Source organism: Actinomycetospora lutea, from assembly GCF_028737205.1.
Lineage (GTDB): Bacteria > Actinomycetota > Actinomycetes > Mycobacteriales > Pseudonocardiaceae > Actinomycetospora > Actinomycetospora lutea.
In genome coordinates, this window is the sequence record NZ_JAQZAL010000029.1 from 1 (window position 1) to 56,883 (window position 56,883).

The 56,883-nt window shown below is 75.3% G+C and carries 55 protein-coding genes (1 of these 55 only partly in view); 29 read left to right on the top strand and 26 right to left on the bottom strand.

The window, feature by feature from the left end:
• The first annotated feature begins 185 nt into the window (after window positions 1–185).
• A complete protein-coding gene (locus PHK61_RS25340; protein WP_274283802.1) occupies window positions 186–1,691 on the top strand; it encodes a long-chain-fatty-acid--CoA ligase in 1,506 nt (501 codons plus the stop codon).
• Here the strand turns inward: PHK61_RS25340 and mftM are convergent.
• The 4 genes from mftM to mdo form a co-directional block, all read right to left on the bottom strand.
• Complete coding sequence (gene mftM / locus PHK61_RS25345) at window positions 1,688–2,641, bottom strand: mycofactocin oligosaccharide methyltransferase MftM (RefSeq protein ID WP_274283803.1); 954 nt, start codon at window positions 2,639–2,641, stop codon at window positions 1,688–1,690. The two genes, PHK61_RS25340 and mftM, sit on opposite strands and share 4 nt — an antisense overlap.
• Window positions 2,638–4,182, bottom strand: coding sequence for a VWA domain-containing protein (locus PHK61_RS25350; RefSeq protein WP_274283804.1), 1,545 nt, complete (start codon window positions 4,180–4,182; stop codon window positions 2,638–2,640). Before PHK61_RS25350 ends, mftM begins: the two co-directional genes overlap by 4 nt.
• A 27-nt stretch (window positions 4,183–4,209) precedes the next feature.
• Entirely contained in the window at window positions 4,210–5,481 is a 1,272-nt protein-coding gene (locus tag PHK61_RS25355; RefSeq protein ID WP_274283805.1) for an AAA family ATPase, read from the bottom strand.
• Window positions 5,482–5,578: 97 nt separating this feature from the next.
• Window positions 5,579–6,871 (bottom strand): NDMA-dependent methanol dehydrogenase, encoded by a 1,293-nt coding sequence (gene mdo, locus PHK61_RS25360; protein ID WP_274283806.1) that lies wholly within the window; start codon window positions 6,869–6,871, stop codon window positions 5,579–5,581.
• Between the two features lie 227 nt (window positions 6,872–7,098).
• On the opposite strand from mdo, the gene PHK61_RS25365 reads away from it, so the two are divergent.
• On the top strand, window positions 7,099–7,839 hold the full coding sequence (locus tag PHK61_RS25365) for an SDR family NAD(P)-dependent oxidoreductase (protein WP_274283807.1): 741 nt from the start codon (window positions 7,099–7,101) through the stop codon (window positions 7,837–7,839).
• Between the two features lie 47 nt (window positions 7,840–7,886).
• On the opposite strand, the gene PHK61_RS25370 is transcribed toward PHK61_RS25365, so the two are convergent.
• Together PHK61_RS25370 and PHK61_RS25375 are read right to left on the bottom strand one after the other, a co-directional pair.
• On the bottom strand, window positions 7,887–8,252 hold the full coding sequence (locus PHK61_RS25370) for a GntR family transcriptional regulator (protein ID WP_274283808.1): 366 nt from the start codon (window positions 8,250–8,252) through the stop codon (window positions 7,887–7,889).
• On the bottom strand, window positions 8,249–8,827 hold the full coding sequence (locus PHK61_RS25375) for an acyl-CoA-like ligand-binding transcription factor (RefSeq protein WP_274283809.1): 579 nt from the start codon (window positions 8,825–8,827) through the stop codon (window positions 8,249–8,251). Before PHK61_RS25375 ends, PHK61_RS25370 begins: the two co-directional genes overlap by 4 nt.
• A gap of 142 nt (window positions 8,828–8,969) precedes the next feature.
• Here PHK61_RS25375 and mftA point away from each other — a divergent pair, with 142 nt between their 5' ends.
• From mftA to PHK61_RS25400, 5 genes are all read left to right on the top strand, one after another.
• Entirely contained in the window at window positions 8,970–9,044 is a 75-nt protein-coding gene (gene mftA, locus PHK61_RS25380; protein ID WP_274283867.1) for a mycofactocin precursor MftA, read from the top strand.
• The gene (mftB, locus tag PHK61_RS25385; protein WP_274283810.1) at window positions 9,044–9,379 is read left to right on the top strand and encodes a mycofactocin biosynthesis chaperone MftB; all 336 of its coding nucleotides are present in this window, start codon (window positions 9,044–9,046) and stop codon (window positions 9,377–9,379) included. The genes mftA and mftB overlap by 1 nt, the downstream gene beginning before the upstream one ends.
• Window positions 9,376–10,632 (top strand): mycofactocin radical SAM maturase, encoded by a 1,257-nt coding sequence (gene mftC, locus PHK61_RS25390; RefSeq protein WP_274283811.1) that lies wholly within the window; start codon window positions 9,376–9,378, stop codon window positions 10,630–10,632. Before mftB ends, mftC begins: the two co-directional genes overlap by 4 nt.
• Before the next feature lie 109 nt (window positions 10,633–10,741).
• Entirely contained in the window at window positions 10,742–11,575 is an 834-nt protein-coding gene (locus PHK61_RS25395) for an alpha/beta fold hydrolase (protein ID WP_274283812.1), read from the top strand.
• A 102-nt stretch (window positions 11,576–11,677) separates the two neighbouring features.
• The gene (locus PHK61_RS25400) at window positions 11,678–11,986 is read left to right on the top strand and encodes a hypothetical protein (protein WP_274283813.1); all 309 of its coding nucleotides are present in this window, start codon (window positions 11,678–11,680) and stop codon (window positions 11,984–11,986) included.
• A 3-nt stretch (window positions 11,987–11,989) separates the two neighbouring features.
• Here the strand turns inward: PHK61_RS25400 and PHK61_RS25405 are convergent, their stop codons facing one another.
• On the bottom strand, window positions 11,990–12,292 hold the full coding sequence (locus PHK61_RS25405) for a hypothetical protein (RefSeq protein WP_274283814.1): 303 nt from the start codon (window positions 12,290–12,292) through the stop codon (window positions 11,990–11,992).
• A 66-nt stretch (window positions 12,293–12,358) separates the two neighbouring features.
• On the opposite strand from PHK61_RS25405, the gene PHK61_RS25410 reads away from it, so the two are divergent.
• Window positions 12,359–13,402, top strand: a complete 1,044-nt coding sequence (locus PHK61_RS25410) for a class I fructose-bisphosphate aldolase (protein ID WP_274283815.1) — start codon at window positions 12,359–12,361, stop codon at window positions 13,400–13,402.
• Window positions 13,403–13,406: 4 nt separating this feature from the next.
• Here PHK61_RS25410 and PHK61_RS25415 read toward each other — a convergent pair whose 3' ends face one another.
• The 6 genes from PHK61_RS25415 to PHK61_RS25440 are packed head-to-tail and all read right to left on the bottom strand — an operon-like array spanning window position 13,407 to window position 19,151.
• Window positions 13,407–14,282 carry a LysR family transcriptional regulator gene (locus PHK61_RS25415; protein ID WP_274283816.1) on the bottom strand — a complete coding sequence of 292 codons (876 nt, stop codon included), beginning with the start codon at window positions 14,280–14,282 and terminating at the stop codon, window positions 13,407–13,409.
• A gap of 60 nt (window positions 14,283–14,342) precedes the next feature.
• Window positions 14,343–15,335, bottom strand: a complete 993-nt coding sequence (locus tag PHK61_RS25420) for an AAA family ATPase (RefSeq protein ID WP_274283817.1) — start codon at window positions 15,333–15,335, stop codon at window positions 14,343–14,345.
• Entirely contained in the window at window positions 15,322–15,792 is a 471-nt protein-coding gene (locus PHK61_RS25425) for a ribulose bisphosphate carboxylase small subunit (RefSeq protein ID WP_274283818.1), read from the bottom strand. The genes PHK61_RS25420 and PHK61_RS25425 overlap by 14 nt, the downstream gene beginning before the upstream one ends.
• 10 nt (window positions 15,793–15,802) lie before the next feature.
• Window positions 15,803–17,227, bottom strand: a complete 1,425-nt coding sequence (locus PHK61_RS25430; RefSeq protein WP_274283819.1) for a form I ribulose bisphosphate carboxylase large subunit — start codon at window positions 17,225–17,227, stop codon at window positions 15,803–15,805.
• Between the two features lie 35 nt (window positions 17,228–17,262).
• The gene (locus tag PHK61_RS25435) at window positions 17,263–18,492 is read right to left on the bottom strand and encodes a GAF domain-containing sensor histidine kinase (protein ID WP_274283820.1); all 1,230 of its coding nucleotides are present in this window, start codon (window positions 18,490–18,492) and stop codon (window positions 17,263–17,265) included.
• On the bottom strand, window positions 18,489–19,151 hold the full coding sequence (locus PHK61_RS25440) for a response regulator (RefSeq protein WP_274283821.1): 663 nt from the start codon (window positions 19,149–19,151) through the stop codon (window positions 18,489–18,491). Before PHK61_RS25440 ends, PHK61_RS25435 begins: the two co-directional genes overlap by 4 nt.
• 114 nt (window positions 19,152–19,265) lie before the next feature.
• Here PHK61_RS25440 and PHK61_RS25445 point away from each other — a divergent pair, with 114 nt between their 5' ends.
• A complete protein-coding gene (locus PHK61_RS25445) occupies window positions 19,266–20,222 on the top strand; it encodes a phosphoribulokinase (RefSeq protein WP_274283822.1) in 957 nt (318 codons plus the stop codon).
• Window positions 20,219–20,980 carry an HAD-IA family hydrolase gene (locus tag PHK61_RS25450; protein ID WP_274283823.1) on the top strand — a complete coding sequence of 254 codons (762 nt, stop codon included), beginning with the start codon at window positions 20,219–20,221 and terminating at the stop codon, window positions 20,978–20,980. Before PHK61_RS25445 ends, PHK61_RS25450 begins: the two co-directional genes overlap by 4 nt.
• Before the next feature lie 29 nt (window positions 20,981–21,009).
• Here PHK61_RS25450 and PHK61_RS25455 read toward each other — a convergent pair whose 3' ends face one another.
• The 6 genes from PHK61_RS25455 to PHK61_RS25480 all read right to left on the bottom strand — a co-directional run bounded on the left by PHK61_RS25455 (window position 21,010) and on the right by PHK61_RS25480 (window position 30,481).
• Window positions 21,010–22,434, bottom strand: coding sequence for an Hsp70 family protein (locus tag PHK61_RS25455; protein WP_274283824.1), 1,425 nt, complete (start codon window positions 22,432–22,434; stop codon window positions 21,010–21,012).
• A gap of 33 nt (window positions 22,435–22,467) precedes the next feature.
• A complete protein-coding gene (locus tag PHK61_RS25460; protein WP_274283825.1) occupies window positions 22,468–23,745 on the bottom strand; it encodes a heparan-alpha-glucosaminide N-acetyltransferase domain-containing protein in 1,278 nt (425 codons plus the stop codon).
• A complete protein-coding gene (locus tag PHK61_RS25465) occupies window positions 23,742–25,106 on the bottom strand; it encodes a M1 family aminopeptidase (RefSeq protein WP_274283826.1) in 1,365 nt (454 codons plus the stop codon). The genes PHK61_RS25460 and PHK61_RS25465 overlap by 4 nt, the downstream gene beginning before the upstream one ends.
• Window positions 25,103–25,720, bottom strand: coding sequence for a BPL-N domain-containing protein (locus PHK61_RS25470; protein ID WP_274283827.1), 618 nt, complete (start codon window positions 25,718–25,720; stop codon window positions 25,103–25,105). The genes PHK61_RS25465 and PHK61_RS25470 overlap by 4 nt, the downstream gene beginning before the upstream one ends.
• Window positions 25,717–29,730: a Pls/PosA family non-ribosomal peptide synthetase gene (locus PHK61_RS25475; RefSeq protein ID WP_274283828.1), complete on the bottom strand. Its 4,014-nt coding sequence runs from the start codon at window positions 29,728–29,730 to the stop codon at window positions 25,717–25,719. Before PHK61_RS25475 ends, PHK61_RS25470 begins: the two co-directional genes overlap by 4 nt.
• Before the next feature lie 187 nt (window positions 29,731–29,917).
• Window positions 29,918–30,481, bottom strand: coding sequence for a DUF1707 SHOCT-like domain-containing protein (locus tag PHK61_RS25480; RefSeq protein ID WP_274283829.1), 564 nt, complete (start codon window positions 30,479–30,481; stop codon window positions 29,918–29,920).
• Between the two features lie 49 nt (window positions 30,482–30,530).
• On the opposite strand from PHK61_RS25480, the gene PHK61_RS25485 reads away from it, so the two are divergent.
• From PHK61_RS25485 to PHK61_RS25550, 14 genes are all read left to right on the top strand, one after another.
• Window positions 30,531–32,435 carry an oxidoreductase gene (locus PHK61_RS25485; protein WP_274283830.1) on the top strand — a complete coding sequence of 635 codons (1,905 nt, stop codon included), beginning with the start codon at window positions 30,531–30,533 and terminating at the stop codon, window positions 32,433–32,435.
• A complete protein-coding gene (locus PHK61_RS25490) occupies window positions 32,432–34,291 on the top strand; it encodes an oxidoreductase (RefSeq protein WP_274283831.1) in 1,860 nt (619 codons plus the stop codon). Before PHK61_RS25485 ends, PHK61_RS25490 begins: the two co-directional genes overlap by 4 nt.
• Window positions 34,292–34,363: 72 nt before the next feature.
• Window positions 34,364–35,041 (top strand): mycofactocin biosynthesis peptidyl-dipeptidase MftE, encoded by a 678-nt coding sequence (gene mftE, locus PHK61_RS25495; protein WP_274283832.1) that lies wholly within the window; start codon window positions 34,364–34,366, stop codon window positions 35,039–35,041.
• A 90-nt stretch (window positions 35,042–35,131) separates the two neighbouring features.
• A complete protein-coding gene (locus tag PHK61_RS25500) occupies window positions 35,132–35,566 on the top strand; it encodes a PaaI family thioesterase (RefSeq protein ID WP_274283833.1) in 435 nt (144 codons plus the stop codon).
• 10 nt (window positions 35,567–35,576) lie between these two features.
• Window positions 35,577–36,209, top strand: a complete 633-nt coding sequence (locus tag PHK61_RS25505; RefSeq protein ID WP_274283834.1) for a phosphoribosyltransferase — start codon at window positions 35,577–35,579, stop codon at window positions 36,207–36,209.
• Between the two features lie 171 nt (window positions 36,210–36,380).
• Window positions 36,381–37,946, top strand: coding sequence for a glycosyltransferase (locus PHK61_RS25510; RefSeq protein WP_274283835.1), 1,566 nt, complete (start codon window positions 36,381–36,383; stop codon window positions 37,944–37,946).
• Complete coding sequence (locus PHK61_RS25515; protein ID WP_274283836.1) at window positions 37,943–38,578, top strand: MOSC domain-containing protein; 636 nt, start codon at window positions 37,943–37,945, stop codon at window positions 38,576–38,578. The genes PHK61_RS25510 and PHK61_RS25515 overlap by 4 nt, the downstream gene beginning before the upstream one ends.
• Before the next feature lie 106 nt (window positions 38,579–38,684).
• Complete coding sequence (gene ppdK / locus PHK61_RS25520) at window positions 38,685–41,366, top strand: pyruvate, phosphate dikinase (protein ID WP_274283837.1); 2,682 nt, start codon at window positions 38,685–38,687, stop codon at window positions 41,364–41,366.
• Window positions 41,367–41,779: 413 nt separating this feature from the next.
• A complete protein-coding gene (locus tag PHK61_RS25525; protein WP_274283838.1) occupies window positions 41,780–42,301 on the top strand; it encodes a (2Fe-2S)-binding protein in 522 nt (173 codons plus the stop codon).
• Window positions 42,301–44,799, top strand: a complete 2,499-nt coding sequence (locus PHK61_RS25530) for a xanthine dehydrogenase family protein molybdopterin-binding subunit (RefSeq protein ID WP_274283839.1) — start codon at window positions 42,301–42,303, stop codon at window positions 44,797–44,799. Before PHK61_RS25525 ends, PHK61_RS25530 begins: the two co-directional genes overlap by 1 nt.
• Complete coding sequence (locus PHK61_RS25535) at window positions 44,796–45,647, top strand: FAD binding domain-containing protein (protein WP_274283840.1); 852 nt, start codon at window positions 44,796–44,798, stop codon at window positions 45,645–45,647. The genes PHK61_RS25530 and PHK61_RS25535 overlap by 4 nt, the downstream gene beginning before the upstream one ends.
• 98 nt (window positions 45,648–45,745) lie before the next feature.
• Window positions 45,746–46,621 carry an SRPBCC family protein gene (locus PHK61_RS25540; protein ID WP_274283841.1) on the top strand — a complete coding sequence of 292 codons (876 nt, stop codon included), beginning with the start codon at window positions 45,746–45,748 and terminating at the stop codon, window positions 46,619–46,621.
• 177 nt (window positions 46,622–46,798) lie between these two features.
• Window positions 46,799–47,815, top strand: a complete 1,017-nt coding sequence (locus PHK61_RS25545; RefSeq protein WP_274283842.1) for a P1 family peptidase — start codon at window positions 46,799–46,801, stop codon at window positions 47,813–47,815.
• Between the two features lie 79 nt (window positions 47,816–47,894).
• The gene (locus PHK61_RS25550; protein WP_274283843.1) at window positions 47,895–48,560 is read left to right on the top strand and encodes a helix-turn-helix domain-containing protein; all 666 of its coding nucleotides are present in this window, start codon (window positions 47,895–47,897) and stop codon (window positions 48,558–48,560) included.
• On the opposite strand, the gene PHK61_RS25555 is transcribed toward PHK61_RS25550, so the two are convergent.
• Complete coding sequence (locus tag PHK61_RS25555; protein ID WP_274283844.1) at window positions 48,546–48,944, bottom strand: VOC family protein; 399 nt, start codon at window positions 48,942–48,944, stop codon at window positions 48,546–48,548. The genes PHK61_RS25550 and PHK61_RS25555 overlap by 15 nt on opposite strands.
• A 61-nt stretch (window positions 48,945–49,005) precedes the next feature.
• Here PHK61_RS25555 and PHK61_RS25560 point away from each other — a divergent pair, with 61 nt between their 5' ends.
• Both PHK61_RS25560 and PHK61_RS25565 read left to right on the top strand, forming a co-directional pair.
• Window positions 49,006–49,905 (top strand): DNA-3-methyladenine glycosylase family protein, encoded by a 900-nt coding sequence (locus PHK61_RS25560; protein ID WP_274283845.1) that lies wholly within the window; start codon window positions 49,006–49,008, stop codon window positions 49,903–49,905.
• Between the two features lie 6 nt (window positions 49,906–49,911).
• Entirely contained in the window at window positions 49,912–50,379 is a 468-nt protein-coding gene (locus tag PHK61_RS25565; RefSeq protein WP_274283846.1) for an HAD family hydrolase, read from the top strand.
• A gap of 11 nt (window positions 50,380–50,390) precedes the next feature.
• Here the strand turns inward: PHK61_RS25565 and PHK61_RS25570 are convergent, their stop codons facing one another.
• The 4 genes from PHK61_RS25570 to PHK61_RS25585 form a co-directional block, all read right to left on the bottom strand.
• Window positions 50,391–50,867, bottom strand: coding sequence for a methylated-DNA--[protein]-cysteine S-methyltransferase (locus PHK61_RS25570; protein WP_274283847.1), 477 nt, complete (start codon window positions 50,865–50,867; stop codon window positions 50,391–50,393).
• 92 nt (window positions 50,868–50,959) lie between these two features.
• The gene (locus tag PHK61_RS25575) at window positions 50,960–51,244 is read right to left on the bottom strand and encodes a MoaD/ThiS family protein (RefSeq protein WP_274283868.1); all 285 of its coding nucleotides are present in this window, start codon (window positions 51,242–51,244) and stop codon (window positions 50,960–50,962) included.
• Entirely contained in the window at window positions 51,244–52,332 is a 1,089-nt protein-coding gene (gene moaA, locus PHK61_RS25580) for a GTP 3',8-cyclase MoaA (RefSeq protein ID WP_274283848.1), read from the bottom strand. The genes PHK61_RS25575 and moaA overlap by 1 nt, the downstream gene beginning before the upstream one ends.
• 160 nt (window positions 52,333–52,492) lie before the next feature.
• A complete protein-coding gene (locus PHK61_RS25585) occupies window positions 52,493–53,095 on the bottom strand; it encodes a TetR/AcrR family transcriptional regulator (protein ID WP_274283849.1) in 603 nt (200 codons plus the stop codon).
• A gap of 47 nt (window positions 53,096–53,142) precedes the next feature.
• Between PHK61_RS25585 and PHK61_RS25590 the strand changes: the two genes are divergently transcribed.
• The 3 genes from PHK61_RS25590 to PHK61_RS25600 all read left to right on the top strand — a co-directional run bounded on the left by PHK61_RS25590 (window position 53,143) and on the right by PHK61_RS25600 (window position 55,389).
• Window positions 53,143–53,781 carry an NAD(P)-dependent oxidoreductase gene (locus PHK61_RS25590; protein ID WP_274283850.1) on the top strand — a complete coding sequence of 213 codons (639 nt, stop codon included), beginning with the start codon at window positions 53,143–53,145 and terminating at the stop codon, window positions 53,779–53,781.
• Window positions 53,782–53,857: 76 nt separating this feature from the next.
• Entirely contained in the window at window positions 53,858–54,916 is a 1,059-nt protein-coding gene (locus PHK61_RS25595; protein ID WP_274283851.1) for an efflux RND transporter periplasmic adaptor subunit, read from the top strand.
• The gene (locus PHK61_RS25600) at window positions 54,913–55,389 is read left to right on the top strand and encodes a hypothetical protein (protein ID WP_274283852.1); all 477 of its coding nucleotides are present in this window, start codon (window positions 54,913–54,915) and stop codon (window positions 55,387–55,389) included. The genes PHK61_RS25595 and PHK61_RS25600 overlap by 4 nt, the downstream gene beginning before the upstream one ends.
• On the opposite strand, the gene PHK61_RS25605 is transcribed toward PHK61_RS25600, so the two are convergent.
• Window positions 55,386–56,510, bottom strand: a complete 1,125-nt coding sequence (locus PHK61_RS25605; protein WP_274283853.1) for a hypothetical protein — start codon at window positions 56,508–56,510, stop codon at window positions 55,386–55,388. The genes PHK61_RS25600 and PHK61_RS25605 overlap by 4 nt on opposite strands.
• Window positions 56,494–56,883: the end of a hypothetical protein gene (locus PHK61_RS25610; RefSeq protein WP_274283854.1), read on the bottom strand. It continues 843 nt past the right edge of the window; the window shows 390 of its 1,233 coding nt (coding positions 844–1,233); the start codon falls outside the window, past its right edge; it ends in the stop codon at window positions 56,494–56,496. Before PHK61_RS25610 ends, PHK61_RS25605 begins: the two co-directional genes overlap by 17 nt.

Here is a 56,883-nt window from a genome sequence, read left to right on the forward strand (position 1 = left end):
GCTACTACGACGCGCCCACCGACACCGGCCCGATGTTCCGCCTCGACGACCAGGCGGCGGCGCGGGCGGGCGGCTGCCCGGTCTGAGCGCACGCGCGCGGTTCGGTCGGCACCGTACGGGGCATGGTGCTGCTCACAGTGGCGGGCATCGCGGCTGGTGAGCACCCCTGATCACGGGAGTCGGCGATGACGAATCTGGCGACGGCGCTGGTCGAGACCTCCGGACAGCACGGTGACCGGCCGGCGCTGCGCCTCGACGACCGGACCGTCACCTACCGCGAGTTCCTCGACGCCGCGCGCGGGGTCGCGGGCATGCTGGGGGCGCGCGGCGTCGGGGCGGGCGCCCGGGTGGGGATGGTCTTCCCGAACGTCCCGGCGTTCCCGGTCGTCTTCTACGGCGCCCTGCTGGCCGGCTGCGTGGTCGTGCCGATGAACCCGCTCCTCAAGGGCCGGGAGATCGAGTACTACCTGGACGACGCCGGCATGTCCGTGGTGTTCGCCTGGGACGAGGCCGCCGACGCCGCCCGCGAGGCCGCGCGCGACCGGGACGTCGAGGTGATCGCCGTCGGTGCCGCCGGGCCCGACGACGCGCAGCTCGAGGGCGTCACCCCGCTCGGGGACGCGGTCGACCGCGCCGACGAGGACACCGCGGTCGTCCTCTACACCTCCGGCACCACGGGGTCCCCCAAGGGCGCCGAGCTGACCCACGCGAACCTGTCGACCAACGCCCGCACGTCGGCGACCACCCTCACCGAGCTCGGCCCCGGCGACGTGGTGATGGGCTGCCTGCCGCTGTTCCACGTGTTCGGGCTGACGTGCGGCCTGAACTCCGCGGTGCGGACCGGCGCCTGCCTCACGTTGCTGCCGCGCTTCGACGGGGCGAAGGCGCTCTCCATGATCGGGCGGGACGGGGTGACCGTCTTCGAGGGCGTGCCCACCATGTACGCGGGCCTGCTGCACGTGGAGGGGCGCGAGCAGTACGACGTGTCGTCGCTGCGCTGCTGCATCTCCGGGGGCTCGGCGATGCCGGTCGAGGTGCTCCGCGAGTTCGAGGAGACCTTCGGGTGCATCGTGCTCGAGGGCTACGGCCTCTCCGAGACCTCGCCGGTGGCCTCGTTCAACCACCCGCACGCCGAGCGCAAGGCGGGCTCGGTCGGGACGCCGGTGGAGGGCATGGAGCTGCGCCTGGTGGACGACGCCGGCGACGACGTGACCGGCGACGACCCGGGCGAGATCGCCATTCGGGGCGAGGGCCTGATGAAGGGGTACTGGGGGCGTCCCGAGGCGACCGCCGAGTCGATCCCCGACGGCTGGTTCCGCACCGGCGACGTCGCCCGCCGCGACGAGGACGGCTACTACTTCATCGTCGACCGCAAGAAGGAGATGATCATCCGCGGGGGGTACAACGTCTACCCGCGCGAGATCGAGGAGGCCCTCTACGAGCACTCCTCGGTCGCCGAGGTGGCCGTGGTCGGGATCTGCGACCGTGACCTCGGCGAGGAGGTCGGCGCGGCCGTCGCGCTGCGGCCCGGCGCCGAGGTGGACGTGGACGAGCTGCGCGCCTTCGCCAAGGAGCGGGTCGCGGCCTACAAGTACCCCCGCCACGTCTGGCTGCTCGACGAGCTGCCGAAGGGCCCGACGGGGAAGATCCTCCGTCGCGAGGTCCGGCCGCCCGAGGACCTGGGGAGCTAGGCGACCTCTCCGGTGTCGACGACCAGCCAGCCGCCGTGGTCGTCGGACACCGTGAAGGGGTGCCCGGTGCGCTCGCCCAGGGCGTGCAGGGCGGCGTGGTCGAACGTCCGGACGTGCCCGTACACGGGCTCGGGGACGTCCTCGTAGGGCACGGCGACCACCACGCGCCGGCGGGCGACGCGGAGCATCTCGTCGAGCACGGGGACGGTGTCGGCGACGGGCAGGTGCTCGAGCAGGTGCACGGCGGTCACGGTGTCGACCGACCGCGGCGCGGCGGGCAGCGCACGGGCGTCGGCGACGACGGGGCGCACGGCCTCGCCGCGGCGCGCGGCGACGGCGCCGAGCAGGCCCATGGTGCCCGGGGTGTGGTCGGTGGCGATCACCTCGAACCCCTCCTGCGCCAGGCGCAGGGGCAGGAAGCCGAAGCACGTGCCGACGTCGAGCACGGTGCGGCCCCGCAGCTCGGCGAGCGCCCGCTCGTGCACCGGGGCGAAGCCCGCCAGCGACGACTCGGGCGGCGCGGCGGGGTCGACGGGGGCCCGGGGATCGCGCAGCACCGCGAGGCTGTTGGCGTAGAACGTCGACCAGGCCGTGAGCGGGTCGCTGATCGTCGAGCGCACGACGCCGGTGAAGACGCGCTCGAAGTCGCCGGCCGAGGTGACGAGGCCGGAGAGCTCGCCGGCGATCAGGCCGGCGATGTCGTCGTCGAGCTCGTCGGGGCGCAGCCGGTGCAGGACGAGCAGGCGCTCGCCGGGCCGGTGCACCTCGAAGTGCTCGGTGACCCGCTCCGGCGGGCGCGCGGCGACGAGGCGCACGGGCACCGGCGCCCGGTCGACGTGGCACACGACGACGCGCGCGTCCTCCCAGCGGCCCGGGTGCTGCGCGGCGAGGGGGTCGATGAGCACGGTGCCCGTGGTGTCCGGCGCCGGGGCGTCGTGCAGGCCGGTCACCGTCCCATCATCTCGGCGGCCATGTCGTGGCTGACCTCCGAGAGCCCGGTGAGGTCGCGCACCACGCGGATGCGGTCGACGAACTCCGCGTAGCGCGGCAGGTCGCAGGCCCCGAGGCCCCACGAGTACCGCGGCTCCGGGGTCAGCCAGATCGTCTCGCGCGCGCGGCGGGTGATCTCGGCGAACGCCTCCATGTTCGGATCGTTCCCGTTGCCCCGCCCGTCGCCCAGGATGATCACCGTCGAGCGCCGGTTCACCGCCGACCCGTGGTCGTCGAGGAACGTGCCGAACGCGGTGCCGTAGTCGGAGTTGGCGTCGACGTCGATGAGGTCCCCGCCGAAGATCAGCCCGAGGGCGTCCTCGACGGTGTGGTCGGCGAAGAGGTCGGTGACCTCCATCAGGTCGGCGACGAACGCGAACGACCGGACCTGGCCGAACATGTCCTGCAGGCCGTGCACCAGGTGCAGGGTGAACCGGGCGGTGGCGCGCACCGACAGCGACACGTCGGCGAGGATCACCAGGCGCGGCTTGTCCTCGGTGCGCTCGACCGTCACCGGCCGGAACGGCACGCCGTCGAAGCGCATGTTGCGCCGCATGGTGCGGCCGGGGTCGATGCGCCCGCGCGTCGACTCGCGGCGCTTGTGGGTCAGCGCGCCGTGCAGGGTCTTGGCCAGCCGGCGCAGGGAGTCCTCGAGCTGCTGGCGCTCGTGCTCCTCGGCGCGGTCGACCTCGGCGCGGTGGGCCTCCTCGTCGGCGTGGCCGCCGTCGATCACCCGCTGCTCGATCTCCATGAGGCGCTCGAGGTGGCGCTTGATGGCCTCTGGGAGGTTCTCGAGCATCCCGGCCAACCGGCGTCGCAGCGCCATCGCGTCGGTCTCGTCGCCCTCGTCGGACACCCCGTCCTCGACGCCCTGCAGCCAGCCCAGCAGTGCCTCCTGCTGGGCGACGTTGAGGTCGGCGTCGACCTTGGTGCCCGAGGCCGTGGCGATGTCGCCCGGCAGGCCGCCACCGTGCAGGCGGTCGGTCTCGATCTGGACCTTCTCCCCGGTGCCCGTCTCGTCGAGGGCCCCGTCCTTCGAGAAGACGATCTCGTCGGTCATCGCCGCGAGATCGATCTTGTTGGCCTCCTGGTGCAGGTTGTACTGCTGGGCCATGTCCTCGGGGTCGAAGAACTCCTTGATGTCCACCGGTGCGCCGTGGTCGTGCCCCTGCTCGGGGGTCTCGGCCGGCTCGTCGGAGAGCGTGAAGTCGTCGAGGCTCCCGTCGTCGGAGAGGTCCTCGTGGCCGTGGCCGTGCCCGTGGCCCCGCTCCTCGGTCCCGATCCGCACGAGCGTGAAGAACGCGTCGAAGATCTCGTCGTAGGTGTGCTCGTCGCGGATGTCCTTGACCAGGGCGACCCGCAGCGCGGCCTTGAGCGTCTCGCGGTCGGCGAGCACGCCGGGCTCGCGCGCGCAGCGCATCGCGTCGAGGACCTCCGAGGTGGAGATCCGGACCTGCCGGATGCGGAGCAGCCGGACGAAGCGGTGGATGCTGGCCTCCATCGAGGCCCTCCTCTCGGGCGTCCGGGGCTAGAGCGCGCGGCGCTTGCCGAGGCCGGCGCCGAAGGAGCGGCTGCCCTGGCCCGAGCTCACCGGGCGCTTCTTGGTCGGCTCGGTCTCGCCGGAGCGCGCTCGCTCCTGGTACTCCCGGCCCGGCGCGCCGTACACCCCGGCGTGCCGGCCCTCCTCGTCCTTCGCCGCGCGCACGGCCCGCCCGTCGGGACCGTCGTCGGCGTCGTCGTCGACGCGGCGGGAGGTGGCCGGCGCGGGCCCGCTCGAGTGGCCGTTGTCCTCGTGCCCGTGGCCATGGCCGTGCCCGTGGCCGTGCCCGTGCGCGTCGTCGACCACGGCGTTCGGGTCGACGAGCTTCGGCAGGGCGCCGAGGGCCTTGGTCACGTCCTTGTCGTACTTGACGACCACGGAGACCGTGTCGGAGAGGATCGCGCTGTTCAGCTCGTCGACGCCCAGCACGGCGAGGGTGCGGGCCCAGTCGATGGTCTCGGAGATGCTCGGCGCCTTGCGCAGCTCGAGCTCGCGCAGGCCGCGGACGACCTCGACGAGCTCGCGCGCGGTGGCCTCGGGCAGCCCGGTGTGCTTGGAGCGGACGATCTCCAGCTCGCGCTCGGCGGTCGGGTAGTCGAGGAACAGGTGCAGGCAGCGGCGCTTGAGGGCGGCGGCCAGGTCACGGGTGTTGTTGCTGGTCAGGATGACGTAGGGCGCGTTCTCCGCGGTGAACGTCCCGACCTCGGGCACCGAGATCTGGAACTCGCCGAGGGTCTCGAGCAGGACGGCCTCCAGCGCTTCGTCCGCCCGGTCGACCTCGTCGATCAGCAGCACGACGGGTTCGTCGGACCGGATCGCCTCCATCAGGGGGCGCTCGGCGAGGAACTCCTCGGAGAAGAAGACGCTGTCCTGGTTGGCGATCCGCTCGACCGACGTCTTGATGTCGGGGGCGTCCTGGACGATCTCGGCGATCTTCTCGCGCAGCATCTGGGTGTAGAGCAGCTGCTTGCCGTAGTCCCACTCGTAGAGGGCCTTGGTCTCGTCCTGGCCCTCGTAGCACTGCAGACGCAGGAAGCGCCGGCCGGTGGCCAGCGCGAGCATCTTGGCCAGCTCGGTCTTGCCGACGCCGGCCGGGCCCTCGAGCAGCAGGGGCTTCTCGAGCCGGGTCAGGAGGAACACCGTCGTCGCCAGCCGTCGGTCGGCGATGTAGCCCTGCTCCGCGAGCGCGTCGACGACCTCGTCGACGGTGTCGAAGGGGAACGAGGCACCGGCGCCGGACTGCTCGGTCGTGCTGGTCACGCGGGGTCCTTCCTGAGGTGGCAGGTCGAGGGGAACACACCGGTGCCCGGTGGGCCAGCGGGAGACGCCGACCTCACCGGGCACCGGTCGAGGACGATCAGCTGAGCAGGTCGTCCAGGTCGCCGTTGAGGCAATGGTCGACCACGGGACGCACCGTCGTGAAGGTGCACTCCTTGGGGTTGCCCGGCGTGCAGGCGTCCCCGAGGACGTGGTTGGTGATGCGGTCCACGTCGGCGTCGTTGCCCGTGATGGTCTTCTCGTTCTCGTAGAACTTCGTCGGGCCCTGGCCGAGACGGTTCTTGGAGTACGAGTCCTGGGTGACGTCGGTGAACTTCTCCGGGATGCCCACGTCGCGCAGCAGGCGGATGGACGCGGCGAGCGCGGCCTCCGCGGCCTGGACGTCGGTCATGTGCGTGGTGTCGACGCCCATGGCCTGGGCGATGCGCGCGAAGCGCTTGTAGGCCACCGGCATGTTGAACGCCCAGACGCGGGGGAGCGCGACGGCGTTGTTCAGGCCGTGGTGGGTGTCGTAGAAGGCCGACACCGCGTGCGAGATCGAGTGGATGATCCCGAGGCCGCCGGAGTTGAACGCCTGGGCGGCGATGTACTGCGCGTACATCATGCCCTGGCGGCCGGGGAGGTCCTGGCCGTTCCAGACCGCCTCGCGCAGGTGCTCGTTGGTCAGCTCGATCGCGCGGATCGCGTTGCCGAGGCTCGGCTCGAAGTTCAGCCGCGAGACGTAGGGCTCGGAGGCGTGCGCGAGCACGTCGAAGCCGCACTGGGCGGTGAAGTCGACCGGGCAGTCGTAGTAGAGGACCGGGTCGTCGATCGCCAGGCTGGTCACCGAGGCGTCGTCGAACGCGACGTACTTGTGGGGCTTGTTCGGGTCGGTCGTGGTGTCGGTGATGACGTAGGCCCACGAGGTCTCCGAGCCGGTGCCGGCCGTGGTGGAGACCGCGATGTGCGGCGGGTTCTTCGGGTTCTCGGACTGGTTGAAGCCCTCGAACTCGTTGACGTTGCGGCCGTCGTGCGCCACCGAGACGCGCGCGCCCTTGCAGGCGTCGTGCGAGGAGCCGCCGCCGATGGAGACGAAGCTGTCACAGGAGTTCTCCTGGTACAGCTTCACCGAGTCCATGACGTTGTAGTCCTTGGGGTTGGACTCGACCTGGTCGTAGATGACCGTCTCGATCCCGTGCCACTTCATGGACTCGGAGATCTTGTGGACGATGTCCGTGCCGCGCAGACCCGAGGTCATGATCAGCGTCTTCTTGAAGCCCATCTTCAGGGCCTCGGGGCCGATCATCTCGTGCGAGCCGGGCCCCAGCAGCGCCCGCGGGAAGGGGTGGAACTCCTTGATCGGGAACGGCTTGAGCAGCTCGTCAACCTGCATGGCTGTCCTCTCGTCGTGGTCGGTCCGGGAGCCGCGCCCCGACAGGCGGGCTCCTCGCGATCCGGCGCGACGCTAGGGGTGGCCCGGGTCACCGGGACAGGGGCGCGCGGTGATCCCGACCACGGCGACGGTGCCCGCCCTGCACCTTCGGACAGGTTCAGACCCTGCCCACCCCGCGGCGTTGTGCGAGGTTCGTTGTTGCCATCGGTACGCGACAGCCTGCGGGGGTGGAAGGGGCCGGCGCGGGGAACCTCGGTCCGGTGGTGGAGGACCTCTCCGGGCGCACGGCGCTCGTCACCGGCGCGAGCCGCGGGCTGGGCCGCGCGATCGCCGCGGGCCTCGCGGACGCGGGCGCGACGGTGATCGGTCTGGCGCGCGACGGCGACGCCCTGACCGAGGCCGTCGCCGCGTTCGGTGGCCGCGCGCTCGTGCACGACCTCGCCGACGTCGACGGCATCGCCGCCCGGGTCGAGGGGCTCGAGGTGGACGTGCTGGTCAACGCGGCGGCGGTGATGAGCGCGCCCCGCTCGAAGACGCTGGACGCGTCGCTCGCGCAGTGGCGTGACGTGCGCGCCGTCGACCTCGACGCGCCCTTCGCGCTGGTCTCCGCGCTGGTGCCGGGGATGGCGCGCCGGCGCTGGGGGCGCGTGGTCAACCTCAGCGCGTGCCTCGGGCGTCTCACCGGCCCGGGCACCGCGGGCGGGCTCGCGCCCTACCGCGTCGCCAAGGCGGGGCTCAACGCGCTGACCCGCAACCTCGCCCACGAGCTCGCCCTCGGCCGTCGCGGCGTGCTCGTCGACGCGACGTGCCCGGGGCACTGCCGCACCGACATGGGCGGGCCCGACGCGCCCCGCTCGATCGACCAGGGTGCGGACACGGCGATCTGGCTCTGCCGGCGCGCCTCCAGCCCCTCGGACCCGGCGCCCACCGGGCGGCTGTGGGAGGACCGGGCCGAGGTGCCCTGGTAGCGGGGTCCGTTCCCATCGGGCCGGCGATCACGACCGCCCGAGGGTCGTCAGGGCTCCGCGAGCGCCGCGCGGGCGAGGTCCAGCGCGCGTTCCCGGGACACGCCGAGCGCGGTGACGCGACGCGCGTACTCGGCGGCGAGCTCGCGGGCCGGGTCGGCGGCGGTGTCCCCGCCGACGACGAACGTGCCCAGGCGCCCCCGGGTCTCGACGACCCCGGCGGCCTCGAGCTCGCGGTAGGCGCGCGCGACGGTGCCGGGGGCGAGGTTGAGGTCGCCGGCCAGCCGTCGCACCGCGGGCAGCCGGGTGTGCGGGGCGAGCGCGCCGGTGCGGGCGAGCTTGGTGACCCGCGCGCGCAGCTGCTCGTAGGGCGGGTCGGCCGAGTCGGGGTCGAGATCGATCAGCTCGACGCTCACGGTGACGCGAACCCCCGCGACAGCGCGTCGAACGCCTCGTCGACCAGGGCGCCCAGCGCGTCGGCGTCCGCCTCCGGCCGCGCGTGCCAGGCGCTGAACACCGCGCGCATGGCGGCCACCACCGCCCGGCCGAACACCTGCGCGCGCAGCGACGCGGGGTCCTCGCCCCAGCGGCGGGCGGCGTCGGTGGCGAGTGCGGACTCCCAGTCGCGGTAGCGGACCGTGGCGCGCGCGGCGAGCTCCGGCACGTCCTCGATCAGCCCGAGGCGGCGGCGCAGGGCGGGCAGCTCGGCGGCCGCGTAGTGGTTGATCGCGAGGAAGGCGGCGCGCGCGGCCGCCACCGGGTCGTCGCCGCGCTCCCCGGCGAGCGCGGCGACCAGCGCGGCGAGGCCGTCGTCCAGCTCGCCGAGCACGACGTCGAGCTTGGTGGGGAAGTAGCGGAAGAACGTGCGCCGGCCGACCCCGCCCGCCACGGCGAGCTCGTCGACGGTGGTCTCGTCGAACCCCTGGGACGCGAACAGCTCGAGCGCGACGTTCTCGAGGCGCTGCGCCCGCGCACTCCTCGTCGTCGCCACGGACCCATCCTCTACCACGGAGAGGTGGGCACCGTCCCCGCCGTTCGGAGGGGCGTTTCCCACCCGGACCGAGTCTGGCGGTGGCACCGAGTGCCGCTTAGCGTTCGCAGCACCCGAGGCACCCGCTGGTGAGGAGGACGCGATGGAGGAGCAGGAGCTGGTCGAGGAGACCCTCGTGGAAGAGGTTTCGATCGACGGTATGTGCGGCGTCTACTGATGTCGACGACGGCGGCGGGAGCCGGTCCCACGGCTCCTGCCGGCGTCGACGACTTCGACGCCGACGGCCCGTACCGGATCTCCGGTTCGGTCTCGGTGCGTCCGGAGTCGTTCGGCGCCCTCGTGTACGACTTCCACACGCGGCGGCTGTCGTTCCTCAAGACGCGGCTCCTGGTCCGGGTCGTGGAGGCCCTCGCCGACCACCCCGACGTCCACGGCGCCCTCGAGGCTGCCGAGGTTCCCGCACCACAGCGGGAGCGGTACCTGAAGGCCCTGGCCGGCCTCGCGAAGGCGGGCACGATCCAGCCTCGCCCACAGGGGGAGACCACCACATGAAGCTCGTCGAGCACTTCGTCGAAGGCCTGACCTCCCCGATCTGCCTGACCTGGGAGCTCACCTACGCCTGCAACCTGTCCTGCGTGCACTGCCTGTCCAGCTCGGGACGGCGCGACCCGAACGAGCTGTCGACCGAGGAGTGCAAGGCCGTCATCGACGAGCTGCAGCGCATGCAGGTCTTCTACGTCAACATCGGCGGCGGCGAGCCGACGGTCCGCAGTGACTTCTGGGAGCTGCTGGACTACGCGATCGCCCACGACGTCGGCGTCAAGTTCTCCACCAACGGGGTCAAGCTCGACAAGGCGCGGGCCGCGCAGCTCGCGGCCACCGACTACGTCGACGTCCAGATCTCCCTCGACGGCGCGACGGCCGAGGTGAACGACCACGTCCGCGGCCCCGGGTCCTACGACACCGCGATCCGCGCGATGGAGAACCTGTACGAGGCGGGCTTCGGGCAGTTCAAGATCAGCGTGGTGGTGACGCGCCACAACGTCGACCAGCTCGACGCCTTCAAGGCCATCGCCGACCGCTACGGCGCCCAGCTGCGGATCACCCGGTTCCGCCCCTCGGGCCGCGGCGCCGACTCGTGGGACGAGCTGCACCCCACCCGCGAGCAGCAGCGCCAGCTCTACGACTGGCTCGTCGCGCGCGGGGAGGACGTCCTCACCGGCGACTCGTTCTTCCACCTCTCCGCCTTCGGGGAGGAGCTGCCGGGCCTCAACCTCTGCGGCGCCGGCCGCGTGGTGTGCCTGATCGACCCGGTCGGCGACGTCTACGCCTGCCCGTTCGCGATCCACGACCAGTTCCTGGCCGGCAACGTCCGGTCCGAGGGCGGGTTCAAGACCGTGTGGCAGGAGAGCGAGCTGTTCGCCGAGCTGCGCGGGCCGCAGTCGGGCGGGGCGTGCACGAAGTGCTCGCACTACGACGCCTGCCAGGGCGGCTGCATGGCGGCGAAGTTCTTCACCGGCCTGCCGCTCGACGGCCCCGACCCCGAGTGCGTGCTCGGCAACGGGGAGCGCGAGCTGGCCAAGCTGGAGATGGACACCGTCATCCCCAAGCCCTCGCTGGACCACTCGCACCGGACGACGCGAGGCCCGCGCCGGGACGCGGGAGACGGAGCGCAGCCGAGCTCGACCGGTGGCAGCGGCCCGGTGCCGCTGACGCTCTCGGTGCGGCGACCCGACCGCGCCTGTGACTCCGACCCCCTCGCCGGCGAGGGCACGCGCCTGCCCGCCGGCATCCGGGTCGGCTGAACCTCCCCCGGCGCCGCGGGCGATCCTCGCGGCGCCGGGGTGAGCTCTGCCCGTACGCAGTTCCCGCACGGTCGGTCCCCGGGGTTCCACGAGGCGCGACGCTCCTCGCATGGCGACGATCGCGGTGAACGGCACGACGCTGTACCACGAGCTGCGCGGGGAGGGCCCGCCCGTCGTGTTCGTCTCCGGCGCCCCGGGCGACGCGGGGTTCTGGGAGGAGATCGGGGATCTCCTCGCCGACCAGTTCACCGTGCTGAGCTACGACCGGCGGGGCACGTCACGCAGCCCGCGACCGGCGGACCGGACCACGACGACGATCGACGAGCAGGCCGACGACCTCGCGGCGCTGCTCGAGGCGCTCGACCTCGTCCCCGCCGTGGGGTACGGGCACAGCGGCGGCGGGCTGATCCTGACCAGCCTCGCCCTGCGTCGTCCCGAGGTGCTGCGGGGCGCGGTCTTCCACGAGCCCGCCTTCCTCACGGTGACCCCGGCCGGACGGGCGGCCATCGAGGGGCTGCAGGAGATCGTGGCCGACGCCGTGCCGCGCGGCGGACTCCGGCTGGCGATGGAGCTGTTCCTGCGGTGGGCCGACGGGGACGACGTCTACGAGGCCTTCGACCCCGCGTTCCGGGAGCGCATGCTCGACGACGGTGAGGTCGCCCTCACGGAGATGGAGCCGCTGCTGGGCTACCTGCCCACGCCCGACCAGCTCGCGCGGATCACCGTGCCGAGCGTCGTGCTGGCCGGCGCCGACAACCGCGACCCGGACGCGCGCCTGCACTGCCTCTACGGGGCGGCGCAATGGGCGGCGGTCGGTCTCGGTGCCCCGCTCGTGGAGACGCCCGGCGCCCACCTCCCGTCGGCGACCCACCTCCACGAGTACGCCGAGATCGTGCGCCCGATCCTGACGCGGCTCGCGGCGTCGGCGCCGGTGGAGGCCTGAGTAGCGCAACGCACTCATGCGATCGCCACGCGTGAGCGGTCCGGATGACGTCACTTGCCGCCCCGACCTGATCCGTTTCCATGATCAGCAAGTTGGATCGGTATGACCGCGACACCGGACGCGACGCCGGAGCCGATGGCCGCCCTGCCCCTGCTGGCCGAGGCCGGCGTCAGCGTCTACTGGGTCCCGCTCGAGGGACGGACCGCGTGGGTCGCGGACGCCGCCACCCGCCAGGTGTGGGTCTCGCGCACCGTGCCGCGCGAGGCGCTCCTCGGCTGCCTCATCGAGGCGCTCCGGGTCCTCGACGAGGAGACGTCCGCGCCGGGCCTGAGGTTGGTCCACTCCGCCGATCGCGTCGCCGAGGGCTCCGGCCGACCGTCCCCGATCCTGGCCGTGGTCGACGAGGGCTAGGGCTCAGTCCGACGAGCTGCTCGACGAGGAGCCGGAGTCGCTCGACGACCGCGAGTCGATCGACGACGAGCCTGAGTCGGACCAGCCGCCGTGATCGTGGTGGTGTACCCCGGGATCCGTGGCGCCGCCGGCCCGCCGCCGCGACCCGGCCCGGCTGCGGACCAGGGTGATGACGGCGAGCACCGTCAGCATCGAGGCCACCGCGAGCGCGAGCACGGCGCCGAGGAGGGCGCCGAGCGGGTCGTTCGTCGCGAGGACCGTGACGAGGACGAGTCGTCCGGCGCCGGTCTCCCCCCTCGCGTCCACCGCGCAGGGGACGTCCGGGCGGCGGCGCGTCCCTAGCGTCGGTCGGGACCGCCGAGGGAGGCCGCCGTGACCACGACCGCCGTGACGACGACCAGCACGACCAGCCCGACCAGCCCGACCACCACGTCCACCGTGACCGACGAGCTGCGCGCCACCGCCGCGCGGCTCGTCGCCGGGGGCCGCGGCATCCTCGCCGCCGACGAGAGCCCGAGGACCATGTCGCGGCGCCTCGAGGAGGCCGGGGTCGCGCCCACCGAGGAGCAGCGCCGGGCCTACCGCGAGCTGCTGCTGACCGGCGAGGACCTCGCGGCGGGCGTCAGTGGCGTCATCCTCTGCGACGAGACGCTGCGCCAGCACCTCGCCGACGGCCGCCCGTTCCCCGCTGCGCTCGCGGACGCCGGGATCCAGACCGGCATCAAGGTCGACACCGGCACGGTGCCCCTCGAGGGCGGCGAGGACGGCGAGACGCTGACCGAGGGTCTCGACGGACTCGCCGACCGGGTCGCGGAGTACGTCGAGCTCGGCGCCGAGTTCGCGAAGTGGCGCGCCGTGCTGCACCTCGGCGCCGGCCGTCCCTCGAGCCTCGCCCTCGAGGCGAACGCCGACGCGCTCGCCGCCTACGCCCGCACCTGCCAGGACGGCGGGCTCGTGCCGATCGTCGAGCCCGAGATCCTCAGCGCCGGCGGGCACCGCATCGAGGTCTGCGCCGCCGCGACCGCGCGGACCCTCGCCACCCTGTGCCGCGCCCTGGACCGGGCGGGCGTCGACCCGGCCGCCATGGTGCTCAAGCCGAACATGGTGACCGCGGGCGAGGGCGCGCGGCAGACCGCCGGGCCCGCCGAGGTCGCGCGCGCCACCGTCGACACCCTGCGCGCGACGGTGCCCGACGAGCTCGCCGGCGTCGCATTCCTCTCCGGCGGCCAGCCCTCGGTGATCGCCGCGGCGAACCTCGCCGCGATCCGCCGCCGCGGCGGGCCGTGGCCGCTGACGTTCTCGTTCGGCCGGGCGCTCGTGTCGCCGGCGCTGCTCGCCTGGCGCGGCGACCCGGCCGCGGCCGGCGCGGGTCGCGAGGCGCTGCGCCGCGAGGTGGACCGGGCCGTCGCGGCCTGAGGGACTACGCCCGACGCCAGCCGAGCTCCTCGTCCGCCAGCAGGTGGCGGACGAGGAGCTCGGTGCTGGCCGTCGCGTCCGGGTGGGTCACGACGTGCCACGGACGCGAGATCGGGACGCCGGGCACCGTCAGCTCGACCAGCGATCCCTCGGTGAGCTGGCGCGCGACGCCCTCGCGCGCCACCAGCGTCACCCCCAGCCCGGCGCGCGCCGCGGCGATCGTGGCGCCGTGCGACCCGAGCACCATGCGCGGCGGCTCGTCGGGCAGGTCCGCGAGCAGCGCGGTGAGCGTCGCGCGGATGCCCGAGCCGGTCTCGCGCAGCAGCCAGGTCGCGGTGGCCGGGTCGAAGCCGTCGGCCGCCTCGGGGGCGCCGACGACGGTGAGGGTGTTCTCGCGGCGGGCGCGGACGTGCGCGTCGACGTCGCCCGGCGGGCTCCCGGCGACGACGACGTCGAGCTCGTGGTGGCGCAGCATCGCCCAGACCGCGGCGCTGGGGGAGACCTCGACCCCGACGCCGACGTGTGGGTGGCGGGCGCGGAACGAGGCGAGCAGGGCGGGCAGGAGGTGCTCGCCGGCCGTGGTGACCGCGCCGAGGCGCACGTGGCCATGCTCGGGGTCGGCCTCGCCGCGCGCGGCGGTCGTGGCCTCGTCGAGCAGGCCGAGGATGCGGCGGGCGTAGTCGGCGTAGCGGGCGCCGGCGGCCGTGAGGCGCACGCCGCGGCCCTCCTTCTCCAGGAGCGCGACGCCCACCTCGTCGGCGAGTGCGCGCACGGCGGCCGACACGGTGGACTCGGTGACCACGAGCGCCGCGGCCGCCCCGCGCACCGACCCCTGGTCGGCGAGCGCGACGAACGCCCGCAGGCGCGCGGTGGTGGTCACGCGCCGAACCTATGTGAGCGAACTTCGGGGCTATAGCACCGAAGTTCGCTCACAGAGGGGTCAGCTCCGGTGGCCACCGGCGAAGACGCGGCTGGCGCGCAGGTCGGCGGCCTCGAGGGTGGTGACGTCGGCGAGGCCGATCGAGCCCCCGCCCTCGGCGAGCCGGCGGGCCTGGCGCATGCGGGCGCGGTCGAGCGCGTTGCGCACGCTGCGGGCCCCCGCGAACCACTCCTGCTCGCGGCGCAGCGCCAGGTACTCGCGCAGCGCGGTGTGCGCCTCGGGCGAGAACGCCAGCCCCTGCTCGGCGACCATGCCCTCGGCGATGGTCACCAGCTCGTCGGCGCTGAAGTCCGGGAAGTCGACGTGGTGCGCGATCCGGCTCTGCATCCCCGGGTTGGCCTCGAAGAACGTGGCCATCCGGTCGGCGTAACCGGCGAGCACCACGACGAGGTCGTCGCGGTTCTCCTCCATCGCCTGCAGGAGGATCTCGATGGCCTCGCCGCCGTAGTCGCGCTCGTTGCCGGGCCGGTGCAGGTAGTACGCCTCGTCGACGAACAGCACGCCACCCCGCGCCTTGCCGACGATCTCCTTGGTCTTCGGCGCAGTGTGCCCGACGTACTGGCCGACGAGGTCGTCGCGGGTCGCGGTGACCAGGTGGCCGCGCCGCAGGTAACCGAGGCCCTTGAGCAGGTCCCCGATGCGCTGCGCCACGGTCGTCTTGCCGGTGCCCGGGTTGCCGGTGAAGCACATGTGCAGGGTCGGGCGGTCGGTGGCGACGCCGAAGCGCTCGCGGATCCGGTCGACCACCAGCAGCGCCGCGAGCTCGCGCAGCCGCTCCTTCACCGGCGCGAGCCCCACCAGCTCCCGGTCGAGGGCGTCGAGGACGTCGTCGACACCGGCCTCGCTGCGCACGGCGTCGAGGTCGACGACGGCGTCGGGGGCCAGCGTCGTGTCGGGCTCCTCCGCGGCCGGGGTCTCCGGCTCCGCGACGGACGGACGGGAGGCCCGCCCGCCCGTCGCGAAGGAGACCCGCCCGTTGTCAGTGCCGGCCATTCCCGTTCCCGTTCCCGCGGGTCGACGGCCCCGCGGACGCGCCGTAGCGCGAGCCCGCGGGCCGCTCGGTGGCGTAGGAGTGGATCGAGTAGTTGATGCGCCGGTCGACGCCCTCCTGGCGGTCGAGGCGGAAGCCGGGCTCCTCGCTCGGCCGCTGCACCAGGAACGACAGGGCGACGGTCTGGCGACCGAGGCTCGCGTCGTAGGCGTTGACGCGCACGTAGTGCTCGGGGTGCTCCTCGCGGCACGCGCGCACCTCGTCGAGCACCGCGGCGGGGTCGGCGAGGTCGAACAGCGGCAGGCCCCACATCTCCCAGTAGGTGTTGCGGGGGTGCGGGTCGTCGGTGAACTCCACCGAGCACGGCCATCCGTGCTCGAGTGCGTAGGCGATCTGCGCGGTGATCTCGTCGTCGGTCAGGTCGGGCAGGAACGAGAACGTCCCCTGGGTGATGCGCACGGTGGCCTCCTCAGGCGGGCGTCGGGGTGGCGTCGACGGTGTCGGTGGAGGCGTAGTCGAAGGTGATGTCGCCCCAGGTCGACAGCGCCATGTCCAGCGGCTTGTTGCGCTTCGCGGCCTCGCGGAGGATCTCCGGGCCCTCGGTGACGTAGTCCTTGCCCTCGTTGCGCGCCTTGATCATCGACTCGACGGCGACGCGGTTGGCCTCGGCGCCCGAGGCGATGCCCATCGGGTGGCCGATGGTGCCGCCGCCGAACTGCAGGACGGTGTCCTCGCCGAGGTGGTGCAGCAGCTGGTGCATCTGGCCGGCGTGGATGCCGCCGGAGGCGACCGGCATCGTCGCGGGCATCGACACCCAGTCCTGGGAGAAGAACAGCCCCTTCGACGGGTCGGCGTCGTAGCGGCCCTTGCGCAGCACGTCGTAGAAGCCGTGGACCGACGCGGGGTCGCCCTCGAGCTTGCCGACGACGGTGCCGGCGTGGATGTGGTCGACGCCGGCGAGGCGCATCCACTTGGAGATCACGCGGAAGCTCACGCCGTGGTTCTTCTGGCGCGTGTAGGTGGCGTGCCCGGCGCGGTGCAGGTGCAGGATCACGCCGTTGCGCCGCGCCCACTTGGCCAGCGACTGGATCGCGGTGTAGCCGACGGTCAGGTCGACCATGACGATCACGCTGCCGAGGTCCTTCGCGAACTCGGCGCGCTCGTAGATGTCCTCCATGTCCGCGGCGGTGACGTTGAGGTAGTGGCCCTTGACCTCGCCGGTCTCGGCCTGGGCCTTGTTCACCGCCTCCATGCAGGAGATGAAGCGGTCGCGCCAGCGCATGAAGGGCTGCGAGTTGATGTTCTCGTCGTCCTTGGTGAAGTCCAGCCCGCCGCGCAGGGCCTCGTAGACGACGCGGCCGTAGTTGCGCGACGACAGCCCGAGCTTGGGCTTGGTGGTGGCGCCGAGCAGCGGGCGCCCGAACTTGTTGAGGTACTCGCGCTCGGTGACGATCCCGTGCGCCGGCCCCTGGAACGTCTTGACGTAGTGCGGCGGGATGCGCATGTCCTCGAGGCGCAGGGCCTTGAGCGGTTTGAAGCCGAAGACGTTGCCGATGATGGAGCTGGTCAGGTTCGCGATCGACCCCTCCTCGAAGAGGTCGAGGTCGTAGGCGATGTAGGCGATCCACTGCCCCTCGACGCCGGGCACGGGCTCCACCCGGTAGCACTTCGCCTGGTAGTGCTCGAAGGTCGTCAGCCGGTCGGTCCAGACGACGGTCCACGTCGCCGTGCTGGACTCGCCGGCGACCGCGGCGCCCGCCTCTTCGGGCGGCACGCCGTCCTGCGGCGTCACGCGGAACGCGCAGAGCAGGTCGGTGTCCTTGGGTTCGTAGTCGGGCTGCCAGTACCCCATCTCCGCGTAGGGGATGACGCCCGCGCTCCATCGATCGGCCATGGCACGAGGGTGCGGGCCGACCGTGCGCAGGACAATCAAGTGTTCCCGGCGGACCCTTCGGTCAATGACTCAGTGATGGCCGGCTGATCCTCGAGCGGGACGGTGACGGTGACCGTGGTCCCGGTGCCCGGCCGCGAGATCACCCGCACCGAGCCGCCGACGAGGTCCGCGCGCTCGCGCACCGAGGCCAGGCCGTAACCGCGGGTCCCCGACGCCGGGTCGAAGCCGACGCCGTCGTCGGCCAGCGTGAGGTGGGCGGCGCCGTCACCCGCCTCGAGACGCACCTCGACCTCCTCGGCTCCGGCGTGCTTGAGCACGTTCTGCAGGGTCTCCTGCGCGATCCGGTACAGCGCCACCTCGACGTGCTCGGGCAGCCGGCGGTCGTCGAGGTCGAGGACGACGCGCACCTCGGGCAGCCCGCGGGCCAGCGCGGCGAGCGCGCCGGCGAGCCCGAGGTCGTCGAGCACCGGCGGCCGCAGGGCCCCGATCGCCGCGCGGGCCTCGTCGAGGGTGGTGAGCACGAGGTCGCAGGCGGCGGTCAGGTCCTCCCGCGCCTCCGCCGCCTCGTCACGGTCGACCCGCGTGCGCACCGCGTCCAGGTGGAACGACAGGGTGACCAGGCGCTGGGAGATGCCGTCGTGGATGTCGCGCGCCAGGCGCTGCCGCTCGGCCTCCTGCGCGGCCACCATCTGCTCGGCGAAGCGCCCGTGCGCCTCCTCGCGGGCGGCGAGCATGCGGTGCATCCGGGCCTGGTGCACGGCGCCGGCGACCAGGCGCCCGATGGTGCGCAGCACCCGCACGTCGCGGTCGTCGAACTCGCGGCGCGCCACGGTGTGCACGTTGAGCACCCCGACCAGGCCCGCCGGCTCGCTCTCCATCGGCACCGACACCATCGACGTGTAGCGCTCGCCCCGCAGCTCCGGGATCGCGACGTAGCGCGGGTCGTCGTGCTTGTCGGCGGGGATCACGACGGGCTCGCGGTGGCTCGCGACCCAGCCCGTCACGCCGGTGCCCAGGGGCAGCCGGACCGCGCCGACCTGGGCGTCGAAGGGTGGCGTCGCGCCGGCCAGGGTCAGCGAGGGCTCGGTGTCGTCGAGGACGTGCACGAAGCAGACGTCGGTGGCGGTGGCCTCGGTGATGACGCGCGCGACGGCGGCCGCGAGCGGCTCGACGCCCGGCCCGCGCGTCGCGGCCTCGATGATCGCGAGCAGGACGGCGTTCTCGCGCTCGGGGTCGGCGAGGCCGAGCCCCCTCGGGGTGGTCACCGGAACACCCCCTCGCGCAGCGCCGCCGCGACCGCCGCCGTCCGGTCGGGCACCGAGAGCTTGCGCAGCAGCGCGCGCACGTGGCTCTTCACCGTCTCGTCGCCGATGACGAGCTCGGCGGCGATGGCGCGGTTGCTGTGCCCCGCGACGAGCAGCGCGAGGACCTCGCTCTCGCGCTGGGTGAGCCCGAGGTGCGCGCCGGGCCAGAACTCGTCGCGCTCGAGGCGGGCCGCCGACGCCGCGGCGCGTCCGGCCATCGTCGCGTCGACGACCGTCGTCCCGGACGCGGCGAGCTCCAGGTGGCGCACGAGCTCCTCGCCGCCGATGTGCTTGAGCAGGTAGCCGGCCGCCCCGGCGCGCAGGGCCTGGTAGAGGTACTGCTCGTCGTCGTACACGGAGAGCAGCACGACCTTCTGGCCCGGCGCGCGCTCGGCCAGGCTGCGGCACAGGTCGAGGCCGCTGTCGCCGCGCAGGCGCACGTCGCACAGGACGATGTCCGGCGCCAGCGACACCGCGACGTCGAGGGCCTCGCGGGCGCTGTTGGCGCTGCCCACCACCCGGACCCGCCCGGCGAACGGGGCGAGCATCGCCTTGAGCCCCGCGACCACCATCTCGTGGTCGTCGACCAGGACCACGCGCAGCGGTGCGGTCCCCGTCATCTTGACCACCCTAGGGACGCCCCGCGGTCCCGTCTCCCCCGTCGGACCCCCCGTGACGGGGGAGTCGCGCCGGGCGCGGGCTGCCTAGCGTCGCGGTCGAGGAAGGGAGACCTCGTGCCCGACAAGTCTCTGCGCATCCGGCGCGCCGGCGAGGCGCCGCCGTTCCGTCGACCGGTGATGCTCGCGATCGCGGGCGACAGCGCCGCCGGCAAGACGACGATGACCAAGGGTCTGGTGGAGGCCCTCGGGCCCGAGCGGTGCGTGTCGCTGTGCACCGACGACTACCACGCCTACGACCGGGAGGAGCGCAAGGAGCTGCCGTTCACCGCGCTCCACCCCGACTGCAACCACCTCGAGATCATGGAGCAGCACCTGCAGCTGCTCGCGACGGGCTCGCCGGTGCTCAAGCCGGTCTACGACCACGGCACCGGGGAGCTCGTGCGCCCCGAGCTGGTCGAACCGGCCGAGTTCGTCATCGTCGAGGGGCTCTTCCCGCTGTGGAGCAAGCTCTCGCGGGCCTGCTTCGACGTCACCGTCTTCCTCGACCCGCCCGAGGAGATCCGCCGCGGGTGGAAGGTCGCGCGGGACACGAGCAAGCGCGGCTACACCGAGCAGAAGGTGCTCGCCGAGCTGGAGCGCCGCGAGCCCGAGTCCGAGGCGTACATCCGCCCGCAGCGGGCCAACGCCGACCTCGTGGTGCGGTTCGCGCCCATCGAGGGCCGGGACGACCCGCCGGACACGCCGCTGTCGGCGACGATGATGATGCGCCCGACCATCGACCACCCCGACCTCACCGAGGCGCTCCAGCCCGGGCTCTCGCGGGCGATGCACCTCAAGCTCGAGCGCGACCCCGACGGCCGGCCCGTCGAGTCGCTGCACGTGCACGGGTACGTGCCGCGCGAGGAGAGCATCGCGGTGGAGAAGGCGATCTGGACCTCGCTGGGCTCGCCCGACACCGAGACCCCGGAGTGCCTCGGGCGCCTGAGTGGATCGTTGGGCGACGCGCGCAGCGAACCGCTCGCGATCGCCCAGCTGCTGCTGCTCTACCACCTGATGGAGGCGGCGCGGTGAGGACCGTGGAGCTGCCGCCCGGATCGTCGAGCTCCGCTGCGCTCCGTCTCCCGGAGGCCGTCGTGTTCGACGTCGACGGCACCCTCGCCGACACCGAGCGCGACGGGCACCGGATCGCGTTCAACGACGCGTTCGCGGCGCATCGCCTGGACCTCGCGTGGGACGCCGAGCGCTACGGGGAGCTGCTCGCGATCACCGGCGGGCGGCGGCGGGTCGCGGCGGCGCTGCGGGAGCGCGGGGTCGAGGACGCGGACGACCTCGCCGCGCGCGTGCACCGCACGAAGACCGAGCTGTTCACCGAGGTGGTGCGCCGCGGCGGGATCGGGCCGCGCCCGGGGCTGCCGGCGCTCGTCGACGACCTGCGCGCGCACGGGGTGCGCCTCGCGGTCGCGACGACGGGGCGCCGGGCGTGGGTCGAGCCGCTCCTGGCGCACCTGATCGGCGAGGGCACCGCCGAGGTGGTGGTGTGCGGCGACGACGTCGCGGCGCTCAAGCCCGACCCCGAGGCCTACCGGCTCGCGCTCGCGCGGCTCGACGTCGCCGCCGCCCGCACCGTGGCCGTCGAGGACTCGGGGCCGGGTCTGCACGCGGCGCTGGCGGCGGGGCTGGCGACGGTCGTGGTGACCAACGACTACACCGCCGACCACGACCTCACCGGCGCCGCGATCGTGCGCGAGGCCTTCGACGCGCCCACCCCGCTCACCGCCGCCGAACTGGGCGCCGCCCTCGTCCGCACGCCCCACGTCCGCGCCCGGTGACCCAGCCCCCGGGCAGCCGACGGGCACGGTCACCAGGTCTGGGCGGGAGCCGGGTCGGCGGGGGCCGGCGCGGTGTCGCCACCGTGGTCGGTGTCGTCGGGGCGCGTGTCGGTGCCGTGGGGGTCGGTCGTGCCGTGCGAGCCGCTGCCGTGGTGCGAGGAGCCCGACGAACCCGACGAGCCGCCCGACGAGCCGCCCGACGAATTCGACGAGGCCGACGAGGTCGTCGTCGTGCTCCGCGGGCGGCGGGGCGCCTCGCGCGTCCGCGGGGTGTCGCGCTCGGTCGTGCTCGCGACGGCCGTGGCCGTCGGCGCCGGCGTGGTCGTCGTCGCAGGCGCCGGGACGGTCTCGGCCGGGACGACGGCCGGCGGGGCCGCCTCGGCGGGTGCCGCCGCGCCGACGAGGGCGTACGCGCCGCCGCCGACGCCGCCGAGCACGATCGTCGCCGCGGCCAGGACGGTCACCAGACCCCGCCGCCGGGGCCGGGGCGACGGAGGCGGCACGGGCACGGGCGCCGGGGCGACCCGCACCGGACCCGTCTCCGGCTCGTCGGCGACCACCGGCCGCGGACGCGGTGTCGGACCCACCGCCGCGACGGGCGCGAGGGAGGTCATCGCCTCGCTGCGCCGGGCCGCGAGGTGCGCCGCCCCCGCGGCGACCGCGTGCTCGGGCTCCGCACCCGCCGTCACCGGCCGGCCGATCTCGACCCCGAGGACGGCGGCCGCCGACCCCATCCGGGTCGACCGGCCCACCAGCAGCACGACGTCGAGGTCCGCGGGCGCGACGCCGGCGCTCGCCAGCGTGCGGCGCAGGACGTCGGCGATCACGCGGTCGTCCGGCTCCGCGTCCGGCTCGTGCGGCTTGCTCTCGGGCCGCCCGAGGACGGTGGACGTCCCCGCCCGGTGGCGCAGCACCGTGGCCTCGACGCTGCCGACGCCGAGCTCGACGACCGCGACGGCCCCGCCCTCGGGCACGGCCCGCTCCGCGGCGTGCGCGCAGGCGGCGGCCACGGGCGCCGGCACGAGCTCGACCGCGCCGAGCCCGAGGGAGGCGGCCACGCCCGCGAGCGCCTCGCGCTCGGTGTCGCCCCAGGTCGCGGGGTGGGTCAGCACGATCGCGTCGGGCGCGCCGCCCTCGCGCTCGGCGGTCCGGTCGACGACCCGGCGCAGCAGCACCCCGAGCAGGGCGCTCGCGGCGAAGGGCGCGCCGTCGAGCAGGAACGGGGCGGGGTCGGTGAGGCGCGCGCGGATGTCGCGGGCCACGCGCCCCGGGGCGTCGGCGGCGGCGCGGACGGCGTCGTCACCGACGAGCGGCGCGCCCTCGTCCGGCCACAGGAGCACCGACGGCATCGCCGCGCTGTACTCGCCGAGCAGGACCACGCTCGCCCGTCCGGCGCGGTGGACGGCGGCGGTCGTGATCGTGGCGCCGAGGTCGACACCGAGGTGGTAGGTCATCGTCGTCTCCGGCGGTCGGGGCGGGCGGGACGATCACGAGACTGAGGCCCCCGGGCCACCCGGGGAGTGGGGCAGACCCGACCCCGCCGGGGGAGCACCCGCCGATCGGCGCGGCGTCGCCCACCGCGCCGCGCGGACGCCCGCCGCCGAGGCGAGCGTCTCCAGCGGCCCGCGCCCCGCGCTCGCCCGCCACGCGAGCCCGAGCAGCAGCACCGCGACGACCTGCACGACGTAGCCGGGCACGGGGTCGTAGACGTCGGCCGGCGAGCTCAGGAACAGCACGTGGAGCGTGTAGAAGGTCAGCGTCATCGCCCCGGCCGCGGCCAGGGGCGCCCGGACGACGGGGACCGCCGGGTGCCGGACCCGGTCGAGCAGCAGCAGCACCCCGAGCACGGCGAGCGCGATCCCGGTCGTGCGGGCGAGGTCGAGCGGGGTCGACGAGTGCGGGGTGTCGACGGCGAGCCACCACCACGTGGTCGTGGGCGTGGTGCCGTCGGGACCGACGGTGAGGATCTCGCGCAGGTCGGCCGGGTCGAGGCCCGAGGACGCCGCGGTGATCCGCGCCAGCCCGCCGCCGGGCCCGAGCAGCAGGGCGGACACCCCGGACGCGGCCGCCGCCAGGGCGACCCCGCCGCCGGCGAGCCCGGCCGCCAGCCGCGGCGAGCGCAGCGGCGCCCGGCCGAGCGCGAGACCCACGGCCAGGTACGGCAGCCACGACAGCGCCGGGTAGGAGCCGGTGAGGAGGAGCTCGCGCACCAGCTCGGCGGGGTCGGTGACGAGCCAGGACAGCGAGGGGTTGTCGAGGTCCGGCGGGGGCAGGTGCCCGCGGACGAGGTGGGAGGCGAACGGGATCGCGGCCGCCCCCAGCACCGCGGCGGCGACGAGCACGCGCGTCGGCAGCAGCACCAGCGGGATCGCGAGCACGAACAGCACCGCGTAGTAGGCGAGGATGACCGTGGCGACCTCGGGATCGGTGACACCCCCGACGGCCAGCCCCAGCAGGCCGATCACCACCGCCCGCGCGGAGAGCGACGCGGCCGCGCGCCGGGCGCCCACGGCGCCGCCCACCCGCGCCCGACCGGTGAGGAACGCGATCCCCACGCCGGCGAGCACGGCGAACAGCGCCGCGGCGTTGCCGGTGACCAGGAGCCCCACCCACGTCTCCTCGCCCCGGGCGTCGGTGACGTAGAGGGCGTGCACGGCCATCATCCCGAGCAGCGCGATCCCGCGGGCGGTGTCGACGCCGGGGACGCGGCCCTGCTCCGGGGGCGCGGGAGCGGTGTCCCGTCGGTGCGCGGCGGTGGCGGTCATCGGTCTCCTCGGATCGGGGGCAGCGCGCCGGCGCGGGTGAGCGCGTCGGTCACGGCGGGCAGGTGGGCGACGGCGCGGGCGACGTCGTCGGGGGTCGCGACGCGATGGGCGTTCGCGGCGAGGTAGGCGCGCAGGGCCTCGTCGAAGCCCTCGCCCCCGGCCGGCTCGCGGGCGGCGAGCAGCACCGCGGCGCCCTGCTCGTAGACGCCCGTGTTGTAGGGCCCGAAGCCGCGCTCGGCCCACGCGGCCATGGGCAGGCCCAGATCGCCGCGCACGCGGACGTCCGCGTACTTGCCCTCGGTCCCGGTGACCCGGGCCTGCGCGTAGGTCGTGAACGCCTCGTCGAGCCACGGGTCGCGGCCCTGGTCGTTGCCGACGAGCCCGTAGAACCACTGGTGGGCGAGTTCGTGGGCGACGAGCTCGCGCAGCTCGCCGGGGGCGGTGTCGCCGAACTGCAGCGCGCCCGGGTACTCGATGCCCGACGACTGCGACGGCGCGATCGCCACCCACAGGTCGGGCTGCGGCACCGGGCCGAGCAGGTCCTCGAGCCGCCCGAGCGACGCGTCGATCTCGTCGGCCCAGCGCTGCGGGGCGACCCGGGTGCCCGCGACCGGCGTGAACAGGTGCAGCCGGGTGCCGGAGACGTCGCGCTCGAGCACCCGGTAGGCGCCCACCGCGACCGACACGTCCCGGACACCGGCCGCGCGGAAGGTGTGCGTGGTGGTGCCGGGACGCGGCCCCGGCACGGTGCCCTCGGCGCGGCCCACCCCGGAGACCGCCGCCCCCGCGGGGGCGGTGACGCGCAGCGCGTCGAGGCGGAACTCCTCGCTGACGGCGGTCTCGCCGGGGATGCGCACCGCGTCGTCGCGGACCCAGCCCCGACCGCGGACCCAGGCGAGCATCGGGAACGCCGAGCCGAACCACGCGGTGCCCGCCGAGGTCCCGAGACGCTCGTCGGCGTCCACCCCGAGGCGCAGCGCGAAGCCCAGTTCGGCGCGCACGGGCGTGCCGGCCTCGACGCACGCGGGCAGCGGCAGCTCGACCAGCGTCCCGGCCCCGCCGGCCGGCTGCACGACCGGGGCCACCGGGCGGCCCTCGACCGCGGCGTCGGTGACCGCCAGCGCGTTGCCCTCCGACGCCGGCGACGGCGCGTTCGGCCAGGTCCGGAACACGAGCTCGCAGATCCGCCGGTCGGGCGTGAAGGTCACCGCCTCGCGGCCGGTGGCGCTGCGCAGGTCGGGGGCGACGTCGTAGGACAGGTCGACCGACGGCCGCTCGGGCCAGGGCGCGGCCTGCGCGGGGGCGGTGGCGCAGCCGGACACGGCGAGCACCGCGGCGGGGACGAGCAGCAACGCCCTCACGCGAGGGTCTTCGCGACGAGGTCGCGGGCGAGGTCGCGGGCGTCCGGGGCCACCGGCAGGCCGGCGTCGGTGAACCAGTCGCGGGTCGCCTCGGGGTGGGGTCCGACGACGCCGACGCGCCCGGCGGCGTACGGCGCGACCGCTGCCGCGGCCTGCCCGTCGGGGTAGCGGGCGAGCACCTCGGCGCGCCCGTCGACCAGCAGCGCCGCCGGGTCCTGCGCGAACACCGCGCGGCGCGTGCCGCCCCAGTCGACCTCGACGACGCGGTCGTCCTCGGTGTCCAGGGCCTGGTCGGTGTCGCCGGGCAGCAGCCCGAACCCGGGCGTCGCGCCGGCCAGGTAGGCGCCGAGGCAGAAGCCGACGTAGTGCCCGCCGTCGGCGACGAAGCGGCGCACGGCGTGGCGGTGCCGGCGCATCCGGCGCCAGCCCTGGCGCAGGGTGCCGCCGCCGGGCTGGGCGTAGAGCGTCGCGCCGGCGAGCGTGTGCCCGGTGAGGGCCAGGTCCTCGTCCGGGCCGACGTAGCGCACATCGAGCCCGGACGCGGCCAGCACGGACGCGACCGCCTCGGGGCAGCCCGCCAGGCTCGCGGGCCCGCGGTACACCAGCGCGCTCACGCGGCCGTCCCCGGTTCCGCGACGCCGCGCGCCGGGATGCCGCGCCAGCGCCCGCCCGCGCCGAGCTCCTCGCCCTTCATCAGCAGCGAGAGCCCGTCGAGGTCGACGTCCGCGCCGACCGTGGCGTCGTAGAGCACGACCGACCGGGCGCCGACCGTGGCGCCGGGCTCGACGCGCACCGTCGACATCTTCATGACGCGGTCCTCGAAGAGGTGGGTCTGCAGCGACACCGCGGGGCCGACGGCGGCGTCGTCGCCGATCTCGACGAGGTCGAACTCGGTGAGGTAGGTCGTCGCGATCCAGGTGCGCCGCCCGATGCGCGCGCCGAAGCGGCGCAGGGCGACCGGCAGGAACGGGGTGCCGGTCAGCAGCCCGAGCAGCGTGGGCACCGCGGCCGCCTCGTAGAGCCCGGTGACGAGCTCGGTGCGCCGCACGAACGGGTCCCACAGCGGCGCGACGCGCGGCCGGTAGGTGCCGGCGACGTGGCGCTTCACCGCGACCACGTAGGCGACGACCGCGACGCTCGCCGCCAGCGCGATGAGCGGCGCGCCGAGGGCGACCGGCAGCAGGTCGCGGCCGCGGGCGACCAGCGACAGCGCGAGCAGGTAGAGGTAGAGGCCGATCCCGAGCAGCGAGGCCGGCAGGGTGGCCCGGACGAACTCGACGGCGAGGCGCTGGCGGACCCGCCGCCGCCCGGGCCGGACCGTGTCCTCCTCGGCGTAGTCGCCGGAGTCCTGCCGCTGGGGCAGGTGCATCGCGGGCGAGCCCAGCCACGACGAGTCGTCGGGGACGCCGGCGGGCGGCGGCACGGTGTGCACCCCGACCAGCGACCCGTCGCCGGTGCCGACCCCGGACGGGACGAGCGCGGCGTTGCCGACGAAGGCGCGCTCGCCGACCCGCGTGGGGCGCAGCAGCATCCGGCCGTCGGCGTAGGTGGCGGCGCCGACGCTGGCCATGTCGGCGACGAAGCTGTCGTCGCCGAGGGTCAGCAGGTCGGGGTCGAGGTGCGCGGCCGTCGAGACCTCCGCGCCGCGCCCGACCCGCGCGCCGAGCAGCCGCAGCCACGGGACGGTGTAGAGCGTCGCGTAGAGCGTGTTGGTGAACGCGAGGCTGTAGGCCAGCAGCGCGTCGGCGACCCACTTGCGCAGGCCCAGCGGCGAGCGCACCAGGTGGATGCCGACAGGGGTGCGCGGCAGGACGAGGCGGCGCCCGAGGGCGACCACGGCGCACACGGTCAGGACGAACACCGGCCCGGCGACCAGCGTCGCCGCGAGCCCGGCCAGCACGCCCGCGCCGAGCAGCGCGCCCCAGACGACCAGCACCGACGGCACGACCATGAGCACCGCGGCGAGCTCGAGGCCGACGAGCCCGGCGACGGCGCCGGGCAGGTGGCGGGCCCGCCAGCCCGGCAGCGGGCCGCCCGCGCGCATCGCGGCGAGCGCGGCGTCCTGGGACGTGACCTCCTGCGGCGGCGAACCGGCCCAGGTCGCGTCGGCAGGGACGACCTCGTTGCGCCCGAGGGCGGACTGCTCGGCGAGCATCCCGCGCTCGCCGATGCGGCTGCCGGGGGACAGCACGCTGTTCGCGCCGGCGACCGCGCGGCGCTCGAGCTCGACCGGGCCGACGACCACCCAGCCGTCCTCGACCGCCCACGCGTGCAGCACCGCGCCGTAGCCGACAGCCACGTCGTCGTCGAGGTGCAGCAGGCGGGGCAGCGTGATGTCGGTGGCCGCGACGTGCACGCGGCGCCCCACGCGGGCCCCGAGCAGCCGCAGGTACGGCGCGAGGAACGGCGACCCGGCCAGCACCGGCAGCGGCGCCTGCCGCAGGACGAGGTCGAGCGCCCAGAGCCGCAGGTAGGTCGGCCCCCAGAGTCGGTAGCGCCCCGGGCGGATGCCGGTGGCCAGGGGGCGGGCGAGCAGCACGGGCAGCACCCAGCGCACGCCGAGCCAGGCCGCCGCGCCGGCCACGAGCACCTGGGCGAGCACGCCCGTCGACACGGTGCCGTCGTTGGCCGTGTACACCCAGCTCAGCGGCAGGGTGACCGCGAGCAGCAGCAGGTAGATCAGGACCGCCTGGACCGCGCCGGCGGCGGCGACCCGGCGCCCGGGGTGACGGATCGGTCCGGGGCGGGCGGCCGCCGCGGTCGCCTCGCCGGCACCCGCTGTCGCGAGGTGGGCGGCGAGCGCGCGCACGCTCGGGTGGGCGTAGAGGTCGCGGACGGCGACACTCCCGCCCGCCCTCCCGCCGACCCCGCGCTCGCGCATCAGCGTCACGGTGGTGGCGGCGAGCAGGGAGTGCCCGCCGAGGTCGTCGAAGAAGTCGGCCTCGACCGAGAGCTCGGCGGCCGGGACGCCGGTGGCCTCGGCCCAGATCGCGGCGACGTCCTCCTCGAGCTCGTCCCGCGGCGCCACCACCGGACCGGTGGCGGCGACGAGGCGCCGGCCCGCGGGCGGGGGGAGCGCGGAGCGGTCGACCTTGCCGCTGGCCTGGGTCGGCAGCGTGGGCAGGAGGTCGAGCGTGGTCGGGACCATGTAGGCCGGGAGGCGGCCGCGGGCCAGGTCGCCGAGCCGCGCGGCGAGGGCCTGCTCGTCGTCGGTGGCGACGCCGGTGGTGAGGTCGGTGGCGACGACGGTGGTGACGACGTAGGCCGCGAGGTCGCCCTCGTGCAGGGCCACCACCGCGCTGCTGACCGCGGGGTCGGCGAGCAGCACGCTCTCGATCTCGCCGAGGTCGACCCGGTGCCCGCGGACCTTGACCTCGGCGTCCGCGCGGCCGAGGTACTCGACCTCGCCGTCGGCGGTCCACCGGCCCAGGTCGCCGGTGCGGTAGACGGTGGCGCCGCCGTCCGGGTGGGCGACGAACTTCTCGGCGGTCTTCTCGGGCATGCCGACGTACCCGCGGGCGACGCCCGGTCCGGCGAGCGCGATCTCGCCGACCTCGCCCGGCGGGACGGGGCGGTGGCCGGTGTCGTCGGGGTCGAGCAGCTCGACGCCGTAGGTCGGCAGCGGGCGCCCGATCGTCACCGCCCGGCCCGGCACCAGCTCGCACCAGGTGGCGGTGACCGTGGCCTCGGTGGGGCCGTAGGTGTTGAGCATCCGCCGGCCGGGGCGCGCCCAGCGCTCGACGATCTCGGCGGGGCAGGCCTCGCCGCCGACGAGGACGCTGCGCAGCCCGGGCAGGTCGCGGGGGATCGTGGCGAGCAGCGTGGGCACCGCGTAGAGGACGCTGACGCGGGCGCGCTCGAGGTGGTCGGCGAGGTCGGCGCCGAGACGGCGCTCGTCGTTCGGGCCCACCACCAGCGTGGCGCCGACCGCCCACGTCGGCCAGATCTCCTCGATCGAGAAGTCGAAGGAGATGGTCATGCCCTGGTGCACCCGGTCGTCGGGGCGGACGTCGTAGACGGTGGGCACGACGGCGACGAAGTTCGTGATGCTCGACTGCGCGACCTCGACGCCCTTGGGGCGCCCGCTCGAGCCGGAGGTGTAGATGACGTACGCGGCGGGGTCGTCCCGTCCCGGCGGGCCGCGACCGTCCGGGCGCCGCGACGGTGCGCGGTCGATCGTCGCGGCCTCGGCGTCCACGGCGAGCCAGGGACGCTCGAGGGGCGTGCGGCTCAGCGCCTCGGAGGTGAGCACGAGGTCGACGTTGGCGTCGGAGAGGACGTACGCGACGCGGTCGGCGGGCGACTCGGGGTCGATCGGGACGAAGGCCGCGCCGGCCTTGAGGGCACCGAGCAGCGCGACGTAGGTCTCCGGCGAGCGCTCGAGGAACAGGGCGACGCGGCCCCCGGGGCGCACACCGCGGTCGCGCAGGACGTGTGCGAGCTGGTTGGCCCGGGCGTCGAGGTCGGCGTAGGTCGTCGGCCGGCCCTCGTGCTCGATCGCGGTGGCCCCGGGCGTGACGTCGGCGGTGCGCTCGAAGACGTGCTCGAGCCGGGCCTCCGGGACGCGCTGCGGTCCGACGGTGCCCGGGAGCTCGTGCCTCGCCCCGGTCGCGGTGGCGATCACGGGTGGTGTCCCCCTCCCGGCCCGCGCTCGGGGTGGCGTGGTGGTGCACGGCCGCGGGCCGCCAGGGGTCGTACCTCGCGGCCTCCGACTGCGAAACGCGACCGGGAAGACCGTCGACCACGTCACAAACGGGTAACGGCATCACAGAGCGTGATGGTGGTGGGCGCTCCGTGTCCGTTGCGGGCGACTACTCGTAGAAGTGGGCCCCGCGGGTCTTGAACGTGCCCATGCCGATCGAGCCGGTGACCAGGATCGTCGGGCGGCCGGGCCTCGCCTCGGCCCGGTGGCGGTTCTTCACCGTGCCCCAGGCCGAGCGCAGCTGGTCGGTGTCGACCGACCAGCCCTCGGGCAGGACCAGCACGACGCTGCCCATCCCGCCCTTGATCTCGAGGTCGATGCGCGGCAACGCGGTCGACACCTCGCGGAAGTCGAGCTTGACGTCCGACATCGCGGCCTCGGCGACGATCCGCGACGGCACCCGCCAGGCCCCGGTGCGCTTCTCGCTCGACCAGCCCGCGGTGATGACGAGGGGCTTCTCGTCGTCGGTCCGCACCGCCGCCCGCTGCCACGGGAGTGTCGCGGGGAGGTCGGCGACCAAGGGCTCGAGCTCGGCGTACGTCCGCGCCGCGTAGACCCGCGCGAGCCGCTCGTCGACCTCGGTGAGCTCGAGCCGGCCCTCGCCGAGCGCGGTCCGGAGGATCTCGGCGACGGCGTCGCGGTCGGCGTCACCCGCCGTCAACTCTCCTGACATACCGGACAATCTAGACGTCGTCTCCCCCGTCGTCCGGGGTCCGGCTAGCGTGCCGCGGGTGCTGGGCGAGGAGATCGTGCTCGGCCGGCGGACCGCGCCGAGCCGCGTGCTGTTCGGTCCCCACGTCACGCACCTGGCCGATCCGCACCGGCCGCGGGCCCTCGGGCCCGACCACGTCGCGCACTACCGGGCCCGCGCCGCCGGGGGCGCGGGCGTCGTCGTCACCGAGGTCGCGTCGGTCGTGGCCGAGGACCATCCGTACGAGGACGCGCCGCTGGCTCCTCTCTGCGGGGACGGCTGGGCGGCGGTCGCGGACGCCTGCGCGCCGTTCGGGACGCTCGTGCTCGCCGGGCTGGGGCACGCGGGCGGACAGGGGTCCTCGGCGTACACCCGGGGCCCGCTGTGGGCGCCGTCGGCGGTGCCGGACCCGGCGAGCGGGGAGGTGCCCGCGGTCCTGTCGTCCTCCGGGATCGCCGCGGTGGTGGCGGTGTTCGCGTCGTCCGCCGCCCTGGCCGTGCAGGCGGGGTGCGACGGCGTCGAGATCCAGGCGGGCCAGCACGCGCTGCTGCGCCAGTTCCTGTCCGGCCTGACCAACCTGCGCGACGACGCGTACGGCGCCGACCGGGCGATGGTGCTGGTCGAGGTGCTCTCCGCGGTGCGGGCGGCGGTCGGCGACCGTGTCCTCGGCCTGCGCCTGACGGTCGACGAGCTGGCGCCGTGGGCCGGGATCACGCCCGAGGTCGCGCGGTCGTTCCTGCAGCGGGTCGCGGATCTGGTCGATCTCGTCGTGCCGGTGCGCGGGTCGGCGCTGACCGTGGGCGCGACGCGGCCGGACGCGCACACGGCGCCGGGCTTCCTGCGGGCCGCCTGTCGCGCCGTCCGGGTCGACGGCGTGGCGACGGTGCTGGCGGGGAGCGTGGTGGACGTCGAGGTCGCCGAGTCGGCGCTGGCGGCCGGGGACGCCGACGTCGTGGAGATGACCCGCGCCCAGCTCGCCGACGCCGACCTCGTCGCCCGGGCCCGCGCCGGGTCCGCGCCGCGGCCGTGCGTGCTGACCAACCAGCAGTGCCGGGTGCGCGACGTCCGCAACCCGCGGATCTCGTGCACGGTGGCGGCGCCGGAGGTGCCGGAGCGGGTGGTGGGGCGCTCCGTGGGCGAGGTGCTCGTCGTCGGGGCGGGGCCGGCGGGCCTGGAGGCGGCGCGGACGCTGGCGCGGGCCGGGTGCGCGGTGCGGGTGGTGGAGCGTGCCGACGCGGTGGGCGGGCTGCTGCGCGACGTGGCCGGGCTGCCCGGCCGCGAGCTGTTCGCGCGGCTCGTCGACTGGTACGCCGACGAGCTGGCGGCGCTGCGCGTACCGATCTCCCTCGGGGTCGCCGTGGACCCGGAGCACGGCGTGTCTCGGCCTGGCGGCCACGCTGACGTCGAACGTCAGGACGACCCCCACGATCTCGATCGGGTCGTGCTGGCCTGCGGGGGCGTCGACCGGCCGGGCCGCGGGACGCCCATCGCCGCGGCGCTCCGTGACGGCCTGCCGCCCGGGCCCGTGGTCGTCGAGGACCCGGTCGGCGACGGGGCGGCGGTGGCGCTCGCGGAACGGCTCGCGGCGGAGGGCCGCGAGGTCGCCGTGGTGGCGCCGGGCCTGCTGATCGGGCCGGGGCTGGCGCGCACCGGCGACCTCGTCGACGCCCAGGCGCGGCTCGCCCGGGCGGGCGTGCGGCGGGTGACCGAGGCGTCGGTGACGGCGTTCGAGGGCGGCGTGGTGAGCGTCGTCGACGTCGCGACGGGCGCGGCGTCGACGCTGCCCGGCGCCGTTCTCGTCGATGCGGGCCCGCGGCGCGGCGTGCCGGTCGCCTCGCGGCCGGGGCTGGTCGTCGTCGGCGACGCCGTCGCGCCGCGGACCGTGGCCGAGGCGATCCGCGAGGGCCGGGCGGCGGCCCGGGGGCTGCTGGCGTGAACGTCCTCGGCGAGCCCGTCCGGCTCGGGCCCCTCGTCGCGCGGAACCGGATCGTCTTCCCCGCGCACCTCACGAACACGGCGGTGGCGCGCCGCCCGACCCCGCAGCACGCGGCGTACTACGGCGCGCGGGCCGCGGGCGGTGCCGGGCTGGTGATCACGGAGGAGCAGTCCGTCGACCCCGCCGACCGGCCCTACGAGAAGCTCGTCGACGGCACCGACCCCGCCGTCGTGCCGGGGTACCGGGCGATCGCCGACGCGGTGCACGCGCACGGCGCGCTGGTGCTCGCGCAGCTCGGGCACAACGGCGGGCAGTCGTCGTCGATCTACTCCCGCGCGCCGGTGGACGGCGCCGACGACGAGCCCGACCCGATGTTCCGGGAGGTGCCGCGGCCCGTCAGCGACCTGTCGTGGCTGGTGGACGGGTTCGGGCTGGTCGCGTCGCACGTCGCGGCGGGCGGGCTCGACGGTGTCGAGGTGCAGTGCTCGCAGGCGTCGCTGATCCGGCAGCTGTTCTCGGCGCGCTCGGAGCGGGCGCTGCCGTTCCTGACCGCCGTGCTGCGGGCGGTGCGCGCGGCGATCGGGCCCGACCGGGTGCTCGGCGTCCGGGTCCAGGGCGACGAAGGCCTGCCCGGTGGGCTCTCGGCGGCCGATGCGGTGCGGGTCGCGGAGGCCGTCGAGCCGCTCGTGGACTACGTCAACACCGCCGTCGGCGTCGCCACCCGGACCCTGCCGCTGATCGAGCCGCCGATGGGCGTCCCGGCCGGCTACGCCGCGCACGTGCCGACGGCGGTGCGCGCGGCGGTGTCGGTGCCGGTGATCGGCGTCGGGCGGTTCACGACGCCGGGGCAGGCGCTGGAGGCCGTCACGTCGGGGTCGTGCGACCTCGTCGGCGTCGTGCGCGGGCAGATCGCCGACCCGGCCTTCGCGGGCAAGGCGCTGCGCGGCGAGCGCGTGCGCCGGTGCATCGGGTGCAACCAGGAGTGCATCGCGCGCGTGGGGCTCAACCAGCGACTGGGGTGCGCGGTGAACCCGGTCGCCGGCCGCGAGTCGGTCGTGTCGCCTCCGGCGTCCGGGTCCGCGCGCGTGCTCGTGGTCGGCGGCGGGCCCGCGGGGCTCGCGGCGGCGGTGGCGGCGGCGCGCTCCGGGCACGCGGTGACGCTGGCCGAGCGCTCCGACGTCCTCGGCGGGCAGCTCGCGCTCGCGTCCCGGGCCCCCGAGCGCCGGGAGCTGGCGAACCTCGTCGCGGACCTGGCGCACGAGGCGCGCGATCGGGGGGTCGCCGTGCGGCTGCGGTCGCCCGTGTCGAGCGTGTCCGGGGTGGACACGGTGGTCCTCGCCACCGGCGCCCGCCCCGCACTCCCGTCCTGGGCGGGCGGGCTCGAGCGGGTCGTCGACGTCACCGACGTCCTCGCGGGGCGGGTGGCGCCGCGCGGGCGCGTGCTGGTCGTCGACGCCGGGCGCGGGCACGCGGCCACCTCGACCGCGGAGCTCCTGGCGCGCCGGGGCGCCGACGTCGCGACGCTGACCCCGGCGCTCGTGGCCGCGGACGCCCTCGCCCCGACCCTCGACCGCGAGCGCTGGCGCCGGCGCGCGGCCGAGGTGGGGATCGCGTCGTTCACCGACCGGGTCGTGGTGGCGGCGCGCCCGGGGCTCGTGGTGGACGTGCTCGAGCACCTCACGGGCACGGTGACGCCGTGGCCCACTGACTGGGTGGTGCACGCGGGCCCGCCGACGCCGGTGGTCCCGGAGCTGGTCACCGACGTGCCCGTCGTCCGCGTCGGCGACTGCCTCGCACCCCGCGACATCGCCGCCGCCGTCCGCGAGGGCACCGCGGCGGGCGGCTCGCTCCCGTGAGCGGACGTCGGGGCGATGGCCCCGAACTTCGCTCACGTACTCCGTCCGGCCCGCGTGCGTAGGGTCGGGCGCGTGGATCTCGGGGGCGCGCGGTGGGCGGAGTGCGAGGACGTGGCGGTGCTGCTCGTCCCGGTCGGGGCCACCGAGCAGCACGGGCCGCACCTGCCGCTGGGCACCGACACCACCGTCGCCGCCACCGTCGCCGCCCGCAGCGGCCTCCCGACGGCGCCCGCCCTGCCCTACGGCGCCTCCGGGGAGCACGAGGGCTTCCCGGGCACGGTCTCGATCGGCACCGAGACGCTCGCTGCCGTGATCGTCGAGCTCGGCCGCTCGGCGTGCCGCTTCGCCCGCCGGCTCGTGCTCGTCAACGGGCACGGCGGCAACGTCGGCGCCCTGCGCGTCGCCGTGCCGATGCTGCGTGCCGAGGGCCGCGACGTCGCCTGGTTCCCGTGCGGCGTGCCCGGCGCCGACGCCCACGCCGGGCGCCACGAGACGTCGGTGATGCTCGCGCTCGCCCCGCACGCCGTCCGCGAGGACCTCGCCGCGCCCGGCAACACCGCGCGGCTGCGCGAGCTCATGCCGGCCATCGCCGCCGGCTCGGTGCGCGACGTCAGCCCGTCCGGGGTGCTCGGCGACCCCACCGGGGCGAGCGGGGCCGAGGGCGCGGAGACGGTGTCGGTGATGGTCGCCGGGCTCGTCACGGCCGTCGAGCGCTGGGCCGTCGACGAGGCCACCGGCCGCCTCACCTGAGCCGGCGCCCGGACGTCCGCGCCCGGACGTCCGCGCCCGGACCACGCCCGTCCTCGCGCCGTTCACGGCTGCGGCGGACACTCGGGCGGCATGACCCGACTGCTCGCCGGCGACGATCTCCTGGCCCGCGCCGAGGCCGCCCTCGCGGTGGCGCTGCCCGACGCGCTGGGCGTCGAGTTCGTCGACCCGCACGCCCCGCTCGACGGCGTCGTCCTCCCCGTCGCCGGACTCGCCGTCACCCCCGCCGCCACCGCCCACGCCGCCGCGCTCGGCGCCGCGATCGAGCTCGCCGGCTACCTCGCGGTGCTGCCGACGCTGACGTCGGCGCAGCACGCGGTCACCCACCAGATCTCCACGCAGTACCTGCGCCCGGCCCCCGCGGGCCGCCGCGTCCGCGTCGTCGGCAAGCTCAGCAGACGCGCCCGCGAGCTCGCCTTCGTCGCCGTCACCGCGAGCCTCGAGGAGGCCCCCGACCGGCCGGTCGCCCTGAGCCAGCTCACCAAGTCGATCGTCGGGGCGATCTAGGCTCCCGCCGGTGCCCCGCCCCTTCGCCGACCGGGCCGCCGCCGGCCGCGCGCTCGGCGAGCGGCTCGCCGCGCTGGGACTCGAGCGCCCGCTGCTCATCGGGCTCGCGCGCGGCGGGGTGCCGGTCGCCGTCGCCGCCGCGGCGGTGCTGGGCGACGCCGAGGTCGACGTCGGCGTCGCCCGCAAGATCACCGCGCCGGGCCGTCCCGAGGCCGGGCTCGGGGCCGTGGCGGTCGACGGCGAGCCGGTGTGGTTCGACCGCGCGCTGCGCCACGCCGGCCTCACGCCCGAGGCGCTCGCCGACGTCGTCGCCGCCGAGCGCCGGGAGGCGGCGCGCCGCGAGGAGGCCTACGGCGCGGGCCGGCGCACGCGGACGGCGGGCCGCGACGTCGTGCTCGTCGACGACGGGGTCGCCACGGGGATGACGGTGCTCGCGGCCCTCGACGCGATCGCCGCGACCGGCCCGGCGCGGCTCCTGCTCGGCGTGCCCGTGGCGTCACCGCCGGCGCTGGAGCGCCTGGGCGAGCGCGCCGACGCGGTGGTCGCCCTGCTCGTGCCCGCCGACTTCCGGGCCGTCGGCGACGCCTACGACCACTTCGGCCAGCTCACCGACGACGACGTGCGACGTGTGCTCGGTCGCTGACCGGCGCGCCCGCGCTGCCTAGACTCGCCGGCCATCGCCACCTCCCCCGCCACCGACACCGCCCCGCCCGCGCGCCCCGCGCGACTGCCGCAGGGCTGGTCGGTCGTCCTCGACCGCCGCGTCCTGCGCGTCGACGGCGGGCGGACGCTGGTCGGCGGGTCGCCGCCGCGGGTGCTGCACCTCGCGCAGGCGGCGTACGACCGGCTCGCGGGCCCGTCGGGGATCCCCGCCGGCGCCCGGCTGGTCGTCACCGACCCGACGTCCGCGGCGCTGGCGCGCCTGCTCACCGACGCCGGCGTCGCGCACCCGGAGCCCGCGCACGCCGACGCGCCCGACGCCGCGGCCGTGTCGGTCGTCGTACCCGTGCGCGACCGCCCCGCCGAGCTGGCGCGGCTGCTCGCGGCGGTCGTCGACTCCGGGGTGGGCGAGGTCGTGGTCGTCGACGACGGCTCCGCCGACCCCGCCGCGACGGCCCGGGTCGCCGCGTCCGCCGGAGCGCGCGTGGTGCGGCACGACGTCTCGCGGGGTCCGGCGGCCGCACGCAACACGGGCGCCGCGGCGTCGACGGGCGCGCTCGTCGCGTTCCTCGACTCCGACGTCGTCCCCGAGCCCGGCTGGCTCGCCCCGCTCCTGGGCCACCTCGCCGACCCCGCCGTCGCCCTCGCCGCCCCCCGGATCGTGGCGTGGTCCGGTGCGAGCGATGCGGCTTTGCTGGCGTCTGACGCCAGGCTCGCCACATCCTCGACTCACGACACGCCGAGTGACCGCTCGAAGCCCGGGGTCGTCAGCCTGGCGGGCACGCCGACACCCTCCGTCAGGGAAGCCGCCCGCTCGATCGCGCGCGGGATCGTCGCGCGCTACGAGGAGCGACGCTCCAGCCTCGACCTCGGCGCGCGTCCCGCCCCGGTGACCGCCCGCTCGCGGGTGGCCTACGTGCCCAGTGCCGCGCTGGTCGTGCGCCGCGAGGCGCTCGGCGCCGGGTTCGCCGAGGACATGCCCGTCGCCGAGGACGTCGACCTCGTCTGGCGGGTCGCCGGCAAGGGCTGGCGCCTGCGCTACGAGCCCACCTCGCGGGTCGCGCACGAGCACCGCGACACCGTCGGCCCCTGGCTCGCGCGCAAGACGTTCTACGGCACCGGCGCCGCTCCGCTCGCCCTCCGCCACCCACGCCGCGTACCGCCGGTCGCGCTCGCCCCGTGGACCGCCGCCGCGATCACGCTCCTGGGCGTCCAGCGGCGCTGGAGCACGGCGGCGGCGGGCGCGGTGACGGTGCTCGCGACGGTCCGCCTCGCGAAGGGCCTGCACGACGCGCGACGCGGCAACACCGGCGTGTCGCCGCAGCGAGGATGTGGTGATCCTGGCGTCAGACGCCAGCAAAGCCGCATCGCTCGTACGTGGGTGCCAGCCGCACGCCTGGCCATCGTGCTCGCGCCGTGGGGTCTCGGCGGCGCGGCGTGGCAGGCCGCCGGGGCGTTGACGCGGCACTGGTGGCCCGCGGCCGTAGTCGGTGCGCTCGTCTCGCGACGCGTCCGCCGAGCGCTCGCGGCCGCCGCCGTGCTCGAGGGTCTCGCCGACTGGGTGCGGTTCCGCGAGCCCGGAGCCACGGACCTCCTCGGGCACGTCGTGGCCCACCGCCTCGACGATCTCGCCTACGGCGCCGGGCTCTGGTGGGGCGCGTGGCGCCATCGCACCGTCGCCCCGCTGCGCCCCGACCTGACCGGGAAGGCGCCGCCGTGAGGATCCGCACCGTCGCCATCGGCCGCTCCCGCGACGTCGCCGGCCCGCGACCGGGCGAGACCACGAGCACCGCGATCGGGAAGGATCCCGTCGACGGGCCGGTCGAGGTCGGCCCGGAGAACCTCGTCGGCGACGAGCAGGCCGACCGCGTGCACCACGGCGGCCCGGAGAAGGCGGTCTACGCCTACGGCGAGGAGGACCTCGCGTGGTGGCGCGACCAGCTCGGCGCGCTCGACGACCAGGTGTTCGGCCAGAACCTCACCACGGTCGGTCACGACCTGCGCGAGGCACTGATCGGCGAGCGCTGGCGCGTCGGCACCGCCGAGCTCGAGGTCGTCCAGCCCCGCATCCCGTGCTTCAAGCTCGGGCTGCGCGCCGGCGACCCCACCATGCCGCGCCGGTTCGTCGCCGCGAACCGGCCCGGCGTCTACCTCCGCGTCGTCACCCCCGGGACGATCACCGCGGGCGACCCGCTCACGGTCACGCGGAGACCCGGTCACGCGCTGACGGTCGCCGAGGTCTTCGCCATCTACCACCACCACCGCGACCGCGCGGCCCGGCTGCTCGACGCCCCGGGCCTGCCGTCCTGGTACCGCGACTGGGCCCGCCGGCGGCTCGTGTCAAGAGACTGACGTCCCAGCACTGGACCGGTCAGGCCCGGCCGCTCGGACGTGTCCGGAGGGGCTCGCGCGTGCCAGAGTTCCACGGTCGGAGCACCGGGGGACGGGAACGCACCTCATGACCAAGTTCGTGTACGACTTCGCCGAGGGTGACCGCGACCAGAAGGACCTGCTCGGCGGCAAGGGCGCCAACCTCGCCGAGATGACCAACCTCGGCCTGCCGGTACCGCCCGGGTTCACGATCACCACCGAGGCCTGCCGGGTCTACCTCGCCGAGGGCAGCGAGCCCCCCGGGCTGGCCGACGAGGTCACCGAGCACCTGGTCGCGCTCGAGCAGACCATGGGCAAGGCGCTCGGGCAGGCCGACGACCCGCTGCTCGTCTCGGTGCGCTCCGGGGCCAAGTTCTCGATGCCCGGGATGATGGAGACCGTCCTCAACGTCGGGCTCAACGACGACTCGGTGAAGGGGCTGGCGGCGCAGGCGGGCGACGACCGCTTCGCCTGGGACTCCTACCGGCGCCTGGTGCAGATGTTCGGCTCCACGGTGCTGGGCATCGAGGGCGAGCACTTCGCCGAGGCGCTGGACGCCGCGAAGAAGGCCAAGGGCACGGCGGACGACCTCGACCTCGACGCCGGGGACCTGGCCGCCCTGGTGGAGACGTTCAAGGGCATCGTCCGCGAGCACGCCGAGCGCGACTTCCCCCAGGACCCGCGCGAGCAGATGGACCTGGCGATCCGGGCCGTCTTCGACTCCTGGAACTCCCCGCGCGCCAACGTCTACCGCCGCCAGGAGCGCATCCCCGCCGACCTCGGCACCGCGGTCAGCGTCTGCTCGATGGTCTTCGGCAACCTCGGCATGGATTCGGGCACCGGCGTCGCCTTCACCCGCGACCCGGCCTCGGGCGCCCAGGGCATCTACGGCGACTACCTGCAGAACGCGCAGGGCGAGGACGTCGTCGCCGGCATCCGCAACACGCTGCACCTCACCGAGCTCGAGCGGATCGACAAGGCGTCCTACGACCGCCTCCTCCAGATCATGTCGACGCTCGAGAACCACTACCGCGATCTCTGCGACATCGAGTTCACCATCGAGCGCGGCAAGCTCTGGATGCTGCAGACCCGCGTCGGCAAGCGCACCGCCGCCGCGGCCTTCACCGTCGCCGTCCAGCTCGTCGACGAAGGCCTCATCGACATGGACGAGGCGCTCCAGCGGGTCACCGGCGCGCAGCTGGCCAACCTGATGTTCCCCCGCTTCGACCGCGACGCGGACAAGGAGCTCCTGACCACGGGCATGAACGCCTCGCCGGGCGCCGCCAGCGGCACGGCGGTGTTCGACTCCCCGACCGCGGTGCGCCGCGCGAAGGACGGCGAGAAGGTCATCCTGGTGCGCCGGGAGACCACGCCCGACGACCTCGACGGCATGATCGCCGCGCAGGGCGTGCTGACCAGCCGCGGCGGACGCACCTCGCACGCCGCCGTCGTCGCGCGCGGCATGGGCAAGACGGCGGTGTGCGGCGCCGAGGAGCTCGAGGTCGACGTCCGGGCGAAGAAGCTGACGCTGCCCGACGGCCGCGAGGTGTCCGAGGGCGACGTGCTCTCGATCGACGGCACGAACGGCGAGGTCTACCTCGGCGAGGTCCCCGTGGTGGCGAGCCCGGTGATGGCGTACTTCGAGGGGTCGACGGGGCTCGCGGAGAACGACGACCTCGTCGCCGCGGTCGACCGAATCATGCGCCACGCCGACGCCGGCCGACGGCTGCGCGTGCGCGTCAACGCCGACACCGGCGAGGACTGCGCGACCGCGCGCACGTTCGGCGCCGAGGGCGTGGGGCTCTGCCGCACCGAGCACATGTTCCTCGGCGAGCGCCGCGAGCTCGTCGAGCACCTCGTGCTCGCCGAGACCCGCGACGAGCGCGAGAAGTCGCTGGCGGCCCTGCTCCCTCTGCAGATCGAGGACTTCACCGCGATCTACCGGGCGATGGAGGGCCTGCCCGTCACGATCCGGCTGCTCGACCCGCCGCTGCACGAGTTCCTGCCCGACCTTACCGACCTCTCCGTCGAGGTCGCGGTCGCCCGCGAGCGCGGCGAGCTCACCGAGGAGAAGGAGGAGCTGCTGGCCTCGGTGCGCCGCCTGCACGAGGAGAACCCGATGCTGGGGCTGCGCGGGGTGCGCCTCGGGATCGCGGTGCCCGGGCTGTACGCGATGCAGGTCCGCGCGATCACCCGGGCGGCGGCGGTGGTGGCCGCCGAGGGCATCGCCGTGCTGCCGGAGATCATGGTGCCGCTGGTCGGCACGGTGCAGGAGCTGCAGGCCGTCGCGGCGGAGATCGCCCAGGTGGTGGCCGAGCCGGAGTCGCTGGTGGACGGGCAGCCGGTCGAGCACCAGATCGGCACGATGATCGAGCTGCCGCGCGCGGCGCTCGTCGCGGCCCAGATCGCCGAGACCGCGCAGTTCTTCTCGTTCGGCACCAACGACCTCACCCAGACGACCTGGGGCTTCTCCCGCGACGACGTGGAGAGCTCGTTCTTCTCCGACTACCTCGAGTCCGGGATCTTCGGGGTGTCGCCGTTCGAGTCGCTCGACACCGAGGGCGTCGGCGAGCTCGTCGAGATCGCGTCCTGGCGCGGTCGGGAGGTGCGCCACGACCTCAAGCTCGGCATCTGCGGCGAGCACGGCGGCGACCCGGACTCGGTCCACTTCTTCCACCGGGCGGGCCTCGACTACGTGTCCTGCTCGCCGTTCCGCATCCCCGTGGCGCGCCTCGAGGCCGGGCGCGCGGCCACGTCGCCGAAGGGCTGAGACGACCGGTTCCGGGCGGTCGCGTCGCGTGTGCTCCGCGTGACGGCTGCCCCCCTCCGAACGGAGGGGGGCAGCACTGCCTGTACCGGTCTCTTTCGGGCGGCGCACACCCGCGCTCGACGCCTCTCGTGCCGCAGAAGCGGCCTCTCGCCCAACCTTGTCCCGCGCCTGCGGAAACCGCGCCCGAACGGGCTCCCACCCGGGTGTGGATGACCGCGAGGTGGGCCCGCAGTGGATGTTGCGCTGGTCCGGCGAGGGGGGTGTGATGTGTCCGCCACCACGCCGGAGGTGGTCGGCAACCTGCGCTCGTCACCGCTCCGCGGTCGGGCGCGGTTCAGGACACGCCACCACGTCCTCGGCGCACGACGGTCGGTCTCCGGTACCGCGTCGGGCGGCCGAGTGAGGAGAGGTCCATGGCACGCATCCGGACCACCGTCGACGGACTCGTCTACGAGGACGACGTCGAGCCCCGCATGCTGCTCGTTCAGTACCTGCGGGAACGACTCGGCAAGACGGGCACGGTGATCGGCTGCGACACGAGCAACTGCGGGGCCTGCACCGTCCACCTGGACGGCATGAGCGTGAAGTCCTGCTCGGTGCTGGCCGTCCAGGCGAACGGTGCCGAGGTCCTCACCATCGAGGGCCTCGAGCGTGACGGGCAGCTGCACCCCATGCAGCAGGCCTTCCACGACAACCACGCCCTGCAGTGCGGCTACTGCACGCCCGGCATGATCATGCAGTCGATCGACCTGCTCGGGGACAACCCCGACCCGTCGGAGCACGAGATCCGTGAGGGCATCGAGGGCAACCTCTGCCGCTGCACCGGCTACCAGAACATCGTGCGCGCCGTCCAGGACGCCGCGTCGAAGATGAAGCCGGGCGCGTCCGCCACCCAGCAGTCGTCCGCCCAGCCCGTGGCCGGGGGTGGCGCCTGATGACGACGACGGAGAACCCGAGCACCCCGGCCCCCGAGATCGGGCGGGACCGGCGGCGCAAGGAGGACCGTCGACTCATCACGGGGCGCACCCGCTGGGTCGACAACCAGGCCCTCACCGGCCTCCTGCACCTCTCGGTCGTCCGCAGCCCGTTCGCCCACGCGAACATCAAGGGCATCGACACCTCGGCGGCCAAGCAGGTCCCGGGCGTCGTCGCGGTCTACTCGGCGGCCGACATCGGTGCCGACCAGGTGCAGCTGCCCTGCGCCTGGCCGATCACCAAGGACATGAAGTCCCCGCAGCGCCCGGCGCTCGCGGGCAGCCGCGTGAACTTCGCCGGCGAGGGCGTCGCCGTGGTCGTCGCCCGCAGCGCGGCGATCGCCAAGGACGCCGCCGAGCTCGTCGAGGTCGACTACGAGGAGCTCGAGCCGGTCCTCGACATGGAGGAGGCGCTCAAGGACGGCGCCACCCTCGTGCACCCCGAGATCGGGACGAACGCCAACGCGCAGTGGGTGTTCGACTCCGGCGAGGCGGGCTCGGGCGGCGACGTCGCCGAGGCGCTGAAGAAGGCGGAGTCGGACGACGACCAGATCGTCGTGCGGCGCCGCTTCCGTCAGCAGCGCCTGGTGCCGGTCTTCATGGAGCCGCGCTCCACGGTGGTCGACCCCAACAGCGAGCAGCTGACGATGTGGTCGTCCACCCAGGTGCCGCACATCCTCAAGACGATGCTGGCGCTGACGCTCGGCCTGCCCGAGCACAAGATCCGCGTCATCGCGCCGGACGTCGGCGGCGGGTTCGGCGGCAAGATCGCCGTCGCGCCCGAGGAGGTCCTCACGCTGCTGGTGGCCCGCAAGCTGGGCAAGCCGGTCAAGTGGACCGAGACCCGCTCCGAGTCCCTGCTCACGGCCCACCACGGCCGCGACCAGGTGCAGGAGCTGGCCATGTCCGTCACGAAGGACGGGCAGATCACCGGCCTGGACGTGAAGCTGATCGCGGACATGGGCGCCTACCTCGGCCTCGTCGGCCCGGGTGTGCCGATCCTCGGCGCGTTCATGTTCAACGCGATCTACAAGATCCCGGCCTACCGCTTCGACTGCACCAACGTCTTCACCACCAAGACGCTCACCGACGCCTACCGCGGCGCCGGACGCCCGGAGGCCACCTTCGGCATCGAGCGCCTGATGGACGAGGCGGCCCTCGAGCTCGGCATGGAGCCGCTCGAGTTCCGCGAGAAGAACTGGATCAAGCACGAGGAGTTCCCGTACACCACGGTCAGCACGCTGACCTACGACACGGGCAACTACGAGGCGGCCACCGAGCAGGCCAAGCAGATGTTCGACTACGACGGCCTGCGGCGAGAGCAGCAGGAGCGTCGTCGGCGTGGCGACGTCAAGCAGCTCGGCATCGGCATCTCGACCTTCACCGAGATGTGCGGCCTGGCCCCGTCCCGCGTCCTCGGCTCGCTCGACTACGGCGCCGGCGGCTGGGAGACCGCGTCCATCCGGATGCAGCCCACTGGCAAGGCCGAGGTCGTCGTCGGCGTCAGCCCGCACGGCCAGGGCCACGAGACGGCGTTCTCGCAGATCGTCGCCGACCAGCTCGGCGTGCCGTTCGACGACGTCGAGATCCTCCACGGCGACACGCAGTCGTCGTACAAGGGCCTCGACACCTACGGCTCGCGCTCGCTCGCGGTCGGCGGCATCGCCGTGGTCAAGGCGGCCGAGAAGGTCATCGAGAAGGCCAAGCCGATCGCGGCGCACATGCTCGAGGCCTCCGAGGGCGACCTCGAGTTCTCGGGCGGGAAGTTCACCGTCAAGGGCACCGACAAGGGTGTGGGCATCCAGGACATCGCGCTCGCGGTGTTCGCCGCCCACGACTACCCGGAGGGCATCGAGCCCGACATCGACGCCCACGCGACGTTCGACCCGGAGAACTTCTCGTTCCCGCACGGCACGCACCTGTGCGCCGTCGAGGTCGACACCGAGACCGGCTTCGTCTCGCTGTACAAGTACGTCTGCGTCGACGACGTCGGCAACGTGATCAACCCGCTGATCGTCGAGGGCCAGGTCCACGGCGGTCTCGCGCAGGGCATCGCGCAGGCCCTGTACGAGGAGGCCGCGTACGACGACCAGGGCACGCTGCTCTCGGGCACGCTGGTCGACTACACGCTGCCCACGGCGGCCGACCTGATCAGCTTCGACACCGCGAACACCACGACCGCGTCGACGACCAACCCGCTCGGGGTCAAGGGCGTCGGCGAGGCCGGGACGATCGCCTCCACCCCGGCGGTGGTGAACTCGGTGCTCGACGCGATCCGGCACCTCGGTGTCAAGGACATCGACATGCCCACCACCCCGTACCGCGTCTGGACCGCGATCCAGAGCGCCTCGGGGCACGCGGGGCGCGCCGACGAGGCGGACGTGGCCTCGCCCGGCGCGGGCCTCGGCTCCACCGCCAGCGACATCTCGAAGGGCGACACCCAGGGAGGACACCTGTGATCCCGGCCCAGTTCGACTACGTCCGGCCGACCACCGTCGAGGAGGCGGTCCAGGCCCTGCGTGACGGCGGTGACGACGCCAAGCTCCTGGCCGGTGGTCAGAGCCTGCTGCCGGTGCTCCGGCTCCGGATGGCCGACCCGTCGCTGATCATCGACCTCGGCGGGATCGCGGAGCTCAAGGGCCTCCGCGAGGAGGGCAACGAGGTCGTCGTCGGGGCGATGACGTCGCACCACGACGTCGCCCGTGACGACACGCTGCGCCAGCACGTCGCCCTCATCCAGGAGGCGACGAAGACGGTGGCGGACCCGCAGGTGCGCCACCGGGGCACCCTCGGCGGGGCGCTGGCCCACGCCGACCCGGCCGGTGACCTCGCCGCGCCGGCGCTGGCCCTCGACGCCCAGTTCGTCATCGCCGGGCCGAACGGGACCCGCACGGTCGCCGCGGCGGACTTCTTCGAGGACTACTTCACGACCGCCATCGGCGAGGGTGAGCTCCTCACGGAGATCCGCTTCCCGAAGTTCACCGGGTGGGGCGCGCGCTACGAGAAGTTCAACCGGGTCGCCCAGGCCTGGTCGATCGTCGCGGTCGCCGCCACGGTGAAGGTGGAAGGCGGCACCATCTCCGAGGCCCGCATCGGCCTGACCAACATGGCGGGCACCCCGGTGCGCGCCCGGGCCGTCGAGTCAGCCCTGGTCGGGCAGTCCGCGAGCGAGGAGAATGTTCGCAAGGCCGCCCAGGCCGCCGCCGAGGGCACCAGCCCGACCGCGGACGCGGACGCCGGTTCCGACTACCGCGAGCACCTCGCACGGGTGCTCACCGGTCGGGCCGTCCTCGCGGCCGCGGGCTGATCCTCGACCGACGACCGATCGTCACGACGCCGGCCCGCTCCCGCACCCCGCGGGGGCGGGCCTCCGTCGTGAACCGCACCCTCCCAGGAGGTACGCCAGTGAAGCTCGAGAACGAGTTCACCGTCCCGGTGGACATCGACACCGTGTTCGACGCCCTGAACGACCCCGAGAAGGTCACGCCGTGCTTCCCGGGCGCCACGCTCGACTCCCACGAGGGCGACGGCTTCACGGGCACCGTGAAGGTCAAGCTCGGCCCGATCTCCATGACCTACAAGGGCAAGGGCACCTTCGTCGAGCGCGACAAGACCAACCACAAGGTCGTCGTCGACGCCCAGGGCCGTGACTCGCGGGGCAACGGCACCGCGTCGGCCAAGGCGACGCTGACGATGACCGACGAGGGCGGCAAGACCAAGGTCAACGTCCTCACCGAGATGCAGGTGACCGGCAAGCCGGCGCAGTTCGGCCGCGGCGTCATGTCCGACGTCGGCGACAAGATCCTGGGTCAGTTCGCGTCCTGCCTCGCCGACGAGTTCGGCAGCAGCAGCGCGGGCGGCGCCGGCGCGGCCGCCGTGTCCGACACCGGCTCCACCGGCGGCAACGGCACCGGCCCGGCGGCCACCGAGTCCGTCGCCGTGTCCGGCGGCGAGGCCCCGGTCAGCGCGCCCGCGGCGCCGACGCCGGTCGCGTCGGGCTCCGGGGCACCGACCGCGGCCGCGATGCCCACGAGTGTCGCGGAGGCGGCCAAGGGCGACACGGGCGCCAAGCCCGGTGCGTCCGCCGGCAACGCGGCGGCGGCCGCCGGCCAGGCCGCGGCGCAGCCGAGCCAGCCGCGCCGCCAGCAGGTCGAGGCCATCGACCTGCTCGACAGCTCGCGGGAGGCCGTGCTCAAGCGCCTCGTGCCCGTGGGCATCGGCGCCGGCGTCCTGGCCGCGATCATCGCGATCATCCTGATCGCGCGCGGGCGTTCGTCGTAGCGCGTCGCGCGGCGTCTCTGAGCGAAGGGCCCCTCCGGTCGATCTACTCGACCGAAGGGGCCCTTCGTTCGTCACGGACCGGTGCGGCGGTGGGCGAGGGGTGCCCCTCGCCCGTCCATCCGACCGAAGGGGGCCTTCGCTCGGAGAGCCCGGGCCCGCTCTGCGAAGCTGCGCGCCGTGCGCACCGGACCCACCAACACCCTCGTCGACGTCCCGGGCCTGCAGGTCGGGCACGCGGAGCTCGCCGGGGAGGGAGCGCTCTCGGGCACGACGGTCGTGCTACCCGGGCCCGAGGGCGCGGTCGCGGGGGTCGACGTGCGCGGCGGCGGTCCCGGCACCCGGGAGACCGACGCCCTCGACCCGCGCACGCTCGTCGAGCGCGTGCACGCGGTGGTGCTCACCGGCGGGAGCGCCTACGGGCTCGCCGCCGCCTCCGGGGTCGCCGACGCGCTGGGCGCGCAGGGCCGGGGCTTCCCGGTCGGCGGGCCGGGCGAGGTGGTGCCCGTGGTGCCCGCCGCCGTGGTCTTCGACCTCGGGCGCGGCGGGCGCTTCGCCGCGCGGCCCGGGGCGGACACTGGCGCCGCGGCGCTCGCGGCGTGCAGCGACGCCCCGCCGGCCCAGGGGGTCGTGGGTGCGGGCACCGGCGCGCTCGTCGGCGGGCTCAAGGGCGGGATCGGGTCGGCGTCGACGGTGCTCGCCGACGGCACGGTCGTCGCGGCGCTCGTCGTCGCCAACGCCGCCGGCTCCGCGGTGGACCCCGCGACCGGCGAGCTGTGGGGTGCCCGGCACCGCGACGACGCCGACGCCGAGCTCCCGGCGCTGCCCGACGACCGGGCCGCCCTCCTCGCCGCGCTGCGCGACGCCGCCGCCCCGCCCACGCTCAACACGACGATCGGCGTGGTCGCCACCGACGCGGGGCTCACGGTGGCCCAGTGCGCCAAGCTCGCCGCGGTCGGGCAGAGCGGCCTCGCCCGCGCGGTGCGTCCCGCCCACGGGATGACCGACGGCGACACCTTCTTCGGGCTCGCGACCACCGCGCGCCCGGCCCCGGACCTCGGCGGCGTCCAGGAGATCCTCACCGCGGGCGCCGACTGCGTGACCCGCGCGGTGGTCCACGCCGTCCTCGCCGCGCGCAGCGTCGAGACCCCGGCCGGGCACTGGCGCAGCTACCGCGACCTCGTGGCGGGCGCGTGAGGTCGCAGCGAGGGACTCCCTCGCTGCCTGACACGCAGCGAGGGTGACCCTCGCTGCCACTGCGGGGCACCATGGGGACGTGGAGGGCTACCGCGAGCGCGGGGTGGCGCCCGGGGTCGTGCTCTGGAGCAGCGGCGGGGCGCCGGGCACCATCCTGCCCGACGGGTGCCTGGACCTGATCTGGAACGGGCGCGGGCTGGTCGTCGCCGGGCCCGACGGAGCGGCGCGGTTCAACGACGGCGGCGGCCGGCGCCACATCGGCCTGCGCTTCTCGCACGGGCGCGGACCCGCGCTGCTCGGGCTGCGCGCCGACGAGCTGCGCGACACCACGGTCACGCTCGCCGCCCTGTGGGGCGACGCCGAGGCCCGCGAGCTCACCGAACGGGTGGCCGACGACCCGGCCGGCGTCCTGCGCGGGGTCGCCACCGCCACCCCGCCGGGCGCCGACGAGCGCTTCGGGGCGCGGGTGTTCGGCGCGCTCGCGCGCGGGCGCGACGTCGCGGGGCTCGCCGACGACCTCGGCACCACCCCGCGCACGCTGCACCGGCGCTGCCTGCCGGTGTTCGGTTACGGCCCCCAGCACCTCGGGCGCATCCTGCGCCTGCAGCGCGCGCTGGCCCGCGCCCGCGCGGGCACGCCGTGGGCCGACGTCGCCGCGGTCGAGGGCTTCGCCGACCAGCCGCACCTGGCCCGCGAGGTGCGGGCGCTGGCGGGCACGACGCCGACCGGGTTACTCGCTGGGTAGCGGGGCGAAGAGGTCCACCGACCCGCCGTCCGGGTCGTGCACCGTCGCGTAGCGCTGGCCCCAGAACGCGTCCCAGGGCTTGAGCTCGCCGTGGTGTCCCGCGTCCACCAGCGCCGCGTAGGTCGCGTCGACCTCGGCGGGCGAGTCGCACGCGAACGCGAGCGCGCTGCGGGGGCCGCCGGTCGGCGGGGTCCAGGAGGGGTCGAAGGAGCGGATCGTCGCCTCGGTGTCGAAGGCCAGGCGCAGCCCGCCGCCGAGGTCGACCTCGACGTGCGGCTGGTCGTCGGCCTCGGGCGGGGCGTCGATGCCGAGGCGGCGGTAGAACGCGAGCGTGGTGGCCATGTCGGCGACGACCAGCTCGACGACGGAGAGTCGGGGTGCCATGGCGCTCACCGTAGGGACCGCCCGCGCGGCCGGGCTTGGAACGATCGGACAGGATGCCGGGGTGGTCCACCGGGTCGAGCGCGCGCTGGCCTTCACCGAGCCGCTGTGCCCCGACAACCTCTTCGGCCACCTCGTCGCGACGGCCGTCCCGGGTGTCGAGGAGTGGCACGACGGCGCGTACCGGCGCACGCTCGCGCTGCCCGGCGGGCCCGGGGTCGTCGCCCTGCGCCCGGCGGACGGCCACGTCGGGGCCACCCTGACCCTCACCGACCCCGCCGACGCCGACGCGGCCGCGCGCCTGGCCCGCCGCATCCTCGACCTCGACGCCGATCCCGGCACGATCGACGCGACCCTGCGCGCCGACCCGGTGCTCTCCGCGCTCGTCGACGAGGCCCCGGGCCGGCGGGTGCCCGGTTCCCCGGACGCCGACGAGTTCGCCGTGCGGGCGGTGCTCGGCCAGCAGGTCTCCACCGCCGCCGCCCGCACCCACGCCGGGCGCCTCGTGCGGGGGCACGGGACGCCGCTGCCCGACGGGTTCGCGGGCCCGGGCAGCTCGCTGACCCACCTCTTCCCGGGCGCGCCCGCGCTCACCGCCGTCGACCCCGACGAGCTCGGCATGCCCCGCACCCGCAAGCGCACGCTGCTGACCCTCGTGCGGGCGCTCGCCGACGGCGAGGTCGTGCTGGACCCGGCCGACGTCCCCGGCTCCCGGTCCGCGCTCGCCGGGCTCCCCGGGATCGGCCCCTGGACCGTCGACTCGGTCGCCATGCGCGCGCTCGGCGACCCCGACGCGTTCCTGCCCTCCGACCTCGGGATCCGGGTGGCCGCCGGGCGCCTCGGCCTGCCCGCCCGCGACCGCGACCTCGTCGCCCGCGCCGAGCCCTGGCGGCCCTACCGCGCGTACGCCACGCAGTACCTCTGGGCGGCGCTGGACCACGCCGTGAACACCATGCCAGGGTGATCCGTCGTGGACACCGACGATCCGCTGTGGGGCGCGCTCGACCGGGTGGCGGAGACGCCGACGCTGCTCGTGGCCTGCGCCTTCGACGGGGCGCTCGCCCCGGACGAGGGCGACCCCGCGCAGGCGCGCGCCGAGCAGGTGTCGTCCGAGGCGCTCAACGTGCTCATCGCCCTGGCCGACACCACGGTGGCGGTGGTGTCCGACCGGCCCCTCGACGAGGTCGCCGAGCTGATGTTCCTGTCCGGCGCCAAGGGCGGCGGGCGGGTGGTCGCGCCCGAGGGGCTGGGGGCGCTGCGCGACGAGGTCGGGGCCACCGCGCTCGTCGCGGTCGGGGTGGAGATCGCCGGGTCCTCCGCCGACGTCGTCGTCGGCGTCGGGGAGCACCTCGGGGCCGGCGCGCCCTACGTGGTCGAGGACGTCGACGACGTCGCCGAGCTCCTCGAGGAGCTCGCCGGCCTGCGCCGCCGGAACTAGCCGGCGCGAGCTCAGAACAGGACCTGGTCCCGGGACTCGAGGTCGAGCAGGGCGCGCTTGCGCTCCAGCCCGCCCGCGTAGCCGGTGAGGCTCCCGTCGGCGCCGACGACGCGGTGGCAGGGCACGACGATCGCCACCGGGTTGCGGGCCATGGCCCCCCCGACGCGGCGGGCCTCGCCGGCCGCCAGCCCGGTCGCGGCGGCGAGCTCGCCGTAGCTGACGGTGTCGCCGTAGCGGACCGACCGGAGCTGCTCGAGGACGCGGCGGTCCCAGGCGGGGTGCGCGGACAGGTCGACGGGCACGGTGAACTCCCGCAGCGTGCCGTCGAGGTAGGCGTCGATCTCGCGGCGCGCAAGGTCGAGGATCTCCTCGGCGGCCTCGCCCCGGGCGACGTCACCGTCGCCGGGGGAGAAGCCGAGCAGGGTCAGACCGTGCTCGGACGCCTCGAGGTGCAGGGGACCGATCCGGGTCTCGTGGACGACGCTCATGTCCTGGAGAACACCGTCGACGGGCCGTGCGTGGCGGCGGGAGACCAAGCATCGAGGGGAGCACGCCGAGAGGGGGAGCTCGACCCGACGACTCAGCCGCCGGCGAAGGGCGGGAGGACGTCGACGGTGGCGCCGTCGGCGAGCACCGTGGTCCGGTCGTGCACGGCGGTCTCGTCGAGCAGGAAGCTCGCGGCGCCCAGGACGCGGGTCAGGGCGTCGCCGTGGTCGGCGGCCAACGCCGTGATCAGGTCCGCCACGGTGGCGCCGTGGGGGACGGTGACGGCCTCGCTGCGGGTGCCGGCCGCGGCCTTGGCCCCGGCGAAGTAGCGCACCGTCACGGTGACGGTCGCGACGCGGGCGTCGGTCGAGGTGATCATCATCCTCCGATCGCGCTCATGGGCCGGTCGGGCTGCAGGAATCCGGGGTCGTCGATGCCGTGGCCGGGCTTCTTGCCCCACATGGCCACGCGCCAGGCGTCGGCGATCTCGCCGTCGGTGCCGCCGCCGCGCAGCAGGCCGCGCAGGTCGTTCTCCGAGCGGGCGAACAGGCAGTTGCGCACCTGACCGTCGGCGGTCAGGCGCGTGCGGTCGCAGGTGCCGCAGAACGGGCGTGTCACCGAGGCGATGACGCCGACCCGGGCGGGGGAGCCGTCGTGGCCGGTCCACCCGTCGACGAGGAAGCGCTCCGCGGGGGCGCCGCCGCGCTCGGCCGGGTCCTCGGTGAGCGTGAACCGCGTGCGCAGCGCCGCCAGCACCTGCTCGGCGGTGATCATGCGGTCGCGCTGCCAGGAGTGGCCGGCGTCGAGCGGCATCTGCTCGATGATGCGCAGCTCGTAGCGCTCCTCGAGGGCCCAGGCGAGCAGGTCGGGCGCCTCGTCGTCGTTGAGCCCCGGCATCAGCACGGTATTGATCTTGATCGGGTCGAGCCCGTGCTCGCGCGCGGCGCGCAGCCCGGAGAGGACGTCCTCGAGGCGGTCGCGCCGGGTGATCTCGGTGAACCGGTCGCGGCGCAGCGTGTCGAGCGAGACGTTGACCCGGTCGAGACCTGCCGCGGCGAGACCGGCCGCGCGGCGGGTGAGGCCCAGCGCGTTGGTGGTCACCGACATCTCGGGGCGGTGGGGCAGCGTGGCGGTGGCCGCCACGATGTCCTCGAGGCCCTTGCGCAGCAGCGGCTCGCCGCCGGTGAAGCGGATCTCCTGGACGCCCAGCTGCTCGACCGCGATGCGCACCAGGCGCACGATCTCGTCGTCGGTGAGGGCCTGCTCGGTCGGCATCCACTCCAGGCCCTCGGCGGGCATGCAGTAGGTGCACCGCAGGTTGCAGCGGTCGGTCAGCGAGACCCGCAGGTCGGTCGCGACGCGTCCCCAGGAGTCGACCAGGCGTGCGTCGTCGGGTCGTCCGCTGGTGTCCGTGGTGGCGGTGGCGGCCCCGGGGACGGCCGGCACGCCGAGGTCGAGGGCGGTCATCACCGTCCACCCTAACCGCGTCGCGGGGGTGCGGTGAGCAGCGTCTCCGCAGGTCGGAGAGCTCATCCGCAGTTGCGGTGATCACGGCGCGGAGAAGATCGCAGGTGCGGCGACGGGTGGGGAGAAACGGTCTGATCGGAGGGGCTGTCGATCCCGGCGGTCAGCGGGGGAGGAGCCCCCGGACCGCCGCGCGGGCGAGATCCGCGCCCGTCGCGGCCTCGTCGGTGGCGCCGAACGCGGCGAGGAACGTCGTCATCTGGCACGCCCCGAGCAGGAGCAGGGCCGACGCCCGCGGGTCGAGCGCGGCGTCGACCCGGCCCGCCGCGGCCTCGGCGGCGAGGTAGTCGGCCAGGCCGTCGACGGCCACGTGCGGCCCGGTCCCGAGCCGGGCCAGAGCCGCCCGGTGCGCCGCCAGGATCGCCGGCTCGGAGAACAGGGCGGCGCCCATCGGGAAGGTCTCGCGGTAGAACGCGATCGCCTCGCTCGCCACCTCGACGAGGATCTCCTCGACCTGCCCCGTCCCGACGCGCGCCGGCAGGCCGTGGAGGACGTCGGTGAACCGCGAGGGCACCCGCTCGACGAGCACGGCGACGAACAGGGCGGTCTTGTCCTCGAAGTGCTTGTAGAGCGCGGCCTCGGAGAAGCCCGCCTCGCGCGCGATCTCCTTGGTCGTGGCCCGGGCGACGCCGCGCTCGCGCATGACGGTGAGGGCGGCGTCGAGCATGCGGTCGCGCGTCGAGCGGGTTGACGCGGCGCGGGGCACGTCGCCATCCTAGGTTGGTGAGTACTCACTCACTTCGAGGAGGGGCTGTGCGGATCGTGGTGCTGGGGGCGTCCGGCCGGACCGGGCGCGAGGTCGTGACCCAGGCCCTCGCGGAGGGGCACGAGGTGGTCGCGGTGGCGCGCCCGGGTTCGGGGGTCCCCGGCGGCGCGACGGTGGTGCGGGCCGGGTTCGACGACCCCGGCGACCCCGACGACTCCGGGGTCCTCGACGGCGCCGTGCGCGGCGCCGACGCGGTGGTCTCCGCGCTGGGCGCCCGGGGCCGCGGTCCGACGAGGGTGTGCACCGACGGCGTCACCGCGGTCCTCGCGGCCATGGCGCGCACGGGGGTACGCCGGCTCGTGGTGGTCAGCGCCTCCGGCCTGCCCGGCGCGGGCGACGACCTCGCCGTGCGCTGGCTGGTCAAGCCGATCCTGCAACGGGTGTTCCGCCACCCCTACGCGGACATGACCCGCATGGAGGAGATCGTGCGGGCGAGCGACCGCGACTGGACGATCGTGCGCCCGCCCCAGCTCACCGACGGCCCGCGGACCGGGAGCTACCGCCGCGCCCTCGACCGCCACCTCCCGCGGGGCCACCGGGTCGCCCGCGCCGACCTCGCCGCCGAGCTGCTGCGCCTCGCCCGGGAGGGCGACGCGGTCGGGCACCTCGTCGCGGTGGCCGACTGAACACCACCCGGAGGGGTGACACGCCGGGTGCGCGCTTCCCGGAAGCGGGCGGCGCGCCGCACTACGGTCGGACACCATGTCCACCGGTCGGCGCCGCCTGGGCTGGCTGCTGCCGACGGTGCTGGTGGTCGTCCTGCTCGCCGGCGCTGGCGGTGCGGTGGTCCTGCTGCGCGAGCCCCAGCTCCTGCCCGGGCGCACGGCGTCCGTGGTGCCGGTGGTGCGCGCCGACGTCGTCACCGAGCTCCGGGTCCCCGGCGTGGTCCGCAGCGGCGGCGAGGCCGACGTGTCGTTCGTGGTCAGCGGGGTCGTGCGCACCGTCGACGTCGCGCCGGGCGCCGTGGTCGCCCCCGGCGACGTGCTTGCGACCCTCGACGACGCGCCCGTCCGCGCCCGGGTCACCGCCGCCCAGACCGCGCTGGCCGCCGACACCCGCGACATCACCGCCGCGCGCAGCGCCGTCCCCGTCGACCTCGTGGCGGTCGGGCGGTTCGAGGCCCAGGCCGCCCGCGACCGCGCGGAGCTGGCCGAGGCCAACCGCCAGCTCGAGGGCACGGTGCTGCGGGCCCCGCGCGGCGGCACCGTGACCGCCGTGGCCGGGCAGGTCGGCGACCGCGTCGTCGCCGGCGCGCCCACCCCCGACGACGCCCCGAGCCGCCGGCCGTTCGTGCGCCTCGCGGACCTCGCCTCGCTCGTCGTCCGCGCCTCGGTGCCGCCGCGCGACGTGCCGCGGGTGGCGACCGGGCAGCCCGCGTCGGCGAGCGTCGAGGGCGTCGGCGACCCGGTGCTCGGCGAGGTCGTCGGCGTCGAGCCCGCCCCGGGCCCGGACGGCGCCTACGGCGTCTCGGTCGCGGGCACGCTCCCGCCGCCCACCCTGCGGGTGGGCCAGGCCGCCGACGTGCGCGTGCTCGTCGAGCGCGCGATCGGTGTCCTCGTGGTCCCGCCCGCCGCGGTGCGCCCGACCGGGCCGGGTCGCGGCACGGTGCTCGTGCGCCCGCCGAACGGCCGGGGGCCCGACCGGGTCGTCGCGGTCACCACCGGGCTCGCCGACGCCGTCTCGATCGAGATCCGCGACGGGCTGCGGGAGGGTGACCGCGTCCTCGTGCCGCGCGACGCCGATCCGGGACCGCGGCCGTGATCGACCGCGACGACGAGCGCAGCGACGACTGGGAGGACGAGTTCTACCGGGCCCGGGAGTACGCGACCGACCCCGGCGACGGCCCACCGCCGGAGCCGCCGACCGGGGAGCGCCCGCGACCGCGGCGCTGGGTGACGGCGCTGGCCCTGCTGACCGTGTTCGTGCTCGGCGTGCTCGGGGGCGTGGTGGCCGACCGCTACCTCGCGGTCGGCTGCCGCACCTGCGCGCCGCCCGCCGGGATCGGCGTCCCGCTCGTGGGCACGCTCGAGAGCACCGGCGACGGGCTGATCGCCGTGCGCACCCCCGACGGCCGCCTCGTGCCCGTGCGGACCTCACCGGCCACCCGCGTCGTCGACCAGGTGCCGCGCCCCGGGCCCGTCACCGGTCTGGTGCGGGGCACGCGGGTCAGCGTGCTCGGGGTGCCCGACGCCGACGGCGTGCTCACCGCCGACGCGGTGGCCGTGCCGGGCTAGAAGGCGCGCTCGAGCCAGTCCAGCAGGCTCTGGCCCCACGAGGTGCCGGCGTCGTTCACGGGCCTCGCCGGGGGGAGCGGGACCGGGAGGGGGGCCGGCAGTCCCGGGAGCCCCGTGAGCAGGCCCGGGGGCACGACCGGCGGCGTGGTCGTCGTCGTCGTCGTCGTGGTGGTGGTCGTGCTCGTCGTCGTGGACGTGTCGTCCGCGGGGGGCTGCGCCGGGCGCCCGGGCCGCGCGGGCCGGTCCTGCCCGGGCCGGTCCTGCCCGGGCCGGTCCTGCCCTGGTCGGTCCTGCCCGGGTCGGTCCTGCCCGGGCGGCGTCCTGGTGGGCGTCGTGGTGGCCGGCGTCGTCGTCGTGGGCTCCACCGACGTCGTGGTGGTGGTCGGCGCAGTGGTGGGCTCGACGGTCGTGGTCGTCGTCGGCCGCGGCGTGGTCGTGGTGGTCGTCGGCCGCGGCGTGGTCGTGGTCGTCGTGGGCCGCGCCGACGTGGTGGTCGTCGTGGGCTCCGCCGAGGTCGTCGTGGGCTCCGCCGAGGTCGTCGTGGTCGTCGTGGTGGTCGAGGTCGTCGGGTCCGGCGTCACCGTCTTCGTCCGCGTCTCGGTGCGCGTCTCGGTGGTGACCGGGGCGGGGACGGCGGTCGTGGTCAGCCACAGCGCGCGCAGGACGGGGCTCGACCCGCCGTCGGCGCGCCGCAGGAGCACGCGCACCGAGAGCTCGGTGCTCGGGCCCCCGAGGCGGGCGGTGCCGCCGCGGGGCACGGTGACCCAGGAGCCCCAGGTGCCGTCGCCGCGCAGCCCGCGCGCCTCGACGACGACGGAGCCGCCGGAGGGGACGTCGGCGGTCGGGACGCCGGCGACGGAGTCGACGACGCCGGTGGTGCGCCGCGGCGCGAGCACCAACTCGCCGTCGCGCACGCCCGAGTCGTCGAGCCGGATGGCGCCGCCGTCGAGCACGACGCCGCGGTCGTCGCCGCCGTCGATCGCGAGCTCGGGCGACCAGCTCTCGGTGCGCGGCGGGTCGGTCGAGGCGCCCGCGGGCACGGCGAGCGCGAGGGCGAGCCCCACGGCACCGGCCGCGACGGCGAGGGCGCCGTGACGCCGGGAGTCAGCAGGACGGGACATCGCGCGCCTCCACCTGGTCGGCCGGGACGAACTGGGCGGGACCGAGCCGGATCCACCGGGTGCCGATCCCGGTACGGCCGGCGCCGGCGTCCACCACGCACTCGTAGGACATGCGGGCCTGCGGGGCGACGACCCCGACGACGGCCGCGTCGGCGGCGGGCGCGGCGCGCACCTCGAGGCGCGCGGCGCGGTCGATGGCCGTGCCGGAGGGCCCCGTCCCCGTCCACAGGTAGGTCACGGTGACCCACGCGTTGTCGGTGAGCCCGAGGTCGTCGCGGAAGGTGCCGTCGGCGAGGTCGATGCCCGCCGGGTTGGCGACCCGCCGTCCGAACCCGTCGCGCCCGCCGCGGTAGTCGTCGGTGAAGGCGGCCTC

Coding starts and splice junctions, on each gene's coding strand:
- PHK61_RS25340 (WP_274283802.1), top strand. CDS start 186: ATGACGAATCTGGCGACGGCGCTGGTCGAGACCTCCGGACAGCACGGT.
- PHK61_RS25350 (WP_274283804.1), bottom strand. CDS start 4,182: ATGGAGGCCAGCATCCACCGCTTCGTCCGGCTGCTCCGCATCCGGCAG.
- mdo (WP_274283806.1), bottom strand. CDS start 6,871: ATGCAGGTTGACGAGCTGCTCAAGCCGTTCCCGATCAAGGAGTTCCAC.
- mftB (WP_274283810.1), top strand. CDS start 9,044: ATGTCGACGACGGCGGCGGGAGCCGGTCCCACGGCTCCTGCCGGCGTC.
- mftC (WP_274283811.1), top strand. CDS start 9,376: ATGAAGCTCGTCGAGCACTTCGTCGAAGGCCTGACCTCCCCGATCTGC.
- PHK61_RS25395 (WP_274283812.1), top strand. CDS start 10,742: ATGGCGACGATCGCGGTGAACGGCACGACGCTGTACCACGAGCTGCGC.
- PHK61_RS25400 (WP_274283813.1), top strand. CDS start 11,678: ATGACCGCGACACCGGACGCGACGCCGGAGCCGATGGCCGCCCTGCCC.
- PHK61_RS25420 (WP_274283817.1), bottom strand. CDS start 15,335: ATGGCCGGCACTGACAACGGGCGGGTCTCCTTCGCGACGGGCGGGCGG.
- PHK61_RS25430 (WP_274283819.1), bottom strand. CDS start 17,227: ATGGCCGATCGATGGAGCGCGGGCGTCATCCCCTACGCGGAGATGGGG.
- PHK61_RS25440 (WP_274283821.1), bottom strand. CDS start 19,151: ATGACGGGGACCGCACCGCTGCGCGTGGTCCTGGTCGACGACCACGAG.
- PHK61_RS25455 (WP_274283824.1), bottom strand. CDS start 22,434: ATGACCTACCACCTCGGTGTCGACCTCGGCGCCACGATCACGACCGCC.
- PHK61_RS25460 (WP_274283825.1), bottom strand. CDS start 23,745: ATGACCGCCACCGCCGCGCACCGACGGGACACCGCTCCCGCGCCCCCG.
- PHK61_RS25480 (WP_274283829.1), bottom strand. CDS start 30,481: ATGTCAGGAGAGTTGACGGCGGGTGACGCCGACCGCGACGCCGTCGCC.
- PHK61_RS25500 (WP_274283833.1), top strand. CDS start 35,132: ATGACCCGACTGCTCGCCGGCGACGATCTCCTGGCCCGCGCCGAGGCC.
- ppdK (WP_274283837.1), top strand. CDS start 38,685: ATGACCAAGTTCGTGTACGACTTCGCCGAGGGTGACCGCGACCAGAAG.
- PHK61_RS25525 (WP_274283838.1), top strand. CDS start 41,780: ATGGCACGCATCCGGACCACCGTCGACGGACTCGTCTACGAGGACGAC.
- PHK61_RS25530 (WP_274283839.1), top strand. CDS start 42,301: ATGACGACGACGGAGAACCCGAGCACCCCGGCCCCCGAGATCGGGCGG.
- PHK61_RS25555 (WP_274283844.1), bottom strand. CDS start 48,944: ATGGCACCCCGACTCTCCGTCGTCGAGCTGGTCGTCGCCGACATGGCC.
- PHK61_RS25570 (WP_274283847.1), bottom strand. CDS start 50,867: ATGAGCGTCGTCCACGAGACCCGGATCGGTCCCCTGCACCTCGAGGCG.
- PHK61_RS25575 (WP_274283868.1), bottom strand. CDS start 51,244: ATGATCACCTCGACCGACGCCCGCGTCGCGACCGTCACCGTGACGGTG.
- moaA (WP_274283848.1), bottom strand. CDS start 52,332: ATGACCGCCCTCGACCTCGGCGTGCCGGCCGTCCCCGGGGCCGCCACC.
- PHK61_RS25595 (WP_274283851.1), top strand. CDS start 53,858: ATGTCCACCGGTCGGCGCCGCCTGGGCTGGCTGCTGCCGACGGTGCTG.
- PHK61_RS25605 (WP_274283853.1), bottom strand. CDS start 56,510: ATGTCCCGTCCTGCTGACTCCCGGCGTCACGGCGCCCTCGCCGTCGCG.